This window comes from Paraburkholderia sp. BR10923 (genome assembly GCF_040948765.1).
Taxonomy (GTDB): domain Bacteria; phylum Pseudomonadota; class Gammaproteobacteria; order Burkholderiales; family Burkholderiaceae; genus Paraburkholderia; species Paraburkholderia youngii.
In genome coordinates, this window is record NZ_JBFPKO010000041.1 from 1 (window position 1) to 42347 (window position 42347).

Sequence of the window (42347 nt, forward strand, 5' to 3'; positions counted from 1 at the left end):
CTGTTCGGCCCGAACGGCCAGCTCACCGAGTACGCGACGTTCGCCGCCAACGGCTTCAAGACACAGGACCGGTATTTCACGAACGCGACGGAGACCACGCGTTACGACTTCGTGGAGGGTGGCAACACCACCAAGTACGAGTTCCATGTGGACGGCACGCAGAATGTCTCCCTGTTCGGCCCGAACGGCCAGCTCACCGAGTACGCGACGTTCGCCGCCAACGGCTTCAAGACACAGGACCGGTATTTCACGAACGCGACGGAGACCACGCGTTACGACTTCGTCGAGGGTGGCAACACCACCAAGTATGAGTTCCATGTGGACGGCACGCAGAATGTCTCCCTGTTCGGCCCCAGTGGCCAGCTCACCGAGTACGCGACGTTCGCCGCCAACGGCTCCAAGACGCAGGACCGGTTTTTCACGAACGGCCATCTGACGCAGGAAAATGACTTCCTGAGTAACGGCAACATCATTGTCCATATGATCAACGGCGACAATTCGGAAACGGCGACGCTATATGGCGCGAACGGAATGCAACAGGAGCTCGCGAAGTACGATTACAGTGGCAGACTGTACCAGGACTTCCAGTGGGACTCGTCCGGTCACATCACGCAGCAGATCAACTTCAACGCTGATGGAAGCCGGACCGTGTTTCAGTTTCACGCCGACAATAGCTATGACGCATATCTGTTTAACTCGGCCTTGCAGGAAACAGAATTTGACTCGTTCAATGCACTTGGGAATCTGACGGGGTTCTACAAGTACAGCTATAACAATGACGGCAGCTACTGGTCAACTCAGTACGACGCGACCGGCCATGCGATCGGAAAGTCGGAATACTCGTCATCCGGGCAATGGCTTCAGAACGGCGGCATCTACATCCCTGGCAATGGTGGTTCATTTCCGATCGGGAATCTGATGTTCAGCGGCCAGATCTAAAGCGGCAGCAGTAGTCCGGTACCAGCCGTCGATGAAGGCCGAAGTATTACCGCGCACGAACAAAGCTGGGATGTGAATCTGAAAACTCGTCGTATGACACGATGGGTTTTCTCACACCCAAGCGCGAGTCGACTGTGATGGATACCTGGGAGAACGCGGCGCAGATTGAGATGCTCCCGCTCGCCACGTACTACTACGATCTGACCGGCAACCTCGTAGGCCTAAAGGATGCAAACGGGCATCTGAGCACGCAGCAGGGGAAATACGGTCTTGCGCAGCCCGCGGTGTCGAAGTCGTCGTATGCGACGGGTTATAGCAAAAGCTTCTCTTGCGACGCCGTGGGTATTTTGCGCACGTCGGTGGACGAGCTGTACCGGCGCGTCCATCACACATAAAACAACGAGAATCGCCTGATAGAGATCGTGCGGCCAGTGCTGACGGGCGGGGCCAACGCGGGCCAGCGCAGCATCGACCGCTACGAATAGGACAGTGCCGGTAACAGCATCCCGCATACCGATGCGCTGGGTAATCGCGAGCGCACGTACCAGGACATCGATGGCCGCATCGTCAAGAGGATCAGCGCGGCAGGTCGAACGGTGCAGTATGACTACCGCTGGGCGAGCATTTTAACGCCGCCCCGCCTCGGCTTTCACACCAACCATCAACGCAACCCCACTAACCACAAGCAAACCCGCAAGCAAATAGATGGCGACATCCATATTCCCCGTCATCGTACGTATCTGACCGATCACCCACGGACTGACGATCCCGCTCGTAATCCCAATACTGCTAATAAACGCAATCCCCGACGCAGCCGCTTTCCCGGACAGATAGCCCGTAGGCACCGCCCAAAAGATCGGCAGCGCCGCGAAAATCAACACGGCAGCCAGCGACAAGATACCCAGCATCGCAGCAAAGCTGCTCTGGTGCAGCGTAAGTGCCGCGAGCGCGAGACCCCCGCCCACCGTGCAGAAAGCAAAATGCTTACGTCGTTCCCCAGTTCGATCCGAACGACGCGCAATCAGAATCAAACCCACCGCGCCGATCGCATTCGGCACCACGGTGTAAAGACTCACCGCCACGACATCCTGAACGCCGAAATCACGAACCATCAACGGCATCCAGAAGTTGAGTGTCAGCGATGCACAGGTCAGCGAAAAATAGATGAACGCGAACAGATAGACGCGTGGATTGAGCAACGCCGCAGCGAAGCTGTGACCGTGATGCCCACTGTCTTTCGCCTGACCTTGCGCGCAAAGCGCGACGAGCCGGTCCTTTTCTGCCTGCGTGAGCCAGCTCGCGTCGTGAGGCTTGTCGACCAGATAGCGCCACGACAGCAATCCGAGAATTACAGCCGGTGCGCCTTCGATCGCAAACATCCACTGCCATCCGAACAGCTTCAGCACGCCGCCCATGTCGCGCATGATCCAGCCGGAGAAAAGTCCGCCGAGCACGCCCGCGACCGCCACGCCCGCGAAAAACACCGAGATCACGGCGGCGCGCCGGCTGGCCGGAAACCAGTACGTCAGATACAGCACGATGCCCGGGAAAAAGCCCGCCTCGAACACGCCCAGCATGAAGCGCAGAACGTAAAAGTGCGCGGGCTTCGACACGAACATCATGCACATCGACGCGATGCCCCACAGCAGCATGATCCGCATGAAGGTTTTACGCGCACCGTATTTGGCCAACAGGATGTTGCTCGGCACCTCGCACAGAACATAGCCGACATAGAACACGGCTGCGCCGAGTCCATACATCGCGTCGCTGAAGCCGAGATCATGCTTCATCTGCAATTGCGCGAAGCCGATGTTGATCCGGTCCAGAAACGACACGACGTAGCAAAGAAACAGAAACGGCACGATGCGCCACGCGACCTTTCTGAACATCGAATCGTCGCTAGCGACGGACGCGGCGTGGCCAATGGCGTTGCCATCGAGGGAATGCTGCATGTCTCGCTCCAGGTGCGGAGCGCGCCTGTACGAAGACGAGCGCGCCCGAGGCGTCTAGCGCGCCTTCATGGTTTGAACGGGGAAAAGGAAAGACCGGACGGTCTTTCCCGGAGTGCGTGGGGCGATCAGCTCTGCAGCGCGTCCCACATTTCCTTGTCGCGCTGCGCGGTCCAGATGCGCGGATGGCTGATGCCGCTCGCTTCGTCGTAGGCTCGCGACACGTCGAACGGCAGGCAATGCTCATAGATGAAGACGTTGCCGAACTTCGGGTCCATCGCCTTGCGCGTTAGCGCCATCGCACCCTTCAGATCGAGCTTGTCCCTGAACGCGTCACGGCCCGCCTGCAATAGCGTGGTCACGAAGTCTTTCGTGTAGTCGAGGCCCTTGTTCACTTCCGCCGGCGACAGCAGCGCGGGGCCGCGGCCCGGCACCAGCTTCTCGGCATTCAGCGCGCGCAATGCTTCGAGCGTTGCCGGCCATTGTTCGAGTTGCGCGTCGCCGCAGTAACAGGCCGCGTCGTACTCGACCAGGTCGCCGGAGAACAACACCTTCTGTGATGGCAGCCAGACGATAGTGTCGCCCTTCGTGTGGCCCGAGCCGAGATGCGCGATGCGCACTTCGAGCTTGCCGAGAAAGAGCGTCATTTCCTTTTCGAACACCAGCGTCGGCCACGTCAGGCCGGGCACCGTTTCGACGCCTGCAAAAAGGCGCGGGAAGCGTTCGATCTCCGACTTCATATCGGCTTCGCCGCGCTCGACGATCATTTCGTAAGTGCCGCGGCTGGCGATCACCTGCTGCGCGCCTTCCTTGAAGTACGCCGACGCCCCCAGCACGCGCACTGCATGATAGTGCGACAGCACGACGTATTTGATCGGCTTGTCGGTGACGCTGCGGATCTTCGCGATCAGGTCTTGCGCCATGGCCGGCGTGGCGGTGGTGTCGACGATCAGCACGCCGTCGTCGCCGACGATCACGCCCGAGTTAGGGTCGCCCTCGGCCGTGTACGCATACGCGTTTTCCGACAATTGGGTCCACGTGATCTTCTTTTCTTCCAGGTCGGCCTGGGATGCGAAAGCCTTCGCCATGTCTGTCTCCGTCTCGCGATTCGTTTGGGGGATGACTAATAGTCGTCGTCGCACGGACATTTGTCAATGACAAAATACCTTGTCATTCACTAAGCCAGGGTAAACTCCGTTGGTTGGTCGGCACGGTCCGATCGGATACCATCTAGGCCTTCCACGGGCGACACCGAACGGGCCGAATCTCCTTCGAGGCAAGGTCGGACAACACGATGGCTGATACGACAAGCGAAAAGAAACAGCGGGGCATTCAAAGCGTCGAGGTCGGCGGACGGCTGCTGCAGGCGCTGGCGCGACAGCGCGAGCCGCTCGGGCTGACCGAACTGGCCGGCGAGGCGCAGTTGTCGTCGGCGCAGGCGCATACGTATCTGGTGAGCCTGACGCGGCTCGGCCTCGTCAAGCGCGACGCGCTAACCGGAAACTACGAGCCGGGGCCGCTATCGTTGCGGCTTGGCCTGATGCATATCGAACAGCAGCCCGTCTATCGCATCGCGGCGCCCCACGCGGCTGCGCTCGCGGAGCGGATCGGTCTTTGCGTCGCGATCTGCGTGGCGGGCGTGCAGGGACCGACCATCGTCCGGTACGAGCGCAGCGGTGCGCCACTGCATGTCAATCTGCACATCGGCACGGTGATGTCGCTCGAAGCGACATCGACGGGCCGCGTCTTCTGCGCGTTTTGCCCACCCGAGCAGGTCGCGGAAATGGCGCGAAGCCAGGCGCAGTCGGCGGAGCCGACGCCGGCGCGCGGCCGCGCTGCCAAAGGGTCGGCTAGCGCCGAATGGCGAAAGCGCTTCGATGAGATCCGCGCGCGCGGCATCGAGCGCGGTATCGATGCGCCGAGTCCTGGCATCAGCAGTCTGAGCGTGCCGGTGTTCGATGGCGACCAACGGATGCAGCTCGCGTTGACGGCGATCGGCTCGTCGGGCTCGATCGACGTCGCGTGGGATGGCGCGGTCGCACGTCAGTTGCTCGAAACTTCCCGACGCATCACCGCAGCGCTGGTTATACCCACCTGAGAATCATGCAGATCGAAACCCCGGACGCGTCCGACGCGAACACGCCCCCACTCAGCGATACGAAAGCTCAGCGCGGCATCAGCGCGCTCGACAACACCGGTGATCTCCTGCTGGCACTCGTTGCCGCCGGCCGCCCGCTGTCGCTGCGCGATCTGGCCGCCGCCGCCGATATGGCCGCCGCCAAGGCGTTTCCGCATCTGGTGAGTCTGCTCAAGGTGGGCTTGCTGAGCCGCGACGACGCGGGTCTTTTCAGCGCGGGACCGCTCGGCATGGAGCTCGGCCTGATCGCGTTGCAGCGCATGTCGCCGATTCGCGATGCCGAACCGGAGATCGTCACGCTCGCGGCGGAGTCCGGCATGAGCGTCGCAGTGGCGATTCTTGGACCTTTGGGGCCTACCGTTATCCGCTTCGAGGAATCGGCGCGACCGCAACACGTGAGCCTGCGCGTGGGCACCGTGATGTCGCTCGTCAACACGGCGATAGGGCGCGTGTTCGCCGCGCATCTCGCGGACGACGTATTGGCCGGGCTGTTGTCGCAGGAATCGATCAGACTTGCTGGCGCGCCGGCCGCGGAGGTGTTCGTGTCGTCGAAAAAGGGCGCGCCGTCATTGGTCCCGACCTATCTGGCACGGCGCGCGAAAGTGCGCAACGACGGTATCGATGACGCACTCGATGCGCCGGTGCCGGGCATCGGCGCGTTGGCCGCGCCCGTGTTCGATCACACAGGCAGCGTCAGTCTGGTGGTCGCGGTGATCGGTCCGTCGGGCGGCGCTGATTTCAGCCTGGGCGGCGCGACCGCGCAGAGGCTGCTCGCCACGACACGACGGCTGTCGTGGCGATTCGGCTGGATTGGGCGCTGAACCTGGTTCAATCCGCGCGCGCCAGCGCAAGCGCTTCGAGCAGCACGTCGGCATCGCCGATGTGGTTGGCGAGCAGCAGCACGAGCTTCGCGTTCATGAAGTGGCTTTGCTCGTCGGTCAGTCCGTTGTGCGCGTCGATGAGTTTTTCATAGAACGCATCGGGATCGGCCATGTTCGTTTCGATGTTCAGCTTGGTCATGATGGTTATCCGTTGCAGGTTGCGCGATCCACTGCCTTGGTGACCGATGCGGTGTCGAGAGCGCGCCAGCGCGCGCAGACGTGCTGGTCCGGACGCAGCAGATAAAACGTGCCGGGCCGCGCATCGAAGCGATGCGTGAGAATGCCTTCTACGTCTTCGATCACCGTGACGTGAGACATGTCCGGCAAAGCGGTCACGGGCGCGCCGCGCGGCACGACGATCAACGAGTGGACCGGCACCGCGAGACCGGCGAGCGCGCGAAGCTGTTCGGCGCATTTCGTCAGGTCGTCTCCCTGGCCGCAGAAGTGCACACCCGTGAAGCCGCCATGTCCGGTCTGATTCAGGAACCAGGCGTTTTCGCCAGCCACCTTGACGGGCGCGTCGGTGCTTGCCGCACCGGGCACCATCCCACCGGTGAACACGTCGGCGTCGGGTGTGTTCAGCGGCGAGTCGCGCAGAATCGCCGGCACCGACAGACGGCCGCTGTTGACGATGCGCCGCGCGAACGGACACTCTTTCGCAAGCTTGAGCGTCGCATCGCGGAACATACGCGACACCGCGCTTTTCGGCGTGATGAAGTCGGTGGCGCGCGATGAGTTCAGGATGTTTTCGTCCGCCGCGTATTCGCGCTCCGATGCATAAGTATCGAGCAGCGCCGGCGGCGCGTCGCCGTTGACGACGAGCCGCAGCTTCCAGGCGAGATTGTCGGCATCCTGCACGCCGCTATTCGCGCCGCGCGCGCCGAACGGCGAGACACCGTGCGCCGAATCGCCCGCGAACAGCACGCGGCCATGGCGGAAGCTGTCCATCCGCAAACACGAAAACGTGTAGACGCTGACCCATTCGAGCTCGAACTCGGCATCGTCGCCGAGCAGCGCTTTGACGCGCGGAATCACTTTTTCAGGCTGTTTCTCCGCGACCGGATCGGCGTCCCAGCCGAGCTGGAAATCGATGCGCCAGACGTGGTCGGGTTGCCTGTGCAGCAGTACCGATTGATTGCGATGGAAGGGCGGATCGAACCAGAACCAGCGTTCGGTCGGAAACGGCGCCTTCATTTTCACATCCGCGATCAGGAAGCGGTCTTTGAAGGTTCGACCGTGGCTGTCGAGACCGAGCGCCTTGCGCACCGCGCTGCGCGCGCCGTCGGCGGCGACCACGTATTGAGCGCGCATCGGATAAATGCCGTCGGGCGTTTCGACCTGCAACTCGACATGGTCGTCTTGCTGCGTCACTCCGATCACATTGCTTTTCCAGCGCATTTGCAGATTCGCGGTCTGCTTCGCCTGGTCTGCCAGATAGCCTTCGACGTAGTACTGCTGCAGGTTGATGAACGCAGGTCGCGCGTGGCCTGTTTCGGGCAGCAGGTTGAAGGTATAAATCAGCTCGTCCTGCAGGAACACCTTGCCGACGTTCCAGCTCACGCCTTTGTCGACCATCTGCTTGCCACAGCCGAGGCGGTCGAAAATTTCCAGCGTGCGCTTCGCAAAACAGATTGCGCGCGAACCGCTCGACAGCGTGTCGTCGTTGTCGAGCAGCACGGTGCGAACGCCCTGCTGGGCCAGATCGATGGCCGCGGACAACCCGACCGGGCCAGCGCCGATCACGACGACCGGATAGGTGAGCGGGGCACCGGCATCGTGGTCGGCGGCTCGCTCGTAGTCGAAGCGCATCGTTTGGTAGTCGATCTGCATGGCGTCTCCGGTTCTGCGGATATCTTCGATTAATCTATAGCAAGCACTATTGCTCCTTGCTAATGCTGCTCATTTTATAAAGCTTTTCGAGCGATCGAATCTGTATTTACCCTGGTGCGGTTTGCTCCCGCATGTGCTGACCTTGCAACGAAATCGCTGACTCGCAGGTCGTGGAGGCGATTCAGCGAGTGAGTGTTCTCATCGCGGAAATCAGCAACGCTGGTGCGCAGCAGAGCGTCGGCGTCGGGCAAGTCGGTGAAGCGGTCAATCAGATAGACGAAACAACGCAGCAAAACGTAGCGCGCGTCGACGAAAGGGCTTCGGCGGCGGAGAGCTCGAGGCAACAGGCTGCAAACCTCGTTGACTGCGTCGCACAGTTCAGGTTTTGAGTGAGATGGCCGGCCGGCTTGCTACGGTGAAGTTGCTAAAAACTGCCATATAAAAAATTGCGGAGCCGCTCGCACATGCGAGGGCTCCGCTGTTAGGAAGGGCCGGGTGCCGACTGATCATCTTCGATTTGATTCTTCTCCGCTGAGGACCGGCCCCCGCTCTTCCTGAACAAACCCCGTAGCGTTTATGACTCATTGGGTGGTATGCGCCGCGCCGGCCTGAGTCGTGCCAGGTTGTGCCGATTCAGCCAAGGCCGCGCGTGCGCGGTCGCGGGATTCGCTCGCCGCCTGGTTGCGTTCTTGCCGGGCATCGCGAGCTTCGGCCCTGAATGCCTTTCTGGCTTCCGCGGTCCGGGCGCGTTGTTCGCGGTTGGCCTCGCGAATCTCGTTTCGCTTCTGAACGATAGGGTCATTGTGGGTAGTCGCCGGCACGGTAGCAACCTCTGCGACCGGGGGCGCCGTCGTGGTTGGCTGCTGCGCGATAGCTGCGCCCGAAGTCATCAGGCCGAGCACGACGAGCGTTGTGGCGATTCGGTTGGTAAGGCGGCTCATGATTTACTCTCCGTTCAATTGAGGTCTACTGAATAATGACGACTGTCTTCTAAGTGAGGTGAGGTTGTCAGCCGACTGCGGTTGCCTCCGGTACAGCGAGGCGCTGATGGACTCTTTCGGATTCGTCTCAGCACAGGACCCATTCTAACGAACGTCACATTCATTTCAAATGGCTTTCATTGAGATTTGCCAGGGTAAACCCTCTATTGGCAGGGCTGAATTTAGTGCCCGACCTTGCGGGGTCGCCGCTGATCGTCCGTGCGGCGGGTCTCCTCGTGTTGATTTACGCAGTTGTGCCGACGATCATTCGACGGTGTGTGAATCGACAACCGGACCGCCACGACTGAGCGAAACCAGCGGAGACGGGTTTATGCGAGCGATCCAGATTCATGAATACGGCGGTCCCGAGGTGCTGCGCCGTGTCGAACTCGACATACCGAAGCCGGGTTCCGGCGAGGTGCTGATATCGTGGGGCGCATACGCCGACTTTGCGATCGGGCCCGCCGCGCGGCTCGCGCGCCTGCCGGACGATATCGCTACGACATTGCGGCTGCGTCGATCTTTCAGGGTTCGACGGCGCACTATCTGATCGAAGACGTGGCGAAGCTCGAAGCGGGCATGACCTGTCTCGTGCATGCGGCCTCAGGAGGCATCGGACAGTTGCTCGTGCAGCTTGCGAGACGTCGCGGCGCGGAAGTGTTCGCGACGACGAGTACGCCGCAAAAGGCTGCTATCGCGCGAGCGCGCGGCGCGGATCATGTGATGCTCTATAAAAACGGCGCCTTCGCTGATCGGATTCGCGAGTTGACCCACGGGAGGGGCGTCGATGTGGTGTTCGATGCGGTCGGTAAGGCTACCTTGCGCGATAGCTTTCGCGCCGCACGCGTGCGCGGCCTGATCATCAACTATGGTTCGGTCACGGGACCGATGCGCGACCTCGATCCCTGCGAACTTGGTGAGGCGGGCTCGCTGTTTCTCACGCGTCCGCGGCTGGCCGATCATCTCGCCGATGCCGCCACGGTGCAGCGGCGAGCGGACGATGTGTTCGCCGCCATCCGGCAAGGCGCGCTCAATGTCGAGAGCGCTGACGGGCACTGAAGCGTCGGGTTGAGCTCGGCAAGTGGTATTCGTGATACGTTAGCTGACACAGACAGCGACGGAGACCGCAGATGCTGATTCATCTCACGAACTGTGCCCCGCGATCGACCGCCCGGTTTGTGATTGCCTTGACGATCTGCGCCAGCGCTTGCGCGATGAGTGCGGGCAACCTTGGCCTCGCGCAGGCGCAAGCACAGCGGCCATCGTCGTTCGAAAGCTTCGCCGTGCCGGCCGGCAGCGCACCGCATGACGTCGCACCGGCGCATGACGGCACCGTGTGGTACACCGCGCAGGCGCGGGGAGCGCTCGGGCGGCTGGACCCGCGCAGCGGCAAAATCGACACGATCGCGCTCGGCACCGGATCGGCGCCACATGGCGTGATCGTCGGTCCCGATGGTGCGGCGTGGGTCACTGACGGCGGCCAGAATGCAATCGTGCGCATCGATCCGAAGACGCTCGCCGTCACCCGTTTTCCGCTGCCCAAGGACCGGTCAGACGCCAATCTGAATACCGCCGTGTTCGATAATCAGGGGCATCTGTGGTTTACCGGGCAAAGTGGTGTCTACGGCGAGCTCGATCCGCAAAGCGGACGCATGCGCGTCTTCGATGCTCCACGCGGCGCGGGGCCCTACGGTATCTGCGTGACGCGCACTGGGGATCTGTATTTCGCTTCGCTGGCGGGAAGCTACCTCGGTCGCATCGACCGGACGACGGGCGCGGCACAGATCATCGAGCCGCCAACGGCGAATCAGGGCGCGCGCCGCGTCTGGGCCGATTCCAGCGGGCGCGTCTGGATCAGTGAGTGGAACGCCGGCAAAGTCGGCGTATTCGATCCCGCGACGCATCAATGGCGCGAATGGCGGCTGCCCGGCAACGGTCCGCATGCGTACGCAATATTCGTCGACGACCAGGACATCGTCTGGCTCAGTGAATGGAGCGCTAATGCGCTAGTGCGCTTCGATCCGCGTACCGAGCGGTTCGACGTCTTGCCACTGCCGCGTGACCACGCGAACGTGCGTCAAATGATGGGCCGTCCAGGCGAAGTCTGGCTGTCCGAATCCGCGACCGATCATCTGCTGCTTTACCGGTCCCGTGCAGCCGGTGCGGGCCGGCAGTGACGCCACACTTCCCCGAGAACGGAATTGCGCAGTCCGCCGCGCCCCACGTGCGCGGGCCCGCTATCAAAATGGCTAGAGCAGTTGGAGGGTTCGCGGATCGGCCTCGCCGCCGAAATATTTGCGCAAAGCTTCGACAAATACATCGTTGTCGTTCGTGGCGCGCGCGAACAGGGTCACCGACGAGCGAAACTTGAGGTGATCCGGATAGCCGAAAATTTCTTCGATGGAGCGGTCGCTGACGAGGTTGACCAGTTGCGTGGTTTCGCGCAGCCGTGCGCCAAGTATCGGGTGGCGTAGGTACGCTTGCGCTTCGGCCAGCGACGAAAGCGCGAATCGCTGAGCCATTGCGCTGGTGCCGAGCCCCTCGATTTGAGGAAACACGAACCACATCCAGTGGCTTCGCTTACGTCCATGCTTCAGTTCATCGCATACCTGGGCGTAGACCGGGTCCTGTGCATCGAGGAAGCGTTGAAGGTCGTAGGGATCGTCCATTTCGTACTCCGCTGCAAACGTGGAAACCTATCGTTGAATCACGATTCTCGCGCGCATGATCGTACAGGTCTACGATCGATCTTCGCCCCGTACCGGCAATGGAAGAGATTTGAGTAGTCTCACGAGCCTTGCTCGCTGCAACGGAGTCAGCCCTCGCGTAGCGCTCAGTTGCTGAACCCGCGCGCGCCAGTAGACGCCGGTGAACAGGGATTCCGCGGCACCCGCCGACAGGACCCGTTCGAGATGGGAAATCGCATCCTCGGCAGTCTGGGGCGTATAGGGGCTCGCTCTGTCTCCAGACGGTTTTCTGCTTGTAGTTTTCATCCACTTCTCTCAATGTGGTGACCGACTGAATCCGGTCTGTACGTCAGGCGTCAGGTGAGCCTGCTTCTTTCAGGCAATACATATGCGCTGGTGGATATCCATGTACGGCGTGCAATCACTTTCGTGCGCGCGTTTGATGCCACGAGTCGTGACGATTCAGTTCCCGCAGCATTCGTGCCCGCATTCGCTCGCGGCGATAGTGGCTAACGACCATGAACATTGCGATACCAAGGGCAGTGCCTCCGATCACCAGGCCCATCCAGGTTTCACTCATCACACGTTCCTCTCTGGGAAGCATAGGTGTGTTGCGTAAGCGGTTCGGGCCGGTTCGTGCGGTGTCTCTGCACGAACCGGCTGGCGCGGGCGTCGCGCGACTGTTACTGCATGTGCTGGCCGCCGTTGATCGCAACATTGGCGCCGGTCACGAAGCTGGCGTCGTCGGAGCAGAGGTAAAGCACGAGCGCCGCCACTTCCTCGGGCTTGCCCAGACGCCCCACAGGAACGTGCGGCAGGATCTTCGTATCGAGGATCTCTTGAGGGATCGCCGTGACCATCTTGGTGGCCAGGTATCCCGGCGAAACCGTGTTGACGGTAACGCCCTTACGCGCTACTTCCAGCGCCAGCGATTTCGTGAAGCCGTGCATGCCGGCCTTGGCAGCTGCGTAGTTGGTTTGGCCGATCGAGCCTTTCGAGCCGTTGACGGACGAAACGTTGACGATGCGTCCCCAACCCCGCGCGACCATCTCCTCGCACAGCGGCTTCGTCATGTTGAACACCGAGTCCAGGTTGGTGCGGATGACCGCGTCCCAGTTGACCTTGTTCATCTTCCGGAGCGTCATGTCCTCGGTGATTCCGGCGTTGTTCACCAGAATGTCGACCGGGCCGACTTCAAACTGAATTTTGGCTGCGCAGTGCTGGCATGAATCGTAGTCGGCCACATCGACCGGATACGCGCGAAAGTTCCTGCCTTGAGCTTCCATGTTCGCGAGCCATGCCGCTGCGCCGGTGTTGTTCGGCGAGTACGTGACTACCACCGCATAACCTGCATCGTGCAGTTTCGTACTGATCGCTTCTCCCAGACCGCCCATACCGCCAGTCACTACAGCAATTCGTTTCGTCATTCTTTCCATCCGTGATCGTCATATCTGCGAGGATCGTGAATAACCCAATGGCCGTCTCGCACAACCCGCCATTGCTTTGGCACAACGTATTGCCGCGACCTGAATTGCGTCAGGTCGTGCGGCGAAAATGAATCGGTCCTCTGTCTCTGTCGCGGACAAATGGCACGGCCTGCCTTGCGGGGTTCCGCACGCATTCGTCTGCTGACCAGGTGGGGCGAGCACTCCGCTTCTGATGACTTCATTGGCAGGACTAATTAATCAGACGAAACCCCGAAGGGGATTCGACAAAGACCTGATTGCACAAGAAGACGCGCCTCGCGTACGCTTACCTTGCCCCGAATGTTACCGGTAACAACTGAAGGTACAGAGAAGCCGTCTGTTGTCCTTCGATTGCGATAGGCGCACCGTGTCGGCTAGGTCTCGCAACGGCCGTAAGTTCGACCGACGAGGCGATGGTAGTAGAAAAACTACATCTTTGCAATGAAAGAAATGTAGTTTTTGTACATCGTTGGCCTGCCGACTATCGCCCTCGCATTCTTGAAGTCAGTGCGAACGATCGTTCGCGCGTCCGGTCGTCCGACCACAAAAGCGGATGGGTCATATCGACGGCGCGGGCCCGCACTCGGTCACCGAAGCGTCGGCGCCGATGCTTGCCGCCCGGGAAGGAGACTCTGTTTCGACGGGTTCGATGGCAACGCCGCGAGCGAGCGGGCGTCGGGGCGAAATGAAGGCGTTCGAAGCGGCTACGACGGATCTCGCTTGCTAGCCGCTTCGAGGAGGACGCGTTCTTCAATCCGGCTTGCCATCGACACGAGCGAGGACAAGCCACGCTCCGTATCGGACGCAATAGAGAACCAGCGCGGCCGCCCCGCATAGACCGGATGCGTATATCCAGGCCATCGTGAACTGCGGCGCGAGCCAGGGGCCGAGCACCCGAACCAAGGTCGCCAGAATGAACAGACCGTAGCAGGCGACCTCGACCTTACCGGCCACGAGTTCGCGTCCGGTGTGTCCGCGTGCGGTCCGCGTGATCATCGCGATGATCGCGGTTCCAATGACTCCCACCGTGAAGGTATGAATCGCGAGCGCCAACAGAGCGATGCGGGGTGGTGTGTCGACTTGACCTGATGCGATCCTGACGGTCCTGCCTTTTCGCCACATGCGACGAATGTTCGCGCCAGCGGAGCCATCTGGCCGCCCGATGACGCTCTCCAGACGAAGCCTCACAAACAGCATCGTCAGGTGCGGTGGAACCCATCGGCCTGGTTGTCATGTAAAAGTGCCAATTTCCGATCGAACGTTGATTCGCCCCGTCATTAGCGATACCTTTACATCTATCCTGGTCGTCGGGCGCTGGTCAACGAAGGGAGAACCGTTTCGTGAAGAGAGCGTCAGCTTTCTCCTGCATCGTCGCGTTGAGCGTGATCTTCGGCGGATGCGGCAAGCAGGGACCGCAAAACGCCACTGAGGCATCGGGCGCATCTGCGAGCTCGGCGCCGGTTCAACCTGCACAAAGCGCGAGCGAAGCGGCCGCCGCCTCGGGCGCGCAAGGCACGGTGGCGCTGGTCACTGTCACCAAGGCGCAGTTGCCGGCGGAGGCTGCCGAAACACTGCGCCTGATCAAAGCAGGCGGCCCCTTCCCGTTTAGCGACGACGGCGTCCTGTTTCGTAACACCGCGGGCTTGCTGCCGAAACATCCGCGCGGCTACTACCACACCTATACGGTTCGCACACCTGGCGCGACGGATCGCGGGCAACGCCGGATAGTCTGTGGCGGGCCGCGCAAGCAGATCGGCGAGTGCTATTACACCGACGATTACTACGCCAGCTTTAAGCGCATTGCAGAATAAAGACGGAATCAACTGCTTGGCGCTGACCGAAGTTGTCCCACGGGTCTGCGTTGACAACGATCCTTATCTCCCAGCAGACGATCTCAAGCGGTTTTCAGACGGCGCGACCCGTCAATCAGAAAAGCTGAAGGCAGCCATCAGAACTATGAGATTTTCCTGCCATCGGGCATCTGCGATAGTGGTTCTCAACCGTTGCGTTGGATCACCGTACCGGGCGTCGTCGACCAGGGAGAATCTTCATGCATCGTTTTGTGATCGTGGGAGGAGGGGCGGGCGGCATTGAACTCGCAACGAGGCTAGGCGATCGTTATGGCGGTCGACGAAGAGGCGGGGCGCAACGTGCGTCCATTACGTTGATCGACCGCAACCCGACGCATATCTGGAAGCCCCTATTGCACGAGGTCGCAGCGGGAAGTCTCGATCCATTCGCACAGGAACTGGCGTATGCCGCGCAAGCACAGTGGCACGGCTTCCAGTTCATCCAGGGCGAACTCGTCGGACTGGATCGTGGCTCCAGACACGTCCTGCTTTCGCCACTGCTCGACGACGACGGAACCGAACTGATTCCGCCGCGCCGAATCGAGTACGACTCGTTGATTCTGGCCATCGGTAGTACAACGCACTACTTCGGCGTGCCGGGCGCGGCGGAGAACTCGCTCGCGCTTGACAACGTCGCTCAAGCGGAACGCTTCAGAAAGCGCCTGATTGCAGCTTGCATTCGCGCGGAACAAACACAAAACGCAGGTGAGCGGGATGCTGGCGAAGTGCCTGGCGAACGCGCGCCTCGTGTTCAGGTCGTGATCGTTGGTGGTGGCGCTACGGGCGTGGAATTGTCCGCGGAATTGCGCAATACCGCGAAGGTACTGTCATCGTACGGCTTGCATCGGCTCGACCCCACACACGACGTCGGGATCGTGCTGATTGAAGCAGGGCCGCGGATTCTGCCAGCGTTGAAAGAGCGCGTGTCCACCGCGGCTGCAAGATTGCTGGGCAAACTCAATGTCAAGTTGATGGTCGACGAGCGGGTCGCAGAGGTCACGCCCGGATTTATCCGCACGAAGAACGGCAAGACGATACGTGCGGATCTCACTGTGTGGGCCGCCGGTATCAAGGCGCCCACGGTGCTTTCAACTCTCGATGGTCTGACAGTCAATCATCTGGGGCAACTCAGTGTGCGTCGCACGCTTCAAACCGAGCTGGACGACCATATCTTTGCATTCGGCGATTGCGCGGCGTGTCCATGGTTGGGCTTCGAGCGCAATGTGCCACCGCGCGCCCAGGCGGCTCATCAGCAGGCATCGTTTTTAGTCAAGGCACTCGGGCGACGCATCGAGGGACAAAAGCTTCCGGAGTTTGCCTATCGCGATCTCGGCTCGCTAGTGTCGCTCGGGCATGCAAATGCGGTGGGGAGTCTGATGGGAGGCCTTATCGGCGGCAGCATGCTCGTGGACGGACTGCTTGCCCGCTTCATGTACCTGTCGCTGTATCGGATGCACGTTGCAGCGCTGCATGGCTATGCACGCATGATCGTCAATACCCTCGCGCATCGGCTCCGTCGAAGCACGGCGCCGCACGTCAAACTGCACTGAGCAACAGTTCGTTGTGAATGGCCGAAGGGTCTGGCCGTGACAAATAAATCAACCGATTCCAAACACCAGCAAGACGGAGAGAAACCATGAACAGCTTCGACCAATCGCCTTTCAGCGTCGACTCGAGCAGTGGCGCCACGCGCGCTCGAAACGGCAAGGATGGCTCTGAAAACCGATCGCGCTCCGTGTACCGATCGTTTCTTGCATCGACGGTATCGACGATCGCCTCGAATGTGCCTGAGAGGCCAGACGTGTCGTCTGCCGCTGTTCTTGGCTACAACTGATACGCTTCGGGTCACGAAACGGGCAACTCACCGATTGAGCCGGAGCTCACGGCTATTCTGGTCCGGAATTGGCCTTATGAACAATCTGCGCATTATCACTCCCCGATCTTGCAACTATGATCTGGCTTTCATCCATCACCAGACAGAAGATCTCCATGCCTCTCTCTCGCAGGCAAAATCGCCGTCAATAGTCGAGGTCATTGAGATTCGCGGAGTCAGCCTGGTTTGCGGTGGCGTTGAGTCAAGGAGTCGATATGAATCAGCCAACGCTATTCACGCCGATACAAGTCGGCAACCTGAAATTGGCCAACCGGATCGTGATCGCCCCGATGGCCCAGTACTCCGCCGAACACGGCCAGATGAACGATTGGCACCTGATTCACCTCGGCCACCTGGCGCTTTCAGGTGCGGCGGCACTCACGATCGAGGGGACGGCGGTCACCCCCGACGGACGCACCAGCTATGGTGACGTCGGGCTCTATTCGGACGAGTGCGAAGCCGCCATGGCACGAGTGCTGGGCGGCATTCGGCGGTGGTCTGACACGCCGATTGGAATCCAGCTCAATCATGCTGGCCGAAAGGGGTCTCGACAGAAACTATGGGACGGCGGCGCACAGATTCCCTATGATGACGCGAATGGTTGGCACACCTACGGCCCGTCTCCGGTCGCTTTTGCCGCCGGAGAGACACCACCCACCGCCTTGGACCGCGATGGCCTGGCCGCCATTCGCGACGCGTTCTCGGCCGCAGCGCAGCGCGCCTCCCGGCTCGGGTTGAATTTCATTCAGATTCTTGGTGGGCACGGCTATCTGCTCCATCAATTCCTGTCGCCTCTGTCAAATCACAGGGACGACGAATACGGCGGTTCGTTGGAAAACCGGATGCGCTTTCCACTTGAAGTTTTCGAAGCCGTGCGAGAAGCGTTTTCGCATGATCGCCCCGTGACGATGCGAGTATCCGCTACCGACTGGGTGGACGGCGGGTGGTCCGTGCAGGACGCGATCGCTTTTGTCCACGCGCTGGAGGCTAGAGGCTGCGCCGCAATCAATGTCTCAAGTGGCGGTTCGAACCCAGCCGCGCAAATTCCGATCGGGCCTGGCTATCAGGTTCCCTTCGCGCGGGCAGTGAAGCAGGCGACGACGCTCCCTGTCATCGCCGTCGGCATGATCACCGAGTTCGAACAAGCCGAATCCATTCTCAGCACCGGAGACGCCGATCTGATCGCGCTTGCTCGGGCCGTGCTCTTTGACCCTCGGTGGCCCTGGCACGCTGCCGGTCACTTTGGGACTCAAGTCAAGGCGCCGAACCAGTATCTTCGCTCTCAGCCTGGTCGGCTGCGAAAGGTGTTCGTTTGAATCGGCTTCGTCGATAACGGGGCGGCGACCAGGGCGGCGACCAAACTTCCGACACATCGACGAACGCCGCTTCAGGCTTATCGCCAGGTCGGAATGACGGATGCGGCGAGCAGCACGCCCATCGCGAGATTGAGAAGGCGCCAGTGGCGTGGCGTCCGAAAGAGCCGCGCGAGTAGCACGCCGAGCGCGCACCATAGCGCGAGCGACGCGCAGGCAGCCACCCCGAACGCTCCCCCGAGCAGCATCGCGAGGCGGTTCGGGTTGTTTGCGAGTAGCGCGAAAGACGCCGCCGCGCCGACTGTCATCGCCCACCCTTTCGGATTGAGCCAGAGCAGCAGGAAACCGTTCACGAGCGTAACCGGACGCGCGGGGCCGTTGCCCGCGTTTGGCGGCCCGCTGCGCGCGATGCGCCAGGCGAGCCATAGCAGATAGGCGGAGCCGAGCGCTTTCACCGCCGTTTGCAGCGACGGCAGCGCGAGAAGCAGACCGCCCAACCCGAGCGCGGCGAGCGCAGCGAGCAACGCAAGGCCCAGAGCGATGCCGAGCATCAGCGGTATCGAGCGTACGAAACCGAAACGTGCGCCCGAGGCGGTGGCGAGCGTGGTCGCGCCACCGGGCGTCGCGGTCGCGACGGCGACGAAGAGCAGAAGCGGGAGTATCGAGGTCATCGGTGCAGATCCGAAATCAAGGAATTTGCACTGTACGGATCGTCAAAGCATCGTAAAAGCTAATAATATTGATGCGGTACATTACGCGACATAATGCATAGATGAGCCGAAATCTCGACCTCGATCTGATCCGCACCTTCGTTGCCGTCGCCGATAGCGGCAGCATGACGGTCGCTGCGAATTTGCTGCACATGACGCAAGGCGCGGTGAGCCAGCAGATAAAGCGCCTCGAAGATGTGCTGGATTGCCTTCTGTTCGTTCGCAAGACGCGCCGGCTGGAACTGTCGCGCCAGGGCGAGCAGTTTCTCGTGAAGGCGCGCAAGCTGCTTCAGTTGAACGATGAAATCTGGGCCGACATGACCGCGCAGCCGTTGCGCGGCGCCTTGCGTGTGGGCGTGCCTCCCGATCTCGTGACGCGGCTTGCGCCCGCGATGAAGGCATTCGCCGGCGCGCATCCGCACGTCGAAATAACCTTGATGTGCGCGGCGTCGCCAGAACTGAGCGAGGCGGTGAATAGCGGTCGCGTGGACGTGTCCTTGGTCGAATATGTCGCGAGCGAAGCCGAAGGTGAAGTGGTCTGCATCGAGCCGTTGGTGTGGGTCAAGGGGCGCGGCAGTGAGGTATGGCAGAAGCGGCCGTTGCCGCTGTCGATGGTAGACGAGCGTTGTGCTTTCCGTTCGGTGGTGCTCGGTGCGCTCGCGGACGAGGGCATCGCGTGGCGAACGGTGTTCGAGAGCGGAAACATCGAGGCGACCGCCGCAACGGTGCGCGCGGGCCTCGCGGTCACGAGTTGGCTCGCCTCCACGGTGCCGGCCGATCTGGAGACGCTCACGCCTCGCGTAAGCGGCTTGCCTGCACTGCCTCCATTCGCGATATGTCTGCGCTTGCCCGCGACGGTTCAGCCAGCGGCGCAGGAATTCGCGCGCCATGTACGCGAGTCGATGTCGAGCGACGCAAGCACGCGACGCGCGCCGCTAGCGAACATCGCGTGACGTACTGCGTTTGAAGTGCGTTCTGGAGCGTTCCTACAAGCGCTGCGGCAGCGCAGCCGCGAAAAAATCAGTGACCCGGCGCACGCGCGCAGGCACGAAACGCCGCCGCGGCCAGATGATGCTCACATCACGGGCGTCCCGAATGAAATCGTCGAGCACGGTCACGATGTCCGGATGCTTGAGTTCGTCGGCAAGCGAGAGCTTCGCGAAGAGGCCGATTCCCACGCCCGCGAGCACGGCAGATCGGATCGTCTCGACGCTATTCGACGACAGGTTGCCTCGCACCGGCACGCTGAACCGGCCTCGTGCCCCATGAAACGGCCAGTTCGCCGATTCCAGCAGACCACCGTAGAGCAGGCAGTTGTGATTGGCGAGTTCCGCAGGTTCCCTCGGTACTCCGTGTTGCTCGAAATAGCGACGCGATCCGACACAGACCAGCGGCGTGCTGGCAATTCGCTTCACAACCGAATCCGGATCGTTGACGGAGCCCACTCGAATCGCGAGATCGATTCGATCCTCCACCATATCGCGCACGAAATCCGACAACACAAGATCGACCCGAAGACCGGGATGGCGCGACAGCAGCTCGGGAATCAGCGGAAGAACGTGCAGGCGGCCGAATGTAGAAGCGCAGGCGATCCGCACAAGGCCCGAGACATCCAGCGTGCTGCTGGTCAGTTCGCTGTCGGCCACCTCGATCTCGTCGAGCAACGGCTTGGTCCGCTCGTAGTATTTCTGCCCTTGATCGGTCAAGGTCACGCTGCGTGTGCTGCGGTTGAATAGCAGTACCCCGAGGCGCTTTTCCAGCGCGCCGATCGACTTGCTGATAGAGGACTGTGACTCGCCGGTTCTGCGCGCCGCGGCGGAAAAGCCGCCCGCTTCGACAACGGCGAAGAAGGCGTTCAATTCGTGAAACCGATCCATTGCATTCCTCTCGTGGGACCTATTCTTTCGGTGAATGGATCTTATGATAAATCCGCCGATTATCATTCGTGGCGGCCGCCATTATGATGGGACTTCCATTCAACATCGGACGGAAGTTTCAATGAATACTCTCGCAGGCAAGATCGCCGTCATTAGCGGCGGAACGACCGGTATCGGCTTGGCGATCGCCCAGCGGTTCGTCGCCGAAGGCGCTCACGTCTTTATCTTCGGCCGTCGGCAAGGCCAGCTCGAGGAGGCCGTCAAACTGATCGGACGCAACGTTACCGCGATTCAGGCCGACGCCGCGAATCTCGATGACCTCGATCGTGTTGCTGCGGTTGTCAGGGAAGAAAAGGGTGTCGTCGATATCATCGTGTCGAACGCGGGTTATACCGAGCAGGCTTCGATCGACACCATCACGCCTGAGCATTTCGACAAGGCATTCAACCTGATGGCGCGCGGCCCAGTCTTTCTGGTGAAAAAGCTGCTGCCGATGATGACGGGTGGTGGGTCGATCATTCTGGTTTCGTCGGCCATGCACGTGATGGGCATCCCAGGGCACACCGCCTACGCGGCGACGAAGGCCGCGTTGCGTTCCTATGCCCGCACGTGGGCTGCCGAATTCAAGGATCGCGGCATTCGCGTCAACATGCTGAGCCCCGGTGTCACCGACACCCCGATACTCGATTCCCAGTCGGCGACACGCGAGGATCTGGTGAGCATGTACAAGAGCATGGTCCCGATCGGCCGACTCGCCCGCGCCGAGGAGATGGCCGGCGCGGCGCTCTTTCTCGCCTCAGAACAGAGTTCCTATATGACGGGTGCCGATTTGATGAATGACGGTGGCATCGGCCAGGTGTGACGGTCGAAAAAGCCGCGGCGATGTTCGCCCGGCGTGTGCTATCTGACGCGCTCGTGGTACCACTCGACAGCGTCCTCGCCGGCGGGGATGTTGAACGGGCTCGATGAATCGGTCGCGGCGAGCCAAACCGCTTCGGCGACATCCGATGCATGCGTGACGGCCGTTTCTTTCTCCCACCTTGCGAAAACCTGCTGAGCGAGCGCGTCGTACGGCTCGGGAAATCCGTCTTTCATGCGTGCCCGCGCGTTTTCGCCGAAGCGGGTGGAAGGCGCGCGTCCCGGCAGCACGACACGCACGCGCACATTGAACTGCTCCAGTTCGAGTGCGAGCGATTCGCTGAACGCGTTGACCGCGGACTTGCTCGCGGTGTAGACCGACAGCAGATGCAGCGGTCTGCACGTGACGGTCGACGTCACATTGACGATCACCCCTTCGCGGCGCTCGCGCAACTGCGGCAACACGGCCTGCGCCATCGCGATGGTGCCGAGCGTATTGGTCTCGAAGATATCGCGCACGGTGTCCATCGGCGTTCCTTCGAGCGCGTTCAGAAAGCCGATACCCGCATTGTTCACGAGCACGTCGATCCGGCCGGCCGCATCGATGACCGAGCGAATGCTTTGCGGGTTCTTCACATCGAGGGCGAGAATCGAAAGACGATCGGAGCGCGGCAACACGTCTTCACGTGGCGTGCGCATCGTCGCGATCACGCGCCAGTCGCGATCCAGAAAATAACGCGCGATTTCGAGGCCAAAGCCGGACGAGCAGCCGGTAATCAAGACGGTCTTCATGTCGAATCCTGTGGGTGGTGACAGTCCCGACACAATAAGTCCTGACCGTGAGGACTCGCTACAATCGAGCGTCCAGGTTTCATTCGAAATCGTCCGATCATGATCGACCCGCTCGCCGAAATCGTCACACTGCTCAAGCCGACGCCCACGTTCTCGAAAGTGCTCAGCGGCGCAGGGCGCTGGCGCGCGAGCCGCACGGACGTCGGCCAGCCGTTCTACTGCGTGGTGCTCGAAGGGTCGCTGCGTCTATCCGTCAATGGTTGCGAGCCGCTGATTCTTCAGGCCGATGACTTCGTACTCGTGCCCGAGGTGTTCAGTTTCACGATGACGAGCATCGATCCGCCCGACGATAACGACGTCTCCAATAGCGCGCCGGCGGCGCTGCCCGACGGCAGTTTTCGTTTCGGCGATGCATCGGGCGCGCCGGAAGCCCAATGGCTTGCGGGCCTCTGCGCGTTCGGTTCGCCGGATGCGGCCTTGCTTGTCTCGCTGTTGCCCAAGCTCGTGCACGTGCGCGGTGAACGCAGGCTCGCGACACTCGTCAAGCTCGTGAGGGAGGAATCGCGCGCGCAGCGGCCCGCGCGCGAGGTCGTGCTGGCGCGACTGCTCGAGGTGCTGTTCATCGAAGCGTTGCGAGCCACGGGAACCGGGGCATCGCCCGGACTCGTCCGCGGCCTCGCCGACCCCCGTCTCGCGCTCGCGATCCGTCATATGCACGAAAGCCCGCACCAGCCCTGGACGATCGCGCAACTCGCAAAAGCCGCCGCGCTTTCACGGTCCGCTTTCTTCGATCGATTCAGCCGCGCGGTCGGCGTCGCACCGATGGAGTATCTGTTGTCGTGGCGCATGGCTATCGCCAAGAATCTGCTGCGCTCGAACGAAGTCAGCATCGCGGCGGTCGCGGAACGTGTCGGCTACAGCTCGGCGAGCGCATTCAGCGTCGCGTTCACGCGTCATGTCGGACTGCCGCCGACGCAGTATGCTCGAGACGCGGCGAATGTCGTCGTCGCTCGATGAAGCTTCGTAGCGCAAGCGCCGTGTCTCGCCTCATGCAACCTGCGCATCGCCATCGTTAGCTGCCTCGCGCTCGAGCAGCGGATAAGCGAGCGCGCAGATGTGCGACTGAATCCGCACGAGATCGCGCAGCACGTCGAGATGCAATGAGCTCGACGCGATGCTGTCGGGCTTGCCCTCGCGCAGGCGGTTGAGATGAGCATCCCGCGCGGCGCGTTCAAGGCGCCGCAGCGCCTGTTTGTCCTCGAGCAGTTGCTCCGCGGTCTGCGTTCTTCCCGACACGAGCAGCGCCTGAGCCCGGTGAAAACTGTCGATCACCAACTGGTGCAGCGCGCGCAAGTCCTCGGCGCCTTCAGCGGAAAAGCTCACCTGTGCCTTGATCTTTTTCTGCGCCAGCTCCATCAGATTCTTGTCCACGATATCGCCGATATGTTCGAGGTTGATCACGGAGGTCATGATCGCCGAGGCCCAGCGCCGGTCTTCGTCGTCGAGCGACTCGCGCGTCACCTCGGTCACGTAGCTTTTGATCGCATCGTGCAGCATATCCACCGCATCGTCGCGCGCCGCGATCTCGTGCACCGCGCGCCGGTCGTTTGCGATCAGCACCGGCACGCTCGCGCACAGCATCGCTTCCACGATATCGCCCATCCGGATCAATTCGCGGGTCGCGCATGCGAGCGCCTGCGAGGGCACCCGCAGCGCGGCTTCGTCGAGGTAGCGCGGCGCGTCGCCGTTCTCGGCGGCGCCCGGCGCCGGCAGCAGCCGTTCGAGAAGGCGCGCGACAGGGGCGAGCAGCCCGATGAAGACCACGGCGATCGCCACGTTCACGCCCGTGTGGAAGTCGGCGATTGCACGGGCGGGGCTGCCGTAGACCTGCTGGAGCAACGTTGCGAGTGGCGCGCACGCGGCGAGCATCAGCAGACACACGCCGCCGCGCAGCACGAGGTTGCCGGCCGGCAGGCGCCGGCGGCTGCGGTCGGCGCCTTTCGCGGCCTCGAAGTACGGGTTGAGCGCGCTGCCGATGTTCGCGCCGAGCACCATCGCAATCGCTGTGTCCATCGGCACGGTATGCAGGTTGGCGAGCGACATCACGAACAGTACGACCGGAATGCTCGAATGCGCGGCCCAAGTGAGCACGCACGCGAGCGCCGCATTCAGCACCGGCTCGCCTGTCAGCGCGCCGAGTACCGTGCGCAGGGCGGGGGCAGTCTCGGCGGGCTGCACGGTCGAGACGAGCAGCGTGAGCGCAAGCAACATCAGGCCGAGCCCGATCGACGCGCGGCCGAGATCACGATTGCGGGAGCCTTTGCCCTTCTCGAAGAGCGTCATGCCAACCAGCAGACACACCGGCGAGATCCAGCTCAGATCGAGCGAGAACGCCTGCACGATCAGCGTCGAGCCGACGTTGGCGCCCAGCATGATCGCGAGTCCGGTAACAGGCCGCATCAAACCGCGTGCCGCGAACGACGACGCGATCATGCCGGTCGCCGTGCTGCTCTGCAGCGCGCCGGTGATCGCGAGCCCGGCGCAGAACGCGTTCAGCCGGTTGCCGAGACTCTTCGCCATGAAGCGCTTGAGCGACGCGCCGAACGCGCGCATCAGACCGGACTCGACCATATGAAGGCCCCACGTCAGCAGCGCGACGCCACCCGCGAGATGAAGCACGATCATGATCATCCGGCACCTCCCTTTATGTTTTTTGTCGTGCGCATCCTTCAGGCCGGCTCAGCGCCCGCCGCGATTGCCTCCTCGCGTACCTGCAGGGACACCGTCATCCACGCACCATTGCACGGTTCGAGATGCGCGAGAGCCCCATCAATACCGCGAGCGTGCCGATGCCGAGGATCATCGTGAGCGTGGCGGCGTCGAAGATCGCACCACGGTCCGACAGCGCGAAGATGCCCACCGGCAGCGTGACCCAGCCCGGCGGATAGATCATCAGCGTCGCACCGAGTTCGCCCATCGACAGCGCGAAGCTCAGGCTGAACGATGCGAGCAAGTACGGCGCGACGAGCGGCAGCGTCACGCGCGAGAGCTGGTAGAGCGGCCGGGCGCCGAGACTCTGGGCCACCTCGCCGTATTCGGGCGCGACCCGCGCAAGCCCTGCCGCCACGTTGCCGTAGGTGAACGCCGAGATCAGCAGGAAGTGCGCGATGAAGACGATCGTCGCCGTGCCGTTGAGCAACACCGGCGGCCGGCTGAACGCGACCAGCAACCCGAGCCCGATCGAAACCGACGGCACCGCGCTCGGCACGAAGAAGATCACGTCGAGCACGCGGCGCGGCAGGCCTTTGATGCGGCGCAGCGCGAGCGCGGCCCACGTGCCGCTGACGAGCGCCGCGACGCTTGCAACCACGCCGGTCAATACGCTCACTCGCAGTTGGCTCGCCGAATCGGTATGCAGCACCCGCGCGTAGTGTTCGAGTGTCAGGTGGCTCGGCAGGATGCCGTTCCACTGTCCGCTGATGCTGGCGAGCGCGATCATCGCGACCGGCAGCCCGTAGACCGCGCAGAACAGCAACGCCGTGCCGCCCCACGTCAGCCATTTACCCCATCTAGCCCAGAGCAGCACGGCGACCTCCGCAAAGTGACACGACGGCCCGATAGCAGGCATAAAGCCCGAGCGACAGCGCGATATTGACGACGGCGATCACACACGCGGTGGTGTAGTCGAATTCCTGGATCGCTTTGTCGTAGATCAGCAGCGGCAACGTGATCACGTCTTTCGCGCCGATGAAGAGCACGATGCCGAACTCGTTGACGGTCAACAGCAGACACAGGCTGCCGCCCGCCAGCAGCGCCGGCAACGCGGCGGGCAGGATGATCTGCCGGATGATGCGCAGCGGCCGCGCGCCGAGGCTGCCCGCCATCTCGATCTGCGCACTGTCGATCTGCGAGAAGCACGCAAGCAACGGACGCATGATGAACGGCGTATAGACCGTGATCTCCGACAGCACGACACCCCATTGCGTGTACAGGAAGTTGAGCGGCGGCAGCGGCAGATGGAACATCTCCATCAGCGACTGGTTCAGCAGTCCGGCCGAACCGTACACGAAGGTGAACGCGAGCGCGACGAGGAAGGTGGGCAGCGCGATGAACGTATCGATGAGCCGGCCCACGAAACGCGCGCCCGGGAACGGCACGAACGCGATCACGAGCGAGAACACGAAGCCGAGCACGAGGCATCCCGCCGAGGCCGATACTGCGATCGCGATCGTGTGATAAAGCCCGCTCAGGAACTGGCGTGAGCGCAGCACATGCTCGAAGTTCGCGAACGACAGCACATGCTGGTCGCCGCCCAACGCCTGGACGACGATCAGCCCGAACGGGTAGAAGAACAGCGCGGCGAGCACCGCGAGCGGCGGCGCGATCCACAGGCCCCCCAGCGCCGCGGCCGGCGCCCGCGCACGGGCCGGCGGCGCAATCACGATATCAGCCATGACGTTCAGCCTCCGGTACGAGCGTGACATCCGCGGGATCGAAACGTACGCTGAGCGCCGCGCCCGGCTCCGGCGGCTCCGCGAGCGGCGCGCAGGTGAGCCGCAGCAGCTCGCCTTCGACATCGAGCACGATGCTGTGCATTTCGCCGAGCCACTGCACGCTGACGACGGCCCCCGTCATCTGATTCATGCGTTGGCCATCGGCGCCTGGCGTGCTGCCACCCGCAACGAACTGCAGATGATGCGGCCGCACGCACACGAAGCAGGGGGCGCCGGCCGCGAGTCCGTGATGGTTGCAGCCCTCGAGCGGCTGGCCATGAAAGCGCACGCGGGCGCGCCCGTCGGCCATCGGTTCGAGCTGCTGCGCCGGCAAGACGTTCGCGCGGCCGAGGAACTCGGCGGCGAAGCGGTTCGGCGGATGACGATAGAGCCCTTGCGCGTCGCCGTAAGCGACCAGGTGGCCGTCGCGCATGATGCCGATGTGGTTCGCGAGTGTCAGCGCTTCGGTCTGGTCGTGCGTCACGTAGAGCACCGTGAGCGACGGCAGCGTGCGGTGCAGCTTCGCGAGTTCGTCGAGCATCGAGCGGCGGATCTGCGCGTCGAGCGCCGACAGCGGCTCGTCGAGCAGCAGCACCTGCGGACGGATCGCGAGCGCGCGGGCGATCGCCACGCGCTGCTGCTGGCCGCCCGACAGCTCGCGCGGATAGCGCTTCGCATACTTCGCCATGCCGACGAGCCCGAGGCACTCGGGCACCCGTTCGCCAATCACCTCGGCATCCGCGCCACGGGCACGCAGCCCGAAGGCGACGTTGTCCTCGACGCGCATATGCGGAAACAGCGCGTAGTTCTGCACCACCATGCCGATGTTGCGTGCGTACGGCGGCAGCCGGGTCACGTCGCGATCGCCGATGGTGATGCGCCCGGCGCTCGGCTGCACGAAGCCGGCGACGGCGCGCAATGCGGTCGTCTTGCCGGAGCCGGACGGGCCGATCAGCGCGACGATCTCGCCGGGCTTAACGGTGAGCGTCAGAGACTCCAGAATGGTCTGGCTGCCGTAAGCCACCGACACGCCTTCGAAACCGATACCGCTCGCTCCGTGCGCGATGACGGTCGGCGCAGCGGAGGCGCGCCGCTGCGGCCCCCGTTCCATGGTCATGGTGTTTGCCATTAGTCGCTCGTCGGTAGCTGGGTTAGTCGATGGAAATCGCCTGGTTGTAGGCGGCCACGTCGGGACGCAGCTCCTGGAGCACCTGGTTCCAATCGGGTTGCCAGATGTCGACACCCTTCAGCAACGTGTTCAACGTCTGGAAGTTGCTGTCCGACGGATGCACATCCGTGCGCACGGGGAAGCCGTACGCGACCTTGCTGACCTCCTGCTGCGCCGGCGCGCTCAACAGGAAATCGATCAGCTTTTTGCCGTTGCCAGCATGCGGCGCGTTCGCCACGAGCCCGACGTAGTAGGGCAACGCAAAGGTCGTGCGGCGGCCGTCGGGACCGGCCGGGAAGAACATCGCGACGTTCGGGTTGTCGTGCATCTGCGCGAGGTTCATCTGCATATCGCCGTTGGCCACGAAGAGCTCGCCTTTGTTGACGAGCGCCGTGAGCTTGCCGGTCGATGCCGAAGGCCCGAGGTTGTTGGTCTGCAGCTTGCGCAAATAGTCGAAGCCGGCCGGCTTGCCACCGAACGCGTGGAAGGTCTGCAGCATCAGCGCGGTGCCGTCGCCAGCCTGGCCCGGCGTCGAGTACTGGATCTTCTGCTTGAACTGCGGCGCGAGCAGGTCTGCGTAGGTCTTGGGCGGGCTCTTCAGCACCGCCGAGTTGTAGATGAAGCTCGGGTAGTTGCCGACCATCGCGTAGTACAGGCCTTTCGGATCCTTGTCGCGCGTCTCGATCTTGTCGGCGCCCGCCGGCGAATAGGACTGCAACAGGCCGTCAGCCGCGGCTTTCTGCATGAAGGGCGGCAGCGTCACGAGCACGTCCGCCTGGGTATTCGACTTCTCCTTGCTCAGCCGGTCCACCACGCCGCTCGAGCCGGCCTCGATGTACTGCACTTTGATGCCGGTCGCCTTCGTGAAGGCTTCGAACTGATTGCCGAACCAGCTCGGCGAACCGTCGTGCAAACCATCCGCGGCATAGATGGTCACGACGTCGGACTGTGCGTAAAGGGGGGGCGTTGCCATGGCGAGCGCGCAGGCGGCGAGAGCCATCAGACGAGTTTTCATATCCATCCTTCCTTGCGTTGAGTTCGGATGAGGTCAGCATTTCACTTGGTCGCGCGGCCGGTCACTCCCAGGGGATCGACCAGGTCCGCACATTCGAGTAGCTCTTCATTGCCTCGACCATGCCCTCCTTGTAACCATTGCCTGAATCCTTGATGCCGCCGAACGGCGACATCTCCGTGCGATAGCCGGGCACTTCCCAGACGTTCACGGTGCCGACTTCCAGCTCCCTGACGAAGCGCGTGATGTAGTCGAGCCGGTTCGTGCAGACGCCCGACGAAAGGCCATATGCGGTCGAGTTCGAAACCCGGATCACTTCATCGAGCGCATCGGGCACGCGGATGATCGGAATCACCGGGCCGAAGGTCTCTTCGCGCACGAGCTCGCAGTCGTACGGCACGTGATCGACGACTGTCGGATGGAACAGCGCGCCCTCGCGCGGCGCGCCGTAAAGCACCCGGGCACCGTGGGCCTGCGCGTCTGCCACGCGTCGCTCGAACAATTGCGCGGAGGCCTCGTTGATGACGGTGCCCACGTCGACGGACGGGTCCATCGGATCGCCGCACTTGAGCTTTTTCGCATGCACGAGCACGCGCTCGACGAACGCGTCGGCCACGCTTTGCACCACGAGAATCCGCTTGACCGCCGTGCAGCGCTGCCCCGAATTTTTCGTCGCACCGGTTACCGCGAGCTGCGCGGCCTTGTCGAGATCGGCGTCCTCCATCACGATCAGCGGATCGTTGCCGCCGAGTTCCAGCACCGTGCGGCGATAGCCGGCGTGCTGCGCGATATATTTGCCGATCCGCACGGAGCCTGTGAACGTGACGAGATCACAGTGCGGATCGGTGATCATCGCATCGCCCATCGTGCGCGGATTGCCGGTGACGACACTCAGCATCTCGGGCGGCAGGCCCGCTTCATAGAGCACGTCGGCAAGCGCGAGCGCGGTGAGCGGCGTGAGCTCGGTGGGCTTCAGCACCACGCGGTTGTTGGTCGCGATCGCGGGCGCCAGCTTGTGGCTCACCATGTTCAGCGGATGATTGAACGGCGTGATCGCCGAAATCACGCCGAGCAGCGGCAGCCGCGTGGTGAAAATCTTGCGGTTCTTGCCGTTCGGGCTGATATCGCAGGAATAGACCTCGCCGTCGTCCTTGATCGTGAGCTGCGCCGCGAACGACCACACGTCGTAGGCGCGGCTCGCCTCGTAAAGCCCATCCTTCCAGCACAACCCCGACTCCGCGGTGATCAGGCGCGCGAAGTCTTCCTTGCGTTCGCTCAGGATCTCGGCCGTGCGCTGCAGGATGCGCTGACGCTCGAAGCGCGTGAGCCGCGGCTTGAATGCGTGCGCTTTTGCGAACGCCTGTTGCACGTGTTCGGGACGACCCGCGGGCACGGTACCGACGACCTCGTTCGTGTACGGGTTGAAGACTTCGATCAGCTCGTCGGTGCTCGTGTGTTGGCCGGCGATGCGCATCGATTCCTGCCTGAAGGCGGGTTTGGTCATGACGTTCATCGAATACCTCGTTCAATGATCCGGTGGAGCCCGCAGGCCGCCGCGAGATGCGGGACGCGCGGGTTGTTGTGATCGACGCGTTATGCCGCGGCGGACTGCGATACGTGGTTCAGCGCGACATCGAAGATGTCGAAGTTGCGCAGCGCGCGGTCCGCCGGCCAGTCGGTCTTGCGGTTGACGATCAGCGGCACGTTCTCCTCCGTTAGCCCGCCATGCGAACGCAACGGCTCGGTCAGTCCCGACAGGTCGTGACGCGCGGCGCTGGTGCCGAATACCTTGGCGCGTGTGCCGACCACGACGACGTCGCCGATACGGTCGGGGGGCAGCTCGAAGCGTTCGCAGGCCTCGGCGCTCGTCAGCGCGAGCTGGATGCCTTCGGTCTGGCGCAGCCGTTCGAGCAGCGCCGCTGCTTCAGCCGCTGCGAGCCCCTCGGGCAGATAGACGGTGGCGAAAGAGCCAAGCGCCCCGTGATGCGCGACGTACGGATCGGTGATGGGCAGGATCACGCGCGAGCGGCCTTTGCCGGTCCATTCGTCGAACAGGTCTTGCAGGTACAGCACGTCGGGCGCGCCATCCGCGCGATGCTTGCCGTTCATGCCGTGATCGGCGGTGATCGCCAGCACGCAGCCTGCCGCATCGAGCGCGCCGACGTAGCGGTCGAACATCGCGTAGAAGTCGTTGGCCTTGGGCGAGCCCGGCGCCGCCTTGTGCTGCACGTAGTCCGTCGTCGACAGGTACATCAGGTCGGGCCGGAACGTGTCGAGCAGTTTGACGCCTGCCGCGAACACGAACTCGGACAGGTCGGCCGAATACACATCCGGGAGCGGCTTGCCGACGTAGGCGAGCACGTCGCCGAGGCCGTTCTGGGCGCGGGTAGCCTCGTTGGCCTTTTCAGCCGAAAAGGCGATTGCGCGGCCGCTCGTGAAGTCGAGCCCCTTGCCGAGCAGCGTGCGCAGCTTGTCCTTCGCGGTGACGACGGCGACCTTCGCGCCGGCGTCGTGGAACGTGGCGAAGATCGTCGGCGCGCGCAGGAAGCGGGCGTCGTTCATCATCACTTCTTTGCCGCTCGCGCGGTCGTAGAAGTAGTTGCCCGCGATGCCGTGCACTTTCGGCGGACGGCCCGTCACGATCGACAGATTGTTCGGATTCGTGAAGCTCGGAATCACGCATTGGGCGATGCGGCTCGTGCCCGTGCGCAGCAGCTTCGCGAGATGCGGCGCGTGCCCGGCCTTCGCGGCTTCTTCTATATAGGCGGGCTCCGAACCGTCGAGGCAGATCACCACGACCGGCTCCGCCGGAAAGCGATAGTCGCGGCCATTGATGCTCAGCACGGTGTCTTGCAGCGTACTCATGATGTCCCCCTTCATGCCGTTTTCGCGACTGGCGCGTTCATGCCCATTTCATCGAGGACCTCACTGATCGCACCGAGCGCCGCGCGCATCTCGCGCTCGCCGAGCCGGCCGATGCAGCCGATGCGAAACGAGTCCGCGACGGTCAGCTTGCCCGGATAGATCACATAGCCGCGCGCCTTCAGGCTGTCGTAGAAGCGCTGGAATTCGAAGCGCGGGTCCTCGGGCATATGGAAAGTCACGATGATCGGAGCCTGCAGCGCTTCAGCCAGCAGCGGCTTGAAGCCGAGCGCGCGCATGCCTTCGACGAGAATCCGGCAGTTGTTGCGATAACGCGCGCCGCGCCCCGCGACGCCGCCTTCGGCATCGAATTCCTCCAGCGCTTGATGGAACGCGACGATCACGTGCGTGGGCGGCGTGAAGCGGTACTGGCTGGTCTTTTCGAGGTTGGTCCACTGCTCGTGCAGATCGAGCACGAGCGTGGTCGCGTTGCCCTGCGTGCGGGAGAGCGCTTCACGTCGGCAGATCACGAAGCCGAGACCGGGCACGCCCTCGATGCACTTGTTCGACGACGCGGCGACCGCATCGATATGCATCGTCTGCACGTCGAGCGGCAACGCGCCGAACGCGCTCATCGAATCGACCAGATAGCCCTTGCCGTAGCGCGCTGCGAGCGCGCCGATCTGGGCGATCGGATTGAGAATGCCCGCGGTGGTCTCGCAGTGGACCGCGAACACATGCGTGATCGACGGCGAGGCGGCCAGCACCTTGTCGATCTCGGCGAGATCGGGCGGCGTGTCCTCGGCAGTTTCGTGCACGACGGTCTTGCGGCCGGCGATTTCGAGGATGCGCTTCGCGCGCTTGCCATACGCGCCGTTGATCAGCACCAGCACCTCGCCGCCGGGCGGCACGAAAGTGGTGAGCATCGCCTCGACGGCGAAGGTGCCCGAGCCCTGCATCGGCACCGTCACCCAGTCGCGCGCGCCATTGGCGATCGCGGCAAGGCGCGCGAGCACCGAGCGATTGATCTCGATGAAGTTGGCGTCGCGCGAGCCCCAGTCGTGAACCATCGCGGCCTTGACGGTGCGTGACGTGGTCAGTGGTCCGGGGGTCAGCAACAGCGGATCGCCGGTTTCGGAACAAGCCGGCGATGCATACGTGGAACCGGTCATCGATGTCTCCTTGTGGGTCGATTTGGGTACTGCGCAGGTGCGTGAGACCCACTCTAGGGGCTGCAACAAAAACAGTCAAGATGCCAAAAAATGCCACATTCCGGTCGGACACGCGAAACGCCGCCTGGAAGTTGGCGAAGTCCGCGAAGGATATGGGGAAGCGGCCTCCGATCGGGACAAACCCGCATGGGGAGGCTGGAGGGGGGCGGGGGGTGATCGAATGCAACGCGCGGCCGGTTGCGGCACCGGTCAGAAGGCCAGTGGCCTGCCGTCAGCGCCGAAACCCACGCTCGGAATCAGAACAGCCGCATCAGCGCGAGGCCAGCCAACGTCAACGTAGCGGCCGCGGTACGCACGCGGCTGAACGGCTCCTTGAGCACATACACGGCGATGATGCCGGCGAACACCACGCTCGTCTCGCGCACTGCCGCCACGAGGGCGATGGGAGCGACGGTCATCGCCCAGATCACGATCCAGTACGCCGCGAGCGACATCGCGCCGCCCGCGAACCCCGGCAGCAGGAAACGCCGCATCGGCGCCATGCCGGCCGGCCCGTAGCGATACAGGCAAAGCGTCAGCATCGGCAACGCATCGAACACGAATAGCGTCGCCGCGTAGGAGTTCGGATTGCCGGCGACGCGTGCGCCTACGCCGTCGACGACCGTGTAGCCCGCGATCGTCACCGCCGTGAGCAGCGCGAAGCCGAGCGCGACACGGCTTTCAGATGCGGAGTGATGGCGTCCGCGCAGCGACAGCAGCAACACGCCGCTGCCGAGCAGCACGACTCCCGCGACGCCGCCCGCGCTCATCGTCTCGTGCAAGATCGTGACGGAGACGAGGGCGGTGATCAGCGGAGCGGAGCCGCGCGCGATCGGGTAGATCTGGCTCATGTCGGCACGACGGTATGCCTCGCTCAGACACACGTAGTAGCCGAAATGAAGCGTCACCGATCCCGCCACCCAGGGCCACGCAGCAGGCCGAGCGAATCCGGTGAACGCGAGCGACGGCAGCGCAATCAGGCCGCAGGCGATGCACAGCAGGGTCATCGCCAGAAAAGGATCGAGGCGCACCTTGATCACCGCGTTCCAGCCCGCATGCAAAAGCGCGGCCGACAGCACGGCGAAAAACACGGGAAGCGTCATCGTCATGCTAGCTGTGGCGATTGGCGATGATGATTTCCCAGCGCTGTTCGGCGCAGGCGCGGACGATGCCCGCGGGCGGCTCGGCGTCGACGATCAGTCCGGCGATATGCGGCACAGGCGCGATCAGCACGGGGGTCTGCTGTTCAAACTTGCAGTGGTCCGCGAGCACGTAAACCTTTTTGCCCGACTTCATCATCAGATGACGTTGCTCGGCGGCGAGCCGCGAGTAGTCGGTGAATTCGCCTTCGGGCGAGATGCCGCCCACGCCGACAAACACGAGATCGGCGCGGAAATGGCTGAGCGCGGTCATCGTCTCGACGCCGATAGCGGCTTCGTCGTTCGGGTCGATGTCGCCGCCGAGCACGACGACCTTTACGCCGGGCGCGCGGCACAGCATCAGTGCGATCGGCAGGCTGTTGGTGATCACGGTCAGGTCGCGATGATGCTGCAGCGCCTCGGCGAGACCCAGCGTGGTCGAGCCCGAATCGATCAGCACGACCATGCCATCCGTGACGAGTCGTGCGGCCGCGGCACCAATGGCCGCCTTGCCCAGCGCGTTGACCGCCACGCGGCTTGCCAGCGACGGTTCGGCGACGGGCCGCTTCGCCGCGCCGCCGTGCACGAGATTCGCGCGGCCCTGTTCCGCGAGAATCTTCAGGTCGCGGCGGATCGTTTCGCGCGACACGCCGAGCGTCGCCGACAGGTTCGCGACGCTGACCGAGCCGCTCGCCTCGAGGCTTTGCACGATGTAGTCGATGCGCTCGATCGCGAGCCGGCGGTTCGGGTTCAATGAAGCGGGCACGGGCCCCGCTGAGCGGTTATCGAGCATGGTGTGGCTCTCCGTGCGTATCGTCGGCGGTGGCGTCGCTGGTTGCGTGGCAAGTTGCGTCGGGCGGACCGCGCAGGGGCGATCGATGCGCTGCCTCGCCCGGTCCCTCCGTCTCTTCTGCGAGGGCAGCGGTCATCGGCGCGGCCGTGCTGCCCGGATAGCGCACCTCTATGCGTGCCGCGGCGAAGATCTGGGCATAGTGGGCGTCGAGCGGCGCATCGGTGACTAGCACGCCGATCTCGTCGGGGTTCATCGCGCGCACCAGCGCGCTACGGCGTGTCGGGTTTCGGCCGTCACAATGCCACAAAATAACACATGTTTCCTCGCCGTTCGCGATTTTTATTGCGGTTCGATGCCCGCGGCCTCCGCTCGAAAAAGGCGAGGTGGGTAGGTGTCTCGCGGATTCCGGTCATGCGTCAAAGACCCATTAGCCCAAGGCTTTGCGGCGAATTTTCACCTGTCCGCGCTCTCAGCAGGCCTCCCGGCAACTGCCGGTTCATGTTGTTTTTTGCGTCTTTTTGTTGTAGTCCAAGGCCACAGTGTTTTCCACGCATTGCCACACACTTCCAAAAAAGCGAGGTCGCCCGATGTCCACGGAAATCCCAAGCCACGTGGCTTCGCGCTGGTGGGCTTCTTCTCGGGTGTGGCGGTCATTCAGGACGTGGACACGCCCGGTTGCCGCAGCGTGACCAACGCGGCTGAGACCGTCGTGGCGGCGGCACTCGCAGTGATGGACGGGCCGGATCCAGACGTGATCGTCTATGGCGACAGCATGGGTAAGTTCGACGGGCTGCTCGTCGGTGAGGAAGACTGCTTCGCCGGATAGCTCCCGTTGGGTGGCGCACGTTCGCATGACGAAGCGCGTGCGCGATTTCCATACTCACTCGCGGCACTACGCGCGGACGTGGCCTATGCCCAGTCATGGTGGTGCCCCTTGCCTGCAAGACTCGCGATTTTGCGGAGCCCCGCCGAAGCGGGAGCCTGGTCAATCGCTTTAATTCGGGATAAGCCCGTTTTGACAACTATTTACGATTGTCTCGGACATCTCGATTTCTATTGCATATTCCTGCTGGTGCAGGACTAAAAAAGGCGGCATTAAGCCGCCTTTATCGTCAGGAATCGAAATGGTTAGTGCTGCGTCCATGAGGCGTCTATCGCCGCCAGCTTCGCGTTCACGCCTTCCATAGCGTCAGCGAGAATCGCTGCCACGTCCTCCGGTTTCAGTTGACGCTAGGGGGAGCCCCTTGGCGTCGAGCGGCCTTCGACCCAGACCTCTTCGACATTCAGTTTGGGGTGGAGTACAACGTAGGGCGAGCAGACGCAGGCGACCGGCCTACACGAGAGGTGCAATCCGGTCCGATCTGTCGAGCATCAACTACTTATCCGGCCGATGCCGCGGGACGCTGCTCAATGGCTGCTTCGTCGCTCTCTCGCACGGTCAATCTGTTCCTCACCGACTTGACACCGAGCACCGATCTCGCCGCATTGGCGGCGCGCGAGATCTGCCAGCTCTCCGGCACCGTGCCGGTGAGCGTAACGACGCCGTGGCTCGCCCTGATGTGAATCTTTGAATCATCCATATCCGGTACGCGCCTGAGGGCACGGCGAACGTCGCGAACTATCGAAGTATCCGGCTTGGGTCGAGGAGGTGAACCCGATGCCGCCACCTTTTGCGCGACCACGTCGGTCGTCGCGCTCAGACCGGGTTGCCCGTTCGCATAGGCCGAGCCACTCGCGATGGCCGCGACTAGCGTTGCGCCGATTATTCTGCTCGCATTGCTCTTATTCATGCTGCCCTCCGTTGGGTTCCGTCAACCTTGCGGTTCAAGACAGAAAGATGGGGCGCGGCTCCGCCGTTAATAGCGTTAAGCATACCAACGCAGTCCGAGTCAGCTGCTACGAATTGCATGCAAAATCTGGTCTCCGAGTCGAACGATTTCCCTGACCAGCAGATCCAGGTCGTCCCGACGGGTCCGGTGATTGCATATCGCGACCCTGAGGCAATGTACTCCTTGCACCGTTGGCGTTGCTCAGAGACGATGAGCTCACTGAGGTAGCGACCCTGCGCGAAGTTTTGATCGATCAGACGGCCGAACTTCTCGACGCCATGCTGTTTCAGAGCCATCCAGACTTTGAGCGCGCGGAAACCTCTGGACGTCTGCAATCCATACTCGTATAACCAGGGAGCCGAAGCAATTCCACGCGGTGTGGCTTGCAGATATTCCGGAGTCAGCGCGAATGCGCCTCGATGAGCCCTCCTGACAGGAAGGCTTCGAATCCGTCAAAGATAGCACGCGGTTACACCGCGCCCGACCCGCGCTTCGAGCGTGCCAACGCCAGCGCCAGCCTTGCGCCGACCTCGGCATTGTGTTTTACGAGCGCGATGTTTGTCGCCAGGCTGCGCCCGCCTGTCAACGCCTTGATGCGCGCCAGCAGGAAGGGGGTGACGGCCTTACCGGTGATTCCTTGCGCAGCGGCCTCGTCGAGCGCCTGCCGAGTCAGCGCGTCGATCTCTTCGGCCGACATCGCTGCCGATTCCGGCACCGGCGTGCTCAAGACCACACCGCCGTCGAGGCCGAGGTCCCACTTGGTGCGGATGAAGCGTGCCTGCTGCGCCGCGTCGTCCAGCCTGAAGTCCGCGCGAAAGCCGCTGTCACGCGTGTAGAACGCCGCAAAATTGTCCTGTTCGCAACTGAGCACCGGCACGCCGTGGGTTTCCAGGTATTCCAGGGTGAGCCCGATGTCCAGGATGGACTTCGCACCGGCGCAGATCACCGCGACCGAGGTCTTCGCCAGTTCCTGCAGGTCCGCCGAGATGTCGAAGGTGTGCTGGGCGCCTCGGTGTACGCCGCCAATGCCGCCGGTGACGAAGACCTCGATGCCGGCCAACGCCGCGCAGATCATCGTGCCAGCCACGGTCGTGGCACCCAGGCCGCGGCCTGCCAGCACCGCCGGCAGGTCACGGCGGCTGACCTTATGCACGTGGTCGGAACGGCCGATCATTTCCAGTTCGTCGTCCGAAAGGCCGATGTGGATTCGCCCGCCGATCAGCGCGATCGTCGCCGGCTCGGCGCCCGCGTCACGGATCAACGCCTCCACTTCGCGCGCGGTGCGAACGTTCTCCGGGTAGGGCATGCCATGCGCGATGATGGTCGATTCCAGCGCCACGAGCGGGCGACCAGCGGCCTGCGCAGCGGCCGCAGGCGCGCTCCAGGTCAACCAGGAGCGTGCAAGGTTGGCAACCATGTCGATCCTTTCGGGGGGCGATTCACCGAAGTATGCGGTACGAGACCGGGTTAGGTGTCCGTGTGTCCCTGGCGCCTTAAAACGACATGCGTGGCTTTGTCCGACGCTACGAATTCAACGCATTCGTACCCCAGGGCCCGCAAGTCGACCCCTTCGAACAGCGATTCTCCCCGGCCAAGCAGGACCGGCGCGATGGCAATGTGCAGTTCGTCGATGAGGCCCTCGCGGAGATACTGCCGGATTGTCTGCGGCCCACCGCCGATCCGCACGTCCATTCCGGCAGCGGCCTCGCGGGCGCGGTCGAGCGCCTCGCGAATGCCCCCTGTGATGAAGTGGAACGTCGTGCCGCCTTTCATCTCGATCGGGGCACGCGGATGATGGGTCAGGACGAAGACCGGGACGTGATACGGCGGACTGTCCCCCCACCAGCCTTTCCAGTTGGCGTCCGGCCATTCCCCACGAATGGGGCCGAACATGTTCCTGCCAAGAATCCAGGCCCCGACATTCTCAAAGCCACGGGCGGCGAAATCATCGTTCACGCCGGTGGTACCGCCGTCGTTGCCGAACAAGGCCCGCTGGAACGTGCGGGTTGGGACTAGCCACTGATGCAATTCCGTCCCGCCAACGCCGAGCGGATTGTCAATGTCCTGATTCGGGCCTGCACCGTATCCGTCGAGCGAGATGGTGAAGCCCTGAACGCGAACGCGTGTCATCGTTTCCCTCCGATTGGACGCCTAACGTAATGTGGACTGTAAATCTGCATGGTTGCCGGAACTACGCGAAATTGTCGGGCAGCAGATTTATGCTTAACCATACGTGTTTAAGAGAATTTCCTGAATTTGTAAGCTGGCATACAGCAGTGATCGTCCGCCCACAGTATTGCCTGCGGCAGGCGTACGATAAACAGCATCGTCCCGTTGGCGGGTGGCTTGATTGATGGAGGATCGAGATGAGACGCCTTTATTTCCTCGCACCCGACACGACGACCGCGAAGGCGATCGTAGACGACTTGCTGCGGTCGCGGATCACATGGCGGCATATCCATGTTCTCGCGAATCACAGCGTCGCACTCGAAGAGTTACCCGAGGCAACTTTGCTGCAAAGCAGCGACGTCGTGCACTCGCTCGAACGCGGCGTGGCGCTCGGCGGTGCGACTGGAGCGCTCGTTGGCCTCGTGGCGCTGGCGTTTCCTCCCGCGGAGCTCGCCATTGCGGGCGGAGCCGTCGTCGCATTGACGTTGGCGGGAGCCGGCTTCGGGGCCTGGACGGCCGCGATGATCGGCGTCGGCGAACCGAACGCACAACTCGAGCGTTTTCGCGGCGCCATACGCGACGGCCAGTTCCTGATCATGGCCGACGTGCCTGGATCGCGAGAAGAGGAGATCGAGCAGATGGTCGCGCAGCATGTGCCGAAGGCCGATCTGGAGGGCGCGGAACCCACCACACCGATCTTCCCGTGAGCAGCGCCTGAGACGAGGCCATCGGCGTCGGCCGGATGGGTAACGAAGGCGTCTCCGCCGATGCCGCTGCGGGCAGCTTTCGTTAGAATCTGTTTTCGATTCTTTTACTCGTCAATTACTGGAGGCGAACGTGCCAGGTTTACTTCCCGATGTCGACCCCGAGGGACTCCTCGAATATTCGGTCGTGTACACCGACCGATCGATCAATCATATGTCGGAGCTCTTTCAAGGCGTCGTACGCGATATTTCCGGCGCCCTGAAAAAAGTCTACAACGCGAAGTCGGCCGTAATCGTTCCAGGCAGCGGCACGTTCGGCATGGAAGCCGTCGCCCGGCAGTTCGCGACGAACAGCAAGTGTCTGGTCATCCGCAATGGCTGGTTCAGTTATCGCTGGTCGCAGATTTTCGACATGGGTGGCATTCCGTCCGAATCGATCGTGTTGAAGGCGCGTCCGGTCGGCCAACAAAGGCAGGCCGCCTATGCACCCGCTCCAATCGAAGAAGTGGTCGCCGCGATCAAGGAGCACAAGCCGGATCTGGTGTTCGCGCCGCATGTGGAAACCGCATCCGGAATGATGCTGCCCGATGCCTATATGCGCGCGGTGTCCGACGCCGTGCATGCGGTCGGCGGCATGTTCGTTCTCGACTGCATCGCCTCCGGCACGATCTGGGTGGACATGCAGGCCAGTGGCATCGATGTGCTGATCAGCGCACCGCAAAAAGGGTGGAGCGCGTCACCTTGCTGCGCCATGGTCCTGCTCAGCCCGCTCGCCCGCGAACGAATCGACGCGACGACCAGCACCAGCTTCGCCTGTGATCTTCGCAAGTGGCTGCAGATCATGGAAGCCTACGAGAACGGCGGGTTCGCGTACCACGCCACGATGCCCACGGACAGTCTCGCGACGCTGGGCGACGTCATGAAGGAAACCGAAGCATATGGCTTGGACAAAGTGAGAGCCGAGCAGCTTGAACTCGGCAAGCGCATTCGCTCACTGCTGAGTGACAAAGGCTTCAAAAGCGTGGCGGCCGAAGGTTTTCAGGCTCCGGGCGTCGTGGTCTGCTATACGGACGATGACGGCATACGATCCGGCAAGAAGTTCGCCGATGCCGGTTTGCAGATCGCGGCCGGCGTTCCTCTTCAATGCGACGAGCCTGAAGACTTCAAAACCTTCCGGGTCGGATTATTCGGCCTGGACAAACTGCATGACGTCGAGGGTTCGGTCGCCAGGTTCGCCAAGGCGCTGGACCGTATTGTCTAGAGCGTCTTTCCGAAGCATGTGCGCATAGCTCGCCTTCGCAGCCGCATCGGCGGGAGGACTCCGGAGCCTGCCGGAATAGCTATGCGCACTCTGGATCGTGACAACACACGCAAATCTTGTTTCCCTCTGGGTCGCGAAAATACGCCCCGTAATAGTTCGGGTGATAGTGCGCGCGCAAACCGGGAGGGCCTTCGCAAGAACCTGAATTTGCCAGCGCGGTAGCGTGTGCGTTGTCGACTGAACGACGATCAGGCGCAAGCAATGCCACCATCTGGCCGTTCCCGTGTTCTGCGGGGTTGCCATCATATGGCCTGCCGATAAGGAAAAGCGGACGCGGCATACCCACAGCCATCCAACCAGCCCACGGTCTATCTGGCTCGCAAAACTTCAGTTGATGTCCCAACTCGCTCATGACAGCCGAATAGAACTTCAACGCGCGGTCAAAGTCATTCACCCCAACGAATACATGCGAAATCATCCTGCTACGTTCCTGTTCGAGAGTCGCGATCTCTGTTCACGTTAGCACGCGGAGTTGCGCTCGACCAATCAGGCGTCCGCGAGTGCCGCGCCTGCGAGTGGAAACCTGGAAGCTTCGATTAATGAATCTGTAATAGCAGGCGACGGAACCGTGCACGCATGCCCCATATTGGACGGACAACAGGAAAGCGCGCTCGCGCATGGTGCCAGGGTACATGCCGCATACCGCGAAGAAGCCTTCTGACAGTCCCGCCATTCAATCGCGCTCCGTCTCTCACGGCATCCATCTGATCGCCGAAAACCCAACGCGCGGCTCCTCCGATAACTCTCCCGCTCCGATACCGTTCGTGCGGATGGCATGACAGTTGCTTTGAACGTCCCCGCGCGCTGAGCCACCGTCAACGGCGGCCAGCATCGGCATGGGCGATCAACGGAGAGGCAAATTGAAACTAATAAGTGCGGTCATCAAGCCATTCAAGCTTGATGAGGCTCGTGAAGCCTTGTCATCGCTTGGCGTCTCTGGAATCACGGTAACGGAGGTCAAGGGCTTTGGGCGTCAGAAGGGCCATACGGAGATGTATCGGGGCGCGGAGTACGTCGTCGATTTCCTGCCGAAAGTGAAGATCGAGGTCGCCGTGCCGGATGACATCGTCGATCAGGCTATCGAAGCGATCGAGCGTGCGGCGCGCACTGGAAAGATTGGTGACGGCAAGATCTTCGTCACACCGATCGAGCAGGTGATCCGGATCCGCACCGGCGAGACCGGCGCCGACGCCCTATAAAGACACAGGACAAGAGGAAAGAGAGATGCGCAAACTGTTGATGACTTTGTTGATGGCGGGCTCGTTGCTCGCGGGCGGGCTGAGCCCCGCATTCGCGCAAGACGCGTCGGCACCCGCGGCCGCCTCCGTGCCGGTCGCGCAAGCGTCCGCGGCTCCCGCGGCGGATGCCGCTGCATCGGCGCCGGCCGCGCCGACCGCACCGTTCTCGGTCGATTCGTCGAAGCTCAACTCCGGCGACACCGCGTGGATGCTGACTTCCACCGCGCTGGTGCTGTTCATGACGATCCCGGGCCTCGCACTGTTCT

43 protein-coding genes and 2 pseudogenes are annotated in these 42347 nt (G+C 62.5%); 18 read left to right on the top strand and 27 right to left on the bottom strand.

Features of this window, described 5'->3' with window-relative positions; translation table 11 throughout:
• The coding region (locus AB3X94_RS37870; RefSeq protein ID WP_368614222.1) for a hypothetical protein at positions 1–939 on the top strand (939 nt) is incomplete at its 5' end.
• A 137-nt stretch (positions 940–1076) separates the two neighbouring features.
• A complete protein-coding gene (locus tag AB3X94_RS37875; RefSeq protein ID WP_368614223.1) occupies positions 1077–1334 on the top strand; it encodes a hypothetical protein in 258 nt (85 codons plus the stop codon).
• A gap of 231 nt (positions 1335–1565) precedes the next feature.
• On the opposite strand, the gene AB3X94_RS37880 is transcribed toward AB3X94_RS37875, so the two are convergent.
• Together AB3X94_RS37880 and AB3X94_RS37885 are read right to left on the bottom strand one after the other, a co-directional pair.
• Positions 1566–2891, bottom strand: a complete 1326-nt coding sequence (locus AB3X94_RS37880; RefSeq protein ID WP_368614224.1) for an MFS transporter — start codon at positions 2889–2891, stop codon at positions 1566–1568.
• Between the two features lie 125 nt (positions 2892–3016).
• Positions 3017–3976 carry an MBL fold metallo-hydrolase gene (locus AB3X94_RS37885; RefSeq protein ID WP_176383900.1) on the bottom strand — a complete coding sequence of 320 codons (960 nt, stop codon included), beginning with the start codon at positions 3974–3976 and terminating at the stop codon, positions 3017–3019.
• A 206-nt stretch (positions 3977–4182) separates the two neighbouring features.
• Between AB3X94_RS37885 and AB3X94_RS37890 the strand changes: the two genes are divergently transcribed.
• Positions 4183–4986 carry an IclR family transcriptional regulator gene (locus AB3X94_RS37890; protein WP_176111820.1) on the top strand — a complete coding sequence of 268 codons (804 nt, stop codon included), beginning with the start codon at positions 4183–4185 and terminating at the stop codon, positions 4984–4986.
• A 5-nt stretch (positions 4987–4991) separates the two neighbouring features.
• On the top strand, positions 4992–5846 hold the full coding sequence (locus AB3X94_RS37895; protein ID WP_368614225.1) for an IclR family transcriptional regulator: 855 nt from the start codon (positions 4992–4994) through the stop codon (positions 5844–5846).
• Positions 5847–5853: 7 nt separating this feature from the next.
• On the opposite strand, the gene AB3X94_RS37900 is transcribed toward AB3X94_RS37895, so the two are convergent.
• From AB3X94_RS37900 to AB3X94_RS37910, 3 genes are all read right to left on the bottom strand, one after another.
• Entirely contained in the window at positions 5854–6045 is a 192-nt protein-coding gene (locus AB3X94_RS37900; protein WP_013094246.1) for a DUF2783 domain-containing protein, read from the bottom strand.
• Positions 6046–6050: 5 nt separating this feature from the next.
• Complete coding sequence (locus tag AB3X94_RS37905; protein WP_368614226.1) at positions 6051–7736, bottom strand: FAD-dependent oxidoreductase; 1686 nt, start codon at positions 7734–7736, stop codon at positions 6051–6053.
• 581 nt (positions 7737–8317) lie between these two features.
• Positions 8318–8677, bottom strand: a complete 360-nt coding sequence (locus AB3X94_RS37910) for a hypothetical protein (RefSeq protein ID WP_176111823.1) — start codon at positions 8675–8677, stop codon at positions 8318–8320.
• A gap of 370 nt (positions 8678–9047) precedes the next feature.
• Between AB3X94_RS37910 and AB3X94_RS37915 the strand changes: the two are divergent.
• Positions 9048–9757, top strand: a pseudogene (locus tag AB3X94_RS37915) (zinc-binding dehydrogenase); the annotation flags it as partial.
• A gap of 173 nt (positions 9758–9930) precedes the next feature.
• Positions 9931–10893, top strand: a complete 963-nt coding sequence (locus AB3X94_RS37920) for a lyase (protein ID WP_246392437.1) — start codon at positions 9931–9933, stop codon at positions 10891–10893.
• Positions 10894–10965: 72 nt separating this feature from the next.
• On the opposite strand, the gene AB3X94_RS37925 is transcribed toward AB3X94_RS37920, so the two are convergent.
• From AB3X94_RS37925 to AB3X94_RS37935, 3 genes are all read right to left on the bottom strand, one after another.
• Complete coding sequence (locus AB3X94_RS37925; RefSeq protein ID WP_176111825.1) at positions 10966–11385, bottom strand: DUF1810 domain-containing protein; 420 nt, start codon at positions 11383–11385, stop codon at positions 10966–10968.
• 701 nt (positions 11386–12086) lie between these two features.
• The gene (gene phbB, locus AB3X94_RS37930; RefSeq protein ID WP_176111826.1) at positions 12087–12830 is read right to left on the bottom strand and encodes an acetoacetyl-CoA reductase; all 744 of its coding nucleotides are present in this window, start codon (positions 12828–12830) and stop codon (positions 12087–12089) included.
• A 789-nt stretch (positions 12831–13619) separates the two neighbouring features.
• On the bottom strand, positions 13620–14066 hold the full coding sequence (locus tag AB3X94_RS37935; protein WP_368614227.1) for an NnrS family protein: 447 nt from the start codon (positions 14064–14066) through the stop codon (positions 13620–13622).
• A 143-nt stretch (positions 14067–14209) separates the two neighbouring features.
• Between AB3X94_RS37935 and AB3X94_RS37940 the strand changes: the two genes are divergently transcribed.
• The 4 genes from AB3X94_RS37940 (at position 14210) to AB3X94_RS37955 (ending at position 17908) form a co-directional block, all read left to right on the top strand.
• Complete coding sequence (locus tag AB3X94_RS37940) at positions 14210–14680, top strand: ribonuclease (RefSeq protein WP_176111827.1); 471 nt, start codon at positions 14210–14212, stop codon at positions 14678–14680.
• Positions 14681–14919: 239 nt separating this feature from the next.
• Complete coding sequence (locus AB3X94_RS37945) at positions 14920–16269, top strand: NAD(P)/FAD-dependent oxidoreductase (RefSeq protein ID WP_368614228.1); 1350 nt, start codon at positions 14920–14922, stop codon at positions 16267–16269.
• Positions 16270–16355: 86 nt separating this feature from the next.
• Complete coding sequence (locus AB3X94_RS37950; protein ID WP_176111829.1) at positions 16356–16553, top strand: hypothetical protein; 198 nt, start codon at positions 16356–16358, stop codon at positions 16551–16553.
• Between the two features lie 254 nt (positions 16554–16807).
• Positions 16808–17908, top strand: a complete 1101-nt coding sequence (locus AB3X94_RS37955) for an NADH:flavin oxidoreductase/NADH oxidase (RefSeq protein ID WP_176111830.1) — start codon at positions 16808–16810, stop codon at positions 17906–17908.
• Between the two features lie 77 nt (positions 17909–17985).
• Here the strand turns inward: AB3X94_RS37955 and AB3X94_RS37960 are convergent, their stop codons facing one another.
• On the bottom strand, positions 17986–18576 hold the full coding sequence (locus AB3X94_RS37960) for a LysE family translocator (RefSeq protein ID WP_176111831.1): 591 nt from the start codon (positions 18574–18576) through the stop codon (positions 17986–17988).
• Positions 18577–18677: 101 nt separating this feature from the next.
• Between AB3X94_RS37960 and AB3X94_RS37965 the strand changes: the two genes are divergently transcribed.
• Complete coding sequence (locus AB3X94_RS37965) at positions 18678–19568, top strand: LysR substrate-binding domain-containing protein (RefSeq protein WP_368614229.1); 891 nt, start codon at positions 18678–18680, stop codon at positions 19566–19568.
• A gap of 33 nt (positions 19569–19601) precedes the next feature.
• Here AB3X94_RS37965 and AB3X94_RS37970 read toward each other — a convergent pair whose 3' ends face one another.
• Positions 19602–20492, bottom strand: coding sequence for a LysR family transcriptional regulator (locus AB3X94_RS37970; RefSeq protein WP_176112019.1), 891 nt, complete (start codon positions 20490–20492; stop codon positions 19602–19604).
• Positions 20493–20613: 121 nt separating this feature from the next.
• On the opposite strand from AB3X94_RS37970, the gene AB3X94_RS37975 reads away from it, so the two are divergent.
• A complete protein-coding gene (locus tag AB3X94_RS37975) occupies positions 20614–21354 on the top strand; it encodes an SDR family NAD(P)-dependent oxidoreductase (RefSeq protein WP_368614241.1) in 741 nt (246 codons plus the stop codon).
• Positions 21355–21392: 38 nt separating this feature from the next.
• Here AB3X94_RS37975 and AB3X94_RS37980 read toward each other — a convergent pair whose 3' ends face one another.
• Complete coding sequence (locus AB3X94_RS37980) at positions 21393–22142, bottom strand: SDR family oxidoreductase (RefSeq protein WP_368614230.1); 750 nt, start codon at positions 22140–22142, stop codon at positions 21393–21395.
• Positions 22143–22241: 99 nt separating this feature from the next.
• Between AB3X94_RS37980 and AB3X94_RS37985 the strand changes: the two genes are divergently transcribed.
• A complete protein-coding gene (locus tag AB3X94_RS37985) occupies positions 22242–23159 on the top strand; it encodes an AraC family transcriptional regulator (RefSeq protein WP_176111834.1) in 918 nt (305 codons plus the stop codon).
• Positions 23160–23189: 30 nt separating this feature from the next.
• On the opposite strand, the gene AB3X94_RS37990 is transcribed toward AB3X94_RS37985, so the two are convergent.
• From AB3X94_RS37990 to AB3X94_RS38040, 11 genes are all read right to left on the bottom strand, one after another.
• A complete protein-coding gene (locus AB3X94_RS37990) occupies positions 23190–24833 on the bottom strand; it encodes a Na/Pi cotransporter family protein (protein ID WP_368614231.1) in 1644 nt (547 codons plus the stop codon).
• Between the two features lie 94 nt (positions 24834–24927).
• A complete protein-coding gene (locus AB3X94_RS37995; protein WP_368614232.1) occupies positions 24928–25728 on the bottom strand; it encodes an ABC transporter permease subunit in 801 nt (266 codons plus the stop codon).
• Complete coding sequence (locus tag AB3X94_RS38000) at positions 25712–26596, bottom strand: 2-aminoethylphosphonate ABC transporter permease subunit (RefSeq protein WP_176111837.1); 885 nt, start codon at positions 26594–26596, stop codon at positions 25712–25714. Before AB3X94_RS38000 ends, AB3X94_RS37995 begins: the two co-directional genes overlap by 17 nt.
• Positions 26589–27764, bottom strand: a complete 1176-nt coding sequence (locus AB3X94_RS38005; RefSeq protein WP_176111838.1) for an ABC transporter ATP-binding protein — start codon at positions 27762–27764, stop codon at positions 26589–26591. Before AB3X94_RS38005 ends, AB3X94_RS38000 begins: the two co-directional genes overlap by 8 nt.
• A 22-nt stretch (positions 27765–27786) precedes the next feature.
• Positions 27787–28818, bottom strand: coding sequence for a 2-aminoethylphosphonate ABC transporter substrate-binding protein (locus tag AB3X94_RS38010; RefSeq protein WP_176383923.1), 1032 nt, complete (start codon positions 28816–28818; stop codon positions 27787–27789).
• Between the two features lie 61 nt (positions 28819–28879).
• Entirely contained in the window at positions 28880–30328 is a 1449-nt protein-coding gene (gene phnY, locus AB3X94_RS38015; RefSeq protein WP_217710255.1) for a phosphonoacetaldehyde dehydrogenase, read from the bottom strand.
• 80 nt (positions 30329–30408) lie between these two features.
• Complete coding sequence (gene phnA, locus AB3X94_RS38020; RefSeq protein WP_368614233.1) at positions 30409–31680, bottom strand: phosphonoacetate hydrolase; 1272 nt, start codon at positions 31678–31680, stop codon at positions 30409–30411.
• Between the two features lie 11 nt (positions 31681–31691).
• Positions 31692–32849, bottom strand: a complete 1158-nt coding sequence (locus AB3X94_RS38025; protein WP_368614234.1) for a 2-aminoethylphosphonate--pyruvate transaminase — start codon at positions 32847–32849, stop codon at positions 31692–31694.
• 296 nt (positions 32850–33145) lie between these two features.
• A complete protein-coding gene (locus AB3X94_RS38030) occupies positions 33146–33997 on the bottom strand; it encodes an EamA family transporter (protein ID WP_176111842.1) in 852 nt (283 codons plus the stop codon).
• 1 nt (position 33998) lies between these two features.
• Entirely contained in the window at positions 33999–34820 is an 822-nt protein-coding gene (locus tag AB3X94_RS38035; RefSeq protein WP_368614235.1) for a DeoR/GlpR family DNA-binding transcription regulator, read from the bottom strand.
• Positions 34810–35073 carry a hypothetical protein gene (locus AB3X94_RS38040; RefSeq protein ID WP_368614236.1) on the bottom strand — a complete coding sequence of 88 codons (264 nt, stop codon included), beginning with the start codon at positions 35071–35073 and terminating at the stop codon, positions 34810–34812. Before AB3X94_RS38040 ends, AB3X94_RS38035 begins: the two co-directional genes overlap by 11 nt.
• 372 nt (positions 35074–35445) lie before the next feature.
• Here AB3X94_RS38040 and AB3X94_RS38045 point away from each other — a divergent pair, with 372 nt between their 5' ends.
• On the top strand, positions 35446–35646 hold the full coding sequence (locus AB3X94_RS38045) for a hypothetical protein (RefSeq protein WP_368614237.1): 201 nt from the start codon (positions 35446–35448) through the stop codon (positions 35644–35646).
• Positions 35647–36199: 553 nt separating this feature from the next.
• Here AB3X94_RS38045 and AB3X94_RS38050 read toward each other — a convergent pair.
• Genes AB3X94_RS38050 through AB3X94_RS38065 form a run of 4 tightly spaced genes read right to left on the bottom strand, consistent with a single transcriptional unit; the run spans position 36200 to position 38779 of the window.
• Positions 36200–36610, bottom strand: coding sequence for a BON domain-containing protein (locus tag AB3X94_RS38050; protein WP_368614238.1), 411 nt, complete (start codon positions 36608–36610; stop codon positions 36200–36202).
• On the bottom strand, positions 36607–37098 hold the full coding sequence (locus AB3X94_RS38055) for a pyridoxal-dependent decarboxylase (protein WP_368614242.1): 492 nt from the start codon (positions 37096–37098) through the stop codon (positions 36607–36609). The genes AB3X94_RS38050 and AB3X94_RS38055 overlap by 4 nt, the downstream gene beginning before the upstream one ends.
• Positions 37099–37118: 20 nt before the next feature.
• Complete coding sequence (locus AB3X94_RS38060; protein WP_368614239.1) at positions 37119–38066, bottom strand: pseudouridine-5'-phosphate glycosidase; 948 nt, start codon at positions 38064–38066, stop codon at positions 37119–37121.
• A gap of 50 nt (positions 38067–38116) precedes the next feature.
• Positions 38117–38779: a dihydrofolate reductase family protein gene (locus tag AB3X94_RS38065; RefSeq protein ID WP_176111847.1), complete on the bottom strand. Its 663-nt coding sequence runs from the start codon at positions 38777–38779 to the stop codon at positions 38117–38119.
• A gap of 236 nt (positions 38780–39015) precedes the next feature.
• Here AB3X94_RS38065 and AB3X94_RS38070 point away from each other — a divergent pair, with 236 nt between their 5' ends.
• Together AB3X94_RS38070 and AB3X94_RS38075 are read left to right on the top strand one after the other, a co-directional pair.
• A complete protein-coding gene (locus AB3X94_RS38070; RefSeq protein ID WP_176111848.1) occupies positions 39016–39525 on the top strand; it encodes a DUF1269 domain-containing protein in 510 nt (169 codons plus the stop codon).
• 130 nt (positions 39526–39655) lie between these two features.
• Positions 39656–40783, top strand: coding sequence for an aminotransferase class V-fold PLP-dependent enzyme (locus AB3X94_RS38075; protein WP_368614240.1), 1128 nt, complete (start codon positions 39656–39658; stop codon positions 40781–40783).
• A gap of 79 nt (positions 40784–40862) precedes the next feature.
• Here the strand turns inward: AB3X94_RS38075 and AB3X94_RS38080 are convergent, their stop codons facing one another.
• Complete coding sequence (locus tag AB3X94_RS38080; protein ID WP_176383946.1) at positions 40863–41261, bottom strand: VOC family protein; 399 nt, start codon at positions 41259–41261, stop codon at positions 40863–40865.
• A 442-nt stretch (positions 41262–41703) separates the two neighbouring features.
• On the opposite strand from AB3X94_RS38080, the gene AB3X94_RS38085 reads away from it, so the two are divergent.
• On the top strand, positions 41704–42042 hold the full coding sequence (locus AB3X94_RS38085; protein ID WP_013094289.1) for a P-II family nitrogen regulator: 339 nt from the start codon (positions 41704–41706) through the stop codon (positions 42040–42042).
• A gap of 25 nt (positions 42043–42067) precedes the next feature.
• Positions 42068–42347 (top strand): annotated as a pseudogene (locus AB3X94_RS38090) (ammonium transporter); the annotation flags it as partial.

Excerpts from the sequence above, each read along its gene's own strand:
- AB3X94_RS37970 (WP_176112019.1), bottom strand. The coding sequence starts at position 20,492 with ATGGATCGGTTTCACGAATTGAACGCCTTCTTCGCCGTTGTCGAAGCG.
- AB3X94_RS37955 (WP_176111830.1), top strand. The coding sequence starts at position 16,808 with ATGAATCAGCCAACGCTATTCACGCCGATACAAGTCGGCAACCTGAAA.
- AB3X94_RS37945 (WP_368614228.1), top strand. The coding sequence starts at position 14,920 with ATGCATCGTTTTGTGATCGTGGGAGGAGGGGCGGGCGGCATTGAACTC.
- AB3X94_RS38050 (WP_368614238.1), bottom strand. The coding sequence starts at position 36,610 with ATGAATAAGAGCAATGCGAGCAGAATAATCGGCGCAACGCTAGTCGCG.
- AB3X94_RS37910 (WP_176111823.1), bottom strand. The coding sequence starts at position 8,677 with ATGAGCCGCCTTACCAACCGAATCGCCACAACGCTCGTCGTGCTCGGC.
- AB3X94_RS38030 (WP_176111842.1), bottom strand. The coding sequence starts at position 33,997 with ATGACGATGACGCTTCCCGTGTTTTTCGCCGTGCTGTCGGCCGCGCTT.
- AB3X94_RS38060 (WP_368614239.1), bottom strand. The coding sequence starts at position 38,066 with ATGGTTGCCAACCTTGCACGCTCCTGGTTGACCTGGAGCGCGCCTGCG.
- AB3X94_RS37960 (WP_176111831.1), bottom strand. The coding sequence starts at position 18,576 with ATGACCTCGATACTCCCGCTTCTGCTCTTCGTCGCCGTCGCGACCGCG.
- AB3X94_RS37900 (WP_013094246.1), bottom strand. The coding sequence starts at position 6,045 with ATGACCAAGCTGAACATCGAAACGAACATGGCCGATCCCGATGCGTTC.
- AB3X94_RS38010 (WP_176383923.1), bottom strand. The coding sequence starts at position 28,818 with ATGAAAACTCGTCTGATGGCTCTCGCCGCCTGCGCGCTCGCCATGGCA.
- AB3X94_RS37875 (WP_368614223.1), top strand. The coding sequence starts at position 1,077 with ATGGATACCTGGGAGAACGCGGCGCAGATTGAGATGCTCCCGCTCGCC.
- AB3X94_RS37935 (WP_368614227.1), bottom strand. The coding sequence starts at position 14,066 with ATGCTGTTTGTGAGGCTTCGTCTGGAGAGCGTCATCGGGCGGCCAGAT.
- phbB (WP_176111826.1), bottom strand. The coding sequence starts at position 12,830 with ATGACGAAACGAATTGCTGTAGTGACTGGCGGTATGGGCGGTCTGGGA.
- AB3X94_RS37920 (WP_246392437.1), top strand. The coding sequence starts at position 9,931 with ATGAGTGCGGGCAACCTTGGCCTCGCGCAGGCGCAAGCACAGCGGCCA.
- AB3X94_RS38035 (WP_368614235.1), bottom strand. The coding sequence starts at position 34,820 with ATGCTCGATAACCGCTCAGCGGGGCCCGTGCCCGCTTCATTGAACCCG.
- AB3X94_RS37895 (WP_368614225.1), top strand. The coding sequence starts at position 4,992 with ATGCAGATCGAAACCCCGGACGCGTCCGACGCGAACACGCCCCCACTC.
- phnA (WP_368614233.1), bottom strand. The coding sequence starts at position 31,680 with ATGAGTACGCTGCAAGACACCGTGCTGAGCATCAATGGCCGCGACTAT.
- AB3X94_RS38005 (WP_176111838.1), bottom strand. The coding sequence starts at position 27,764 with ATGGCAAACACCATGACCATGGAACGGGGGCCGCAGCGGCGCGCCTCC.
- AB3X94_RS37890 (WP_176111820.1), top strand. The coding sequence starts at position 4,183 with ATGGCTGATACGACAAGCGAAAAGAAACAGCGGGGCATTCAAAGCGTC.
- AB3X94_RS37980 (WP_368614230.1), bottom strand. The coding sequence starts at position 22,142 with ATGAAGACCGTCTTGATTACCGGCTGCTCGTCCGGCTTTGGCCTCGAA.
- AB3X94_RS38065 (WP_176111847.1), bottom strand. The coding sequence starts at position 38,779 with ATGACACGCGTTCGCGTTCAGGGCTTCACCATCTCGCTCGACGGATAC.
- AB3X94_RS38080 (WP_176383946.1), bottom strand. The coding sequence starts at position 41,261 with ATGATTTCGCATGTATTCGTTGGGGTGAATGACTTTGACCGCGCGTTG.
- phnY (WP_217710255.1), bottom strand. The coding sequence starts at position 30,328 with ATGAACGTCATGACCAAACCCGCCTTCAGGCAGGAATCGATGCGCATC.
- AB3X94_RS38070 (WP_176111848.1), top strand. The coding sequence starts at position 39,016 with ATGAGACGCCTTTATTTCCTCGCACCCGACACGACGACCGCGAAGGCG.
- AB3X94_RS37905 (WP_368614226.1), bottom strand. The coding sequence starts at position 7,736 with ATGCAGATCGACTACCAAACGATGCGCTTCGACTACGAGCGAGCCGCC.
- AB3X94_RS37925 (WP_176111825.1), bottom strand. The coding sequence starts at position 11,385 with ATGGACGATCCCTACGACCTTCAACGCTTCCTCGATGCACAGGACCCG.
- AB3X94_RS38040 (WP_368614236.1), bottom strand. The coding sequence starts at position 35,073 with ATGAACCCCGACGAGATCGGCGTGCTAGTCACCGATGCGCCGCTCGAC.
- AB3X94_RS38000 (WP_176111837.1), bottom strand. The coding sequence starts at position 26,596 with ATGGCTGATATCGTGATTGCGCCGCCGGCCCGTGCGCGGGCGCCGGCC.
- AB3X94_RS37880 (WP_368614224.1), bottom strand. The coding sequence starts at position 2,891 with ATGCAGCATTCCCTCGATGGCAACGCCATTGGCCACGCCGCGTCCGTC.
- AB3X94_RS37950 (WP_176111829.1), top strand. The coding sequence starts at position 16,356 with ATGAACAGCTTCGACCAATCGCCTTTCAGCGTCGACTCGAGCAGTGGC.
- AB3X94_RS37975 (WP_368614241.1), top strand. The coding sequence starts at position 20,614 with ATGAATACTCTCGCAGGCAAGATCGCCGTCATTAGCGGCGGAACGACC.
- AB3X94_RS37885 (WP_176383900.1), bottom strand. The coding sequence starts at position 3,976 with ATGGCGAAGGCTTTCGCATCCCAGGCCGACCTGGAAGAAAAGAAGATC.
- AB3X94_RS37990 (WP_368614231.1), bottom strand. The coding sequence starts at position 24,833 with ATGATCATGATCGTGCTTCATCTCGCGGGTGGCGTCGCGCTGCTGACG.
- AB3X94_RS37965 (WP_368614229.1), top strand. The coding sequence starts at position 18,678 with ATGAGCCGAAATCTCGACCTCGATCTGATCCGCACCTTCGTTGCCGTC.
- AB3X94_RS37985 (WP_176111834.1), top strand. The coding sequence starts at position 22,242 with ATGATCGACCCGCTCGCCGAAATCGTCACACTGCTCAAGCCGACGCCC.
- AB3X94_RS38025 (WP_368614234.1), bottom strand. The coding sequence starts at position 32,849 with ATGACCGGTTCCACGTATGCATCGCCGGCTTGTTCCGAAACCGGCGAT.